Origin of the sequence: Isoptericola chiayiensis (assembly GCF_013149805.1) — a bacterium.
GTDB classification, from domain to species: domain Bacteria; phylum Actinomycetota; class Actinomycetes; order Actinomycetales; family Cellulomonadaceae; genus Isoptericola; species Isoptericola chiayiensis.
The window spans coordinates 56,325-101,561 of sequence record NZ_JABEZT010000010.1; the positions used below are offsets into that span (position 1 = coordinate 56,325).

General features: G+C 72.4%; 30 protein-coding genes and 3 tRNA genes (1 of these 33 cut by a window edge). 17 read left to right on the forward strand and 16 right to left on the reverse strand.

Going from position 1 to position 45,237, the window contains the following annotated elements:
- Together HDG68_RS15355 and HDG68_RS15360 are read left to right on the forward strand one after the other, a co-directional pair.
- Positions 1–266, forward strand: partial view of a DUF5926 family protein gene (locus HDG68_RS15355; RefSeq protein ID WP_172153525.1) — the 3' end only. It extends 562 nt beyond the left edge of the window; the window shows 266 of its 828 coding nt (coding positions 563–828); its start codon lies off the left edge, out of view; its stop codon occupies positions 264–266.
- A 166-nt stretch (positions 267–432) separates the two neighbouring features.
- Entirely contained in the window at positions 433–1,317 is an 885-nt protein-coding gene (locus tag HDG68_RS15360) for a glycosyltransferase family 2 protein (protein ID WP_425483770.1), read from the forward strand.
- A gap of 37 nt (positions 1,318–1,354) precedes the next feature.
- On the opposite strand, the gene HDG68_RS15365 is transcribed toward HDG68_RS15360, so the two are convergent.
- From HDG68_RS15365 to HDG68_RS15395, 7 genes are all read right to left on the reverse strand, one after another.
- Positions 1,355–1,645: a DUF6510 family protein gene (locus tag HDG68_RS15365; protein ID WP_216648524.1), complete on the reverse strand. Its 291-nt coding sequence runs from the start codon at positions 1,643–1,645 to the stop codon at positions 1,355–1,357.
- Positions 1,645–2,358: an FAD-binding oxidoreductase gene (locus HDG68_RS15370; protein WP_172153526.1), complete on the reverse strand. Its 714-nt coding sequence runs from the start codon at positions 2,356–2,358 to the stop codon at positions 1,645–1,647. Before HDG68_RS15370 ends, HDG68_RS15365 begins: the two co-directional genes overlap by 1 nt.
- Positions 2,355–2,948 (reverse strand): molybdopterin-dependent oxidoreductase, encoded by a 594-nt coding sequence (locus HDG68_RS15375; protein ID WP_172153527.1) that lies wholly within the window; start codon positions 2,946–2,948, stop codon positions 2,355–2,357. The genes HDG68_RS15370 and HDG68_RS15375 overlap by 4 nt, the downstream gene beginning before the upstream one ends.
- A gap of 437 nt (positions 2,949–3,385) precedes the next feature.
- Positions 3,386–5,275 (reverse strand): alkyl/aryl-sulfatase, encoded by a 1,890-nt coding sequence (locus HDG68_RS15380; RefSeq protein ID WP_172153528.1) that lies wholly within the window; start codon positions 5,273–5,275, stop codon positions 3,386–3,388.
- Between the two features lie 158 nt (positions 5,276–5,433).
- Positions 5,434–6,687: a Dyp-type peroxidase gene (locus HDG68_RS15385; protein ID WP_172153529.1), complete on the reverse strand. Its 1,254-nt coding sequence runs from the start codon at positions 6,685–6,687 to the stop codon at positions 5,434–5,436.
- On the reverse strand, positions 6,684–7,289 hold the full coding sequence (locus HDG68_RS15390; protein WP_172153530.1) for a copper chaperone PCu(A)C domain-containing protein: 606 nt from the start codon (positions 7,287–7,289) through the stop codon (positions 6,684–6,686). Before HDG68_RS15390 ends, HDG68_RS15385 begins: the two co-directional genes overlap by 4 nt.
- A 138-nt stretch (positions 7,290–7,427) precedes the next feature.
- Positions 7,428–8,066: a hypothetical protein gene (locus HDG68_RS15395; protein WP_172153531.1), complete on the reverse strand. Its 639-nt coding sequence runs from the start codon at positions 8,064–8,066 to the stop codon at positions 7,428–7,430.
- Positions 8,067–8,324: 258 nt separating this feature from the next.
- Here HDG68_RS15395 and HDG68_RS15400 point away from each other — a divergent pair, with 258 nt between their 5' ends.
- Entirely contained in the window at positions 8,325–17,633 is a 9,309-nt protein-coding gene (locus HDG68_RS15400; protein ID WP_172153532.1) for a DUF5979 domain-containing protein, read from the forward strand.
- 105 nt (positions 17,634–17,738) lie between these two features.
- On the opposite strand, the gene HDG68_RS15405 is transcribed toward HDG68_RS15400, so the two are convergent.
- The 3 genes from HDG68_RS15405 to HDG68_RS15415 form a co-directional block, all read right to left on the reverse strand.
- Positions 17,739–18,158: a transferase gene (locus HDG68_RS15405; RefSeq protein ID WP_172153533.1), complete on the reverse strand. Its 420-nt coding sequence runs from the start codon at positions 18,156–18,158 to the stop codon at positions 17,739–17,741.
- Positions 18,159–18,253: 95 nt separating this feature from the next.
- Positions 18,254–22,951, reverse strand: a complete 4,698-nt coding sequence (locus HDG68_RS15410) for a hypothetical protein (RefSeq protein WP_172153534.1) — start codon at positions 22,949–22,951, stop codon at positions 18,254–18,256.
- Positions 22,952–22,981: 30 nt separating this feature from the next.
- Entirely contained in the window at positions 22,982–24,082 is a 1,101-nt protein-coding gene (locus HDG68_RS15415; RefSeq protein ID WP_172153535.1) for a diacylglycerol/lipid kinase family protein, read from the reverse strand.
- Positions 24,083–24,254: 172 nt separating this feature from the next.
- On the opposite strand from HDG68_RS15415, the gene serS reads away from it, so the two are divergent.
- Positions 24,255–25,523 carry a serine--tRNA ligase gene (gene serS, locus HDG68_RS15420; protein ID WP_172153536.1) on the forward strand — a complete coding sequence of 423 codons (1,269 nt, stop codon included), beginning with the start codon at positions 24,255–24,257 and terminating at the stop codon, positions 25,521–25,523.
- Positions 25,524–25,533: 10 nt separating this feature from the next.
- A complete protein-coding gene (locus tag HDG68_RS15425) occupies positions 25,534–26,337 on the forward strand; it encodes an HAD hydrolase family protein (protein ID WP_172153537.1) in 804 nt (267 codons plus the stop codon).
- A gap of 137 nt (positions 26,338–26,474) precedes the next feature.
- On the opposite strand, the gene map is transcribed toward HDG68_RS15425, so the two are convergent.
- Positions 26,475–27,257 carry a type I methionyl aminopeptidase gene (gene map, locus HDG68_RS15430; protein WP_172153538.1) on the reverse strand — a complete coding sequence of 261 codons (783 nt, stop codon included), beginning with the start codon at positions 27,255–27,257 and terminating at the stop codon, positions 26,475–26,477.
- 243 nt (positions 27,258–27,500) lie between these two features.
- Here map and HDG68_RS15435 point away from each other — a divergent pair, with 243 nt between their 5' ends.
- The 3 genes from HDG68_RS15435 (at position 27,501) to HDG68_RS15445 (ending at position 30,911) form a co-directional block, all read left to right on the forward strand.
- The gene (locus HDG68_RS15435; RefSeq protein ID WP_172153539.1) at positions 27,501–28,901 is read left to right on the forward strand and encodes an ABC transporter substrate-binding protein; all 1,401 of its coding nucleotides are present in this window, start codon (positions 27,501–27,503) and stop codon (positions 28,899–28,901) included.
- Between the two features lie 73 nt (positions 28,902–28,974).
- Positions 28,975–29,964, forward strand: a complete 990-nt coding sequence (locus HDG68_RS15440; protein WP_172153540.1) for an ABC transporter permease subunit — start codon at positions 28,975–28,977, stop codon at positions 29,962–29,964.
- Entirely contained in the window at positions 29,961–30,911 is a 951-nt protein-coding gene (locus HDG68_RS15445) for a carbohydrate ABC transporter permease (RefSeq protein ID WP_172153541.1), read from the forward strand. Before HDG68_RS15440 ends, HDG68_RS15445 begins: the two co-directional genes overlap by 4 nt.
- A 58-nt stretch (positions 30,912–30,969) precedes the next feature.
- Here the strand turns inward: HDG68_RS15445 and HDG68_RS15450 are convergent, their stop codons facing one another.
- Both HDG68_RS15450 and HDG68_RS15455 read right to left on the reverse strand, forming a co-directional pair.
- Positions 30,970–31,404 (reverse strand): DUF805 domain-containing protein, encoded by a 435-nt coding sequence (locus HDG68_RS15450; protein WP_172153542.1) that lies wholly within the window; start codon positions 31,402–31,404, stop codon positions 30,970–30,972.
- A 130-nt stretch (positions 31,405–31,534) separates the two neighbouring features.
- Positions 31,535–31,951: a DUF805 domain-containing protein gene (locus HDG68_RS15455; RefSeq protein WP_172153543.1), complete on the reverse strand. Its 417-nt coding sequence runs from the start codon at positions 31,949–31,951 to the stop codon at positions 31,535–31,537.
- 179 nt (positions 31,952–32,130) lie between these two features.
- Here HDG68_RS15455 and HDG68_RS15460 point away from each other — a divergent pair, with 179 nt between their 5' ends.
- Entirely contained in the window at positions 32,131–32,967 is an 837-nt protein-coding gene (locus HDG68_RS15460) for an EamA family transporter (RefSeq protein WP_172153557.1), read from the forward strand.
- Here the strand turns inward: HDG68_RS15460 and HDG68_RS15465 are convergent.
- Both HDG68_RS15465 and HDG68_RS15470 read right to left on the reverse strand, forming a co-directional pair.
- Positions 32,964–33,485, reverse strand: coding sequence for a bacterial proteasome activator family protein (locus HDG68_RS15465; protein ID WP_172153544.1), 522 nt, complete (start codon positions 33,483–33,485; stop codon positions 32,964–32,966). The genes HDG68_RS15460 and HDG68_RS15465 overlap by 4 nt on opposite strands.
- 40 nt (positions 33,486–33,525) lie before the next feature.
- Complete coding sequence (locus tag HDG68_RS15470) at positions 33,526–34,503, reverse strand: NAD(P)H-quinone oxidoreductase (RefSeq protein WP_425483771.1); 978 nt, start codon at positions 34,501–34,503, stop codon at positions 33,526–33,528.
- 176 nt (positions 34,504–34,679) lie between these two features.
- Here HDG68_RS15470 and HDG68_RS17445 point away from each other — a divergent pair, with 176 nt between their 5' ends.
- The 5 genes from HDG68_RS17445 to HDG68_RS15495 all read left to right on the forward strand — a co-directional run bounded on the left by HDG68_RS17445 (position 34,680) and on the right by HDG68_RS15495 (position 40,692).
- Positions 34,680–38,600 carry a nitrate- and nitrite sensing domain-containing protein gene (locus tag HDG68_RS17445; RefSeq protein ID WP_172153546.1) on the forward strand — a complete coding sequence of 1,307 codons (3,921 nt, stop codon included), beginning with the start codon at positions 34,680–34,682 and terminating at the stop codon, positions 38,598–38,600.
- Between the two features lie 86 nt (positions 38,601–38,686).
- The gene (locus HDG68_RS15480; protein ID WP_172153547.1) at positions 38,687–39,136 is read left to right on the forward strand and encodes a roadblock/LC7 domain-containing protein; all 450 of its coding nucleotides are present in this window, start codon (positions 38,687–38,689) and stop codon (positions 39,134–39,136) included.
- Positions 39,137–39,144: 8 nt separating this feature from the next.
- A complete protein-coding gene (locus HDG68_RS15485; protein WP_172153548.1) occupies positions 39,145–39,561 on the forward strand; it encodes a DUF742 domain-containing protein in 417 nt (138 codons plus the stop codon).
- Between the two features lie 400 nt (positions 39,562–39,961).
- Positions 39,962–40,516 carry a GTP-binding protein gene (locus tag HDG68_RS17205; RefSeq protein WP_343037615.1) on the forward strand — a complete coding sequence of 185 codons (555 nt, stop codon included), beginning with the start codon at positions 39,962–39,964 and terminating at the stop codon, positions 40,514–40,516.
- Positions 40,517–40,604: 88 nt separating this feature from the next.
- Positions 40,605–40,692, forward strand: a tRNA-Ser gene (locus HDG68_RS15495).
- A gap of 19 nt (positions 40,693–40,711) precedes the next feature.
- On the opposite strand, the gene HDG68_RS15500 is transcribed toward HDG68_RS15495, so the two are convergent.
- On the reverse strand, positions 40,712–42,511 hold the full coding sequence (locus tag HDG68_RS15500) for a GMC family oxidoreductase (RefSeq protein ID WP_172153550.1): 1,800 nt from the start codon (positions 42,509–42,511) through the stop codon (positions 40,712–40,714).
- Between the two features lie 108 nt (positions 42,512–42,619).
- On the opposite strand from HDG68_RS15500, the gene HDG68_RS15505 reads away from it, so the two are divergent.
- The 3 genes from HDG68_RS15505 (at position 42,620) to putP (ending at position 44,613) form a co-directional block, all read left to right on the forward strand.
- Positions 42,620–42,711, forward strand: a tRNA-Ser gene (locus HDG68_RS15505).
- 132 nt (positions 42,712–42,843) lie between these two features.
- Positions 42,844–42,916 (forward strand) — tRNA-Arg (locus HDG68_RS15510).
- 194 nt (positions 42,917–43,110) lie between these two features.
- The gene (gene putP / locus HDG68_RS15515; RefSeq protein ID WP_172153551.1) at positions 43,111–44,613 is read left to right on the forward strand and encodes a sodium/proline symporter PutP; all 1,503 of its coding nucleotides are present in this window, start codon (positions 43,111–43,113) and stop codon (positions 44,611–44,613) included.
- Positions 44,614–45,237 lie beyond the last annotated feature (624 nt).

The window sequence follows — 45,237 nt, forward strand, 5'->3', positions numbered from 1 at the left end:
ACCGCGTCGTGGACGCGATCGCCCGCCTGCACGCGAAGCGCGACTCCGGGCTGGCCGGCGGCAAGTTCCTGGGCATGTTCAGGGCCTGCGGGCTGGTGGTCCCCGTGTGGGAGCTGCCGCGCGGCACCGAGGCGGACGAGCTGGCCGATCCGATGCAGGACCTGTCCGAGCGGTTCGAGGCGGCGCTCGCCGTCGACGAGCCGCTGGACGCCACGCAGCGCCGCGCGCGGGCCGGGATTGTCTCCCGCCAGGTCACGCTGCGCTGACCTGCACCGAATTTTCACCCGCTGACCCTCGGCTCGCCGCGGGACGCTGCGCCCGGTTCCCCTACCGTGGGAGTAGGATTCCGAGGGAAGTTCTTTGCACTTCCGACTCCGCAGGTCGCGGGGTCACCATCGACCAGGTCGATCAGGCCGCACGAGGCAGGGAGCTGTGAACGCCGACCCAGGTGGCACCCGCACGGGTGACGACGTCGCACGAGAGGGCACGACGGCGGGCCCGGCGCCCGCACGCCGCCCCGGCGGGATGCCGGTGGCGAAGACCCCGCGCCCGCCGACCGCGTCCGACGGACGCAACCGGCAGCGCGTCGCCGTGGTCGTCCCCGCCAAGGACGAGCAGGAGCGGATCGCGGCGACGGTGCGCTCGGCGCGCGCGATCCCGCACGTCGACCTCGTCCTGGTCGTCGACGACGGGTCCGACGACGACACCCAGCACGTCGCGCGGGACGCTGGCGCCGTCGTCGTGCGCCACTCCCACAACCGCGGCAAGGCGGCGGCGATGGAGACCGGTGCCGCCGTCGTCGCGATGCGCGACGCCGACGGCCGTGCCCCGCGGCTGCTCCTGTTCATCGACGGTGACCTCGGTGATACGGCGGTCAACACCGCACCACTGGTGCGTCCGGTCCGCGAAGGTGTCGCCGACGTGGCGATCGCGCTGCTCCCCAAGCAGAAGGGCGCGGGTGGCCGTGGCATCGTCGTCGGCGCCGCCCGCCGCTCGATCCACCGGCTCACCGGGTGGAGCCCCACGCAGCCGCTGTCCGGCATGCGCTGCCTGACCCGCGAGGCGTTCGACGCCGCGACGCCGCTGGCCCGCGGTTGGGGTGTCGAGACGGGAATGACCATCGACCTGCTGCGCGCCGGCTATGTGGCCGTCGAGGTGCCGTGCGACCTGCGGCACCGGCCCTCGTCGAACGACCTCGCCGGTCAGCTGCACCGGGCGGGTCAGTACCGCGACGTCATGGCCGCCGTGGGCGCCCGCCAGGTGCGCCGCGTGGCCGACAAGGTCGGGCGGATCGGCAGGTCGGGCATCCGGCGCTGAACGGCCTCGTCCTCCGTCGAAGGGGTTGCCGCAGCGGTCAGTCCCCGACGGCGCCCGTCCTCGTGCTCCCGGCCGGGCCCTGCCACCACGCCAGCCCGGGCATGCCGACCCGGGTCCCGGCCGGGTGCTCGACGACGACGAGCAGCACCGCCGTGCACGCCCGGCAGCGGGCCACCGCGCCCATCGGGTGCCGGTAGACGACGCACGCAGCCAGGACGGACACGTCGCCGCAGTGCGCGCAACGGCCGGTGACCAGGGTGACGTCGGTGGCGAAGAGCCCGGCCAGCGGGCCGGCCAGGCTGTTGCCGTCGAGGGGTGCGGGATCCATCAGACGCCTCCGAAACGTTCGGTGCGGATGCGTGCGGCGTCGTGGCCGGCGTCGACCAGCAGCGCGGCCGCGGCCTCGACGAACCCGGTGGGGCCGCACACGTACACGCGGGCACCGACGTCCGGGGCGAAGGCGTGCGCCGTGACGTCGTCGAGCGTCAGGCGTCCTGGCGGTCTTGTCGACGCCGGCGGCGCCTCCCGGCTGTACAGCCACGTCGTGGTCAGACCCTCGGTGCTGTCGAGCTCCTTCGCGAAGAACGCGTCCGCGGGCGTGCGCACGGCGGCCAGCAGCCGGAACGGGGCGTCCGACGTCGGAGCCGCCGCCCGGGCGCGGGCCATCGCCGCCAGCGGCACGATGCCGGACCCGCCCGCGACGAGCTGCACCGCACCGCCGTCGTGCGGGCGCCACACGAAGTAGCCGCCGAGCGGTCCGCGCACCTCCATCCGGTCCCCGGGCCGTGCCTCGTGCACCAGGTAGGGCGAGACCTCGCCGCCGCGCACCTCGTCCACGGCGAGCTCGACCACCTCGTCCCGCCCGACGCGCGCCAGCGAGTACGACCGCACCGCCTGGTAGCCGTCGGGCGCCGTCAGCCGCACGTCCACGTGCTGCCCCGCCAGGGCTCCGGCGAACCCCGGCACCGCGAGCGTCAGCACGCGGGCGCTCGCGGCGAGGGGCTCGGTGCGGACCACCTGGGCCGCGTGCCAGGAGCTCACCCGTACCGCTGCTCGGACCACGGGTCGCCGTACAGGTGGTAGCCGTTCTGCTCCCAGAACCCCGGCTCGTCGTCGAGGTGCAGCGTCAGGGCGCGCAGCCACTTGGCGGACTTCCACAGGTACAGGTGCGGGACGAGCAGCCGCACCGGGCCGCCGTGCAGCGGCTCGAGCGGCTCGCCCTCGTACTCGGTGACGACCCAGGCTCGCCCGTCGAGCAGGTCGTCCAGCGGCAGGTTCGTGGTGTATCCGCCGAACGAGTGGGCGACCACGTACTCGGCCGCGGTCTCCACGTCGGCGAAGAACGCGTCCACGGGCACGCCCCGCCAGTGCGTGTCCTGCTTGGACCACCGGGTGACGCAATGGATGTCGACCGTGACGTCCTCGGCCGGCAGGGCCTGCAGCGCCGCCCAGTCCCAGCGGTGCTCGGCGCCCTCCTCGGTGCGGATCGTCAGCTGCCAGGTCGAGGTGTCGACGTTCGGCGTCGGCCCGATCGACAGGACGGGGAAGTCGTCGGTCAGGTACTGACCGGGCGGCACGGGACGCTCGCTGTCGGGCCGGCGTCCGCCGAAGCCTCTGGTGAAGACAGCCATGGTCTGCTCCTCGGTGACGGTCCTCGCGGCACGACGTCGCGGGGTCAGGGGGTGACGATCGCGAAGTCCGGGTCGGGGGCGTCGATGTCGCCAGGATGGCAGCGGAGGTTCTCCCACGCGCGGCGAGAAGGTGCGGGCGGGGCCGTGGTCTGCACGGTGTAGCCCGGATCGTCTGCAAAGTGTAGTTTCCGAGTCCTGCAGACTCCCTGTTGCGGTTCGCCGCCAAGGTCGACAGCAGCCGCACCGGACCGTTGGCGGTGCTGGCCGTCATCACGGGCAGCGGCTACGCGTACCGGAGGCCTGACGGTGTGGCCGTCGTCCCCCTGGGAGCTCTCGGTCCCTGAGGCGCGACCGTCGCGGTGCCGACGGTGCGGTGACAACCCGATGCTCCCCGGAGAACTCACGTCTCGAACAGTGCCTGGCCCAGGTCCTCCCCGTCAGGGGGTGACGATGGCGAAGTCCGGGTCGCCGTCGTCCAGGACCGCGGCAAGTCGTCCGATCACGCTCTCGTCGCCGGTGACCTCCATCCCGGCGGCAGCCAGCACCTCCGACGTCACGGTCCCGCCGGCCAGCACCGGCAGCGCTCCCTGCGTCCCCGTCAGGGTCGCGTCCGCCGCGCCGCGCTGCGCCGAGGTGCTGTAGGTGAGCGCCCCGTGCCGGAGACGGAGGCGATACCGGGAGTCGACGTCGGTGAGGACCACGTCGATCGTCAGCGACTCGTCCCAAGACCGCGGCCCGTCGATGCGGACGGCGAGGGCGTCGAACAGCATCTGCGGCGTGAGGTTCGAGATGATGTCCGGCGCCGCCGTCGTCGTCGGAGTACCGAACTGTCCCTCCCGCAGTTCCGTCGCCCCCGACAGGTAGAAGTTGCGCCACGTGCCGTTCTCCGACCCGTACCCGAGCTGCTCGTAGGTGTCCGCCAGGAGCTCCCGTGCCGTCGCGTGGTCCGGCTGAGCGAAGACGACGTGGTTCGCGAGCTCTGCCGCCCACCGGAAGTCGCCGCCGTCGAACGCCTCGCGGGCACCGGCGACGACGGCGTCGGCGCCGCCGCCGAGCGCGACGTACCGCCGCGCCCGCTCCACGGGTGGGTGCTCCCACAGGTGCGCGGGGTTGCCGTCGAACCAGCCCATGTACCGCTGGTAGATCGCCTTGACGTTGTGGCTGACCGAGCCGTAGTAGCCGCGCGCGTTCCACGCGTTCTCCAGCACGGGCGGCAGGTGGATCTGCTCGGCGATCTCCGGCCCCGTCAGCCCCTGGTTGAGCATCCGCAACGTCTGGTCGTGCAGGTAGGCGTACAGGTCGCGCTGGTTCTCGAGGAAGGTCACCGCGCGTTCCTGACCCCACGTGGGCCAGTGGTGCGAGGAGAACACCACCTCGAGGTCCTGCCCGAACAGGTCGATCGTCTCGGTGAGGTACCTCGACCACGAGTTCGGGTCGCGGACCACGGCACCGCGCAGCGTCAACAGGTTGTGCTGGGTGTGGGTGGCGTCCTCCGCGGCGCACAGGGCGCGGTGGTCCGGGAAGTAGAACAGCATCTCCGCCGGGGCCTCGGTGTCCGGGGCCATCTGGAAGACGATGCGGACGCCGTCGACGGTCTCCTCCTGGCCCGTCGTCGTGATGTCGAGCGTGGGGCGGATCAGGGTGACGGTCCCGGTGGACGTGGTCTGGCCCAGGCCGGCGCCGACCTGGCCCTGCGGCCCACGGGCGAGCGCCGCCCCGTACATGAAGCCCGCCCGACGCGACATCGCCGTGCCGGCGTACACGTTCTCCGACACGGCGTGCTCGGTGAAGCCGGCGGGCGCGAGGACGGCGACACGTCCGGCGTCGACGTCCTCCTGCGTGGTCACGCCCTTGACGCCACCGAAGTGGTCGACGTGGGAGTGGGTGTAGATCACGCCGGTGACCGGCCGGTCGCCGCGGTGCTCGCGGTAGAGCTCCAGCGCCGCTGCGGCGGTCTCGGTGGAGATCAGCGGGTCGATGACGACCACGCCCGTGTCGCCCTCGACGAACGTGACGTTGGAGAGGTCGAACCCGCGCACCTGGTAGATCCCCGGCACCACCTCGAACAGCCCCTGCTCGACGACCAGCCGCGACTGCCGCCACAGGCTCGGGTTCACGGTGTCCGGGGCGTCACCGTCGAGGAACGCGTACGAGTCGGCGTCCCACACGACCCGACCGTCGTCGGCGGTGACCGTGCCGGGCGTGCGACGGGCGATCAGACCGCGCGAGGCGTCGTCGAAGGCGCGGGTGTCGTCGAAGGGGAGGCGCTCGCGGATCTCCTGCTGCTGGCGCGCGACAGTGGGAGATGCGGGGCGGGGAGTCGGCATGTCGTCAGGATCGCAGCGGACGCCCCGGCACGCGCGCGAAGAACGGTAGGTCCGACGACACCGAGGAAGGGGTCGGATCGGCACGGTGCGGCCGGATCGGTACGACCTCGTACCGATCCGGCCTCGCCCTGCCGACCCGGGGCGCCGTCAGATGTGTGTCACGCCTCGAGCAGCGCCTGGCCCAGGTACTCCCCGTCACGGGCGCCGGGCGGGACGGCGAACACCGCCGACCCGATCGGCGTCGTCCAGATGTTCAGCAGGTCCGCCTCGTCGAGCTTGCGCTGGACCGGCACGAACTGCCGGTCCACGTCCGCCTGGAACGTCACGAACACCAGGCCCGACGCCGACAGCTCACCCGGGCCGGGCGCGTCGTCGTAGTTGTAGGCCCGGCGCAGGAACCGTTCCGCCGCGTTCTCGGTACGGGCGCGGCGGATGTGCGCGATCGGGTTGATCACGTCCAGCCCGTTCGGGCCCTTGGCTTCCAGGTCCGGCTCGTCGTGCTCGGCCGTACCGGTCAGCGGGGACCCGTCGGCGAGGCGCCGGCCCACGGCCTGCTCCCGCCCGGCCCGGTCCAGCTCGTCCCACGTGTCGAGGTTCATGGCGATGCGGCGCACCACCATGGACGTGCCGCCGGCGAGCCAGCCGCCGGCGGCGTCGGTGTGCCACACCAGCCCCGGGTCGACGCCGGTGTCCACGTTGCGGGTGCCGTCCACCTGGCCCATGAGGTTGCGCATCGTGGTGCCGGGCTTCGTGGTGCCGGGAGCCCGGCGGAAGCCACGCTGCACCCAGCGGACGGTGGTGAACGTGCGGGCCTCCTTGACGAGCAGCCGCACCGCGTGGGACACGGTCACCTCGTCGTCGGCGCACACCTGCAGGATCAGGTCGCCGTCGTTCCACCGGTCCTCGAGCCGGTCGACGTCGAACGCGGGCAGCGGCCGCAGCCAGGACGGGCGGCGGTCCTCCAGCCCGGCCGCGGTGAACACCGCCGGGCCGTACCCGAGGGTCACCGTGAGACGGGCCGGCACCTGGGCCAGCTCGGGTTCGGTGTCGGTCAGGCCGGCCTTCCCGGCCGCGAGGCGGTCGACGTCGTCGGTCCAGATGCCCATGAGCCGGATCAGCGCGTCCCGGTCGACGCCGTCGGCCAGGTCGAGCGCGACGAACGCCGCGAACGACTGCGGCGGGGTGTCGACGCCGGCCTGATGCGGGCCACGGAAGGGGACGGTCGCCCGGCCGTCGGCGTCCGCCGGTGGTGCTGCCGGAGCCTCGGTCGCCTGGGCCGCGTCCCACGCCGACCGACCACCGAGGGCCAGGGCCGCGCCGCCGAGCGCGGCGGCACCACCCCGCAGGAACGACCGGCGCGACGACCCGGACGACGTTGCGGGCCGGACGTCCCGCTCGTCGTCGGCGCTCACGAGTCGGAGTCCTCCTCGTGGTCGGAGTGGTCCATGTCCTCGTGGTCCATCTCGTCCATCTCGGACTCGGGGTCGTACTCCTCTTGCGCACCGGAGAAGGAGCGGGCCGGGGCGGTGACCTCCAGCTCGGAGCCGTCCTCGGTGACGAGCGTGATCGAGACGTCGACGCCGGGCTCGATCGGGCCGGTGAGGTCCATGAGCATCACGTGGTCGCCGCCGGGCGCGAGCTCGTGCTCCCCGCCGGCCGGGACCACGAACCCGCCGTCCTTCTCCTGCATGGTCATGGAGCCGCTGTCGTCGGTGACGACCTCGTGCAGCTCGACCATCCCGGCGACGTCGGTCTGCGCCGACGTGACGACGACGTCGGTGTCGGAGTCGTTGACGAGGGTGCCGAACGCGGACGTCATCCCCTCGTCGACGGCCTTGACCCACGGGTCGGTGACGGACAGGGCGTCGGCCTGCATGTGTTGTTCAGGCTGCTCGGTTCCGGCGTCGTCGGCACCGGCCTCGGCGTCGGAGGCGCAGCCGGCGAGCGCAGCCGTCAGGGCGAGGGCGGTCAGGGGGGCGAGGGTGCGCGCGGTGCGCGTGCGGACGGTGTGCACAGGTGTCTCCTGAGGGTGTGGGTGGGCGCGCGCCGGCACGGTGCGGGCGCGCGGTGGCGCTGAGGAAGCGGCCTCACCACACAGGGCAGGAGCACGACGCCGGCCGGTCGGCCGGGTGCGTGCGTCAGGAAGCTGTGCTCAGGCGAGGGCCGCGGCGGGCGCGGGCGGACCGCGCCGCGGTGCCACGGTGGTCAGGAGGACCCAGCGGGGCAGCGCGGGGGCGGCGGCGAGCACCGGCGTCGTGCGCGCCGTGGGTGCGGGACGGAAGACGCCCGCCACCGCGGGCAGCAGCCACGTCCACACGGTGTGCGCGAGGCGTCCGGCGCGCTCCCCGGCGCTGAGCAGCACCGCGGTGACGACGACGGCGGCCGCGTGCGCGGCGAGCATCCCGGCACCCAGGCCGTGGCCCGCGTGCGCGACGTCGGCGACCGCCGTCGTGCCGTGCGCGGCGGCCTCCGCCAGTGCGCGGGCGTCGAGCGCATGATGACCCGCGTGCGCCGTCGCCGTCCCGTGCGCCCCGGGCGCCAGCAGCATGAACCCGTGGTGCAGCACGGCGTGCAGCCCGGCGAGGAACGGGACCAGCCACCAGGTGCGGGCCCGGAACCGGGCAGCGACGCTCGTGGCGGCCAGCGTCACGGCGAGGACCACGAGGAGCCCGAGCCCCGACGGCAGGGCGCCGCCGCCGACGACGTGCGCGCCCGCGGCGAACCCGAACGAGGTCGAGGCCAGCAGGACGAGGCGCGCCAGACGCGCGACGCGGTCCTGGCGGGAGTCCATGGGTGTCGAGGATAGTCCACCGGTTCGGACCGATCCGGCGAGACTTCCCAGGACAAAACGGTCAGAGTCGCCATTCGGCAGGACGGAACGTGTGAACTCTGCCACGGTCAGGTGGGGGATGTGTGCACGGGGCATGCAGACCTGTGCTGACGTGTGGGAGGGGCACCGATGCTGGGACGCGGGACGGCGGGGCAGTCACGACGTCATGCGAGGCGGCGCGGAGGGCGCCGGTACTCACTGGGATGGTCCCTGCTGGGAGTGTTCGCGCTGACGCTCCCGCTGGTCGCCGTGCCGGCCACGACGGCGTCGGCGGCGTCGTGGCAGGTCGGCAAGGCTGAGCTCACCTCGGGGCCCTACCAGCCCGGCGAGACCGTCACCTGGGTCGTGACGATCTCCTGCTCCGACCCGAACGCAGACCCGTGCGTCCCCACCACGCTGACGGACCCGCTGCCGGAGTACGTCGACCTGGTGAGCGCGTCGATCCAGAACGAGGCCGGGGCGACCGGAGGGTCGTTGGTGGCCGACGAGGACAGCGACACGGTCACCTACTCGGCGGACAGTGTGAACAACGGTGGCCAGGTCCAGATCCTCGTCACCGCGCAGATCACCGACGACATCCCGTACGCGATGAGCGGCGAGACGATCACGAACACCGCGACCGTCGTGTCCGACAACGCGCCCGAGCAGTCGGCCTCGGACGACATCGTCCCCGAGGTGCCGCTCAGCCTCGACTCCATGACGACGAAGTCGATCGACCCCGACGGTGCGATCGCCGCACCCGGTACGCCCGCCACGGTGACCCTCGGCAGCACCAACGCGTCCAACGACCCGGTCGACTCTCTCGTGATCACCGAACCGACGGCCGGGACCGACCCCAACCCGTTCACCTACCTCGGCTTCACCGGCTGGGGCGCGGTGTCCTGGCCGGACGGCGCCACGGGAGCCGAGGTCACGTTCACCTGCGCCGGCGGGACGACCGAGAACGCGAGCACGACCGATGTCGACACGCTCCCGGATCCGCCGGCCGGTTGCGAGGTCGAGGGCTTCACGATCGAGTTCACCGGGACCATCGAGATCGGCGCCTCGGCGTCGATCCCGTTCGACGTCGAGCAGACCGACGCCGTCACCACTCTCGAGGACGCCACCACGGTGACGGACGAGACGGCCTCGTACGTGACGCACGGCGACGACCAGTCGGACCCGGAGCCGGCGAGCGACACCTACGTCATCACACCGCCGAACAACTCCGTCGCGCCGAGCAAGTCGTTCGACCCGGACGTGGTGAGCGCCGGAGACCCGACCACGGTGACCCTCGGCGCCGTCAACGAGGGCGACCCCACCACGTCGCTGTCGATCACGGAGCCCTCACCAGGTACGGACAGCCCGTTCGAGGGGGACGCCCCGCTGACCTTCACCGGCTGGGGTGCTGACACCGACGGCGACGGCATCGGCGACGGCGCCGTGCAGTGGCCGGCGAACGCCGACGCCGCCAGCGTCACGTACACCTGCGCCGACGCCTCGACACCGACGGTCGACGCCACGGCCGTGGGCACGTTGCCCGAACCTCCGGCCGGCTGCGACGTCGTCGGGTTCACCGTCGAGTTCACCGGAGACATCGTCACCGGGGCCGAGGCATCCCTGCCGTTCACCGCGGACACGGACCCGGACCAGGAGACGGACGACGTCGTCCACTCCAACGAGATCACCGCGACCATCCCGAACGACTCCGAGACGGCGTCCGACGACCTGACGACCCTGACCGACCGCCTCGCGACCGAGACGACCAAGTCGATCTCGCCGTCGACCATCCCGGCGTTGCCCGGCCAGACCGTCGTCGTCGGGTTGCCGACGCAGCTGCTGCCGTTCGGGCCGGACGGCTCCACGACCAACGCCGACCAGATCGTCGTGCAGGACCCGACGGACACGGGGGACCCCGGCGAGTTCTGGGACAACTTCTCGGCATCGTCGGTGCGATCCACCGACGTACCCGCCGGCACGGAGCTGACGATCAACTACTGGAACGGCAGCGAGTGGGTCGAGGCCCCCGACTGCGGCAGCCCCGTCCAGGGCGCGGCGACGGTGAACTGCGCGCTGCCGGACGACGCGCAGGGCGTCCAGTTCGTCTACGACGACACGACCGGCAACGGGATCCCGCCGGGGACGTCGGTGTCCCCGAACTTCGTCGCGTCCTACGACGGTCCTCAGGACCGCGACGACCCGATCGCGAACTGCGGTGCGTCGAGCGCCGAGAGCGGTACGGTCGCCCCGACCGACCCGGCGGAGGCCTGCACGTCCGTCGACCCGTTCCCCGTGCCGACGAACCCCGGTGAACTCGACTTCATCGACAAGCAGTTCCTCGCCCCCGAGGGGCAGGACGGGACGCCGTACTCGGTGCGGGCCCGCACGCAGGACGAGATCACCGCGCAGATCACCTGGTCGACCAACGGGTTCGAGGGCGTGGACCCGATGGTGATCAGCGACATCGCCGACCCGATCGCCGCGGACGACCCGGCCATCGAGGGCTCCTTCTACGACGCGTTCGACCTGGTGAAGATCACGGTCGACGATCCGCTGCTGCAGTACGACCAGGTCGAGAGCGTCGAGCTGTTCATCGACGGGGCCTGGGTGGAGGCGTCCGGGGACCCCTGTCCCTGCGACGGGTCGTTCCCGGGCTACACCCTGACGGACGCCGAGAGCGCCGCGGCGACCTCGGCGCGGCTGACGTACACCGAGTCGCCGACCCGCGCCGAGTTCCCCGCCGACCCGACGATCCCGGCCGCGGGAGAGGGAGTGGCCCGTTCGACGCAGGGTGACGGACGCCACGTCGACCTGACGTTCCGGCTGCGCGACGACCGCCGCAGCGGCGGCCCGGCGCTGGGCCGCGAGCAGGGCGAGATCTACAACACCGCCGACCCCGGACTGGTGAACGACACCGCCCGTGGCACGGCCACCTTCCAGGGGACCGAGCGCACCGACGTCGACGACGACGACGTGCTGATCCTCGACCAGCCCATCAACGTCGGGATCACCAAGAACTGGGCGGCCGGCCCGCTCTCCGTCCCGCCCGAGGGCACCCCGTACGACGACTTCCCGACCACCGTGGTCACGGTGACCGCGTCGAACAACTCCGTCGCCAGGGTGGACGAGCTGCGGATCGCCGAACCGTCGACGGCCAACGCGGCGAACGTCGTCGAGCCGGAGACCGGCGAGGGGACGAACCCGTTCGACGCCTTCACGCTGACGGACATCATCGCCATCGACCCGCCGGACGGCACGGAGGACACGGTCGTGGCGCTGACCCGGTGGGACGGCGCCGCCTGGACAACGGTGGAGTACACGGAGGGAGAGGCCGAGGGTCTCGTCGCCGCGGACCTGACGGACGTCGTGGGGGTCGAGGTGACCTTCGACGGCCGCATCGCCTCGAGCGAGCTCGGCGACAACGAGGGCGTCCTCGAGATGCGGCTCAAGCTGCGCGAGCTCGACCGGTACACGGGCAACCGGGTCGAGGTGGACCACGACCCCAACCCGGTGCCGAACAGCGCGGGAGCGGAGGTCTCCGACCCGGGCGGCACCACCGCCCAGACACCGCAGGCCTGGAACACCGACGACATGGAGCTTCTGGACGCCGAGATCTCCATGGTTCAGACGAAGTCGTTCACCCCGGCCTCCGTGGTGGAGCCCGGTTCGGACGCCGAGGACAACCCCACGTCGGTGCTGGAGATCACGGGCCAGCCCACCGGACCGTCCCGCGCCGTGGAGATGCTGCTGACCGACGTCGACGGCAGCTTCTGGAACCAGTACGACCTGGTCGACCTCGCGGACACCACGTTCCGGGCACCGATCGACCAGGTGCAGATCGACGCCTGCACGGGCGGCGCCTACGACGCGGCGAGCGACACGTTCGCCGACTGCACGTGGACCGAGGGGACGCCGTCGGACGCCTTCGCCCTGCCCGCAGGGGTAGACCCGGCCGACGTGGTGGGCCTGCGGTTCTCGTTCACCAAGGCGGACGGCACGATCTGGGAGAACCCCTCCAACCCGACCCAGGTGGTGCACCTGACCGTGCAGGTGCGGGACACGTTGCGGTCCGACCCGGGCACCCTGGTGCCGACGGACCTCGAGGCCAACGATCCTGCGCCCGGTGAGGAAGCCCCCGGCGTCGCGACCAACGACGTCGCCGCCACCGTGACCGGGGCGGACCTCGTGTTCAACCCGGACGACCCGCAGAACCCGATCCCCGTGTCGAGCGAGGCGGACGCCACCGGGACCATCACCTATGAGCACGCCGAGAACGGCGTCCAGGTCGTCAAGGACTTCGACACCGACATCAGCGGTGGGACCAAGCCGCCGGGCGCCCCGTTCTCGATGAACATCACCGTCACCAACGTCGGCAACCGGCCGATCGTCGACCCGGTGATCACCGACCCGATGCCCACGCAGGCCGACGGGCCGGACCTGAGGCTCGCGGACGTCGCCGAGCCGTACAGCTATGCGCTCACCGAGCCTGCAGAGCCTCCGCCCGGGCAGCCCAACGGGCCGCAGATGCCGACCGACCCGTCCGAGGTGACAGTGGATCGCAGCGGGAACATCACGAACCTCGAGTGGACGTTCCCCGAGGGCACCGTGCTCGAGGTCGGCCAGACGTACACGATCACCGTGCAGGTGATCTTCCGGACCACCCTCGAGGCCAACACTCTCGTGGAGAACACGGCCGGGGTCACCGGAGACAGGCCCTGGGACGTCTGTCAGACACTGTCCGGTCAGGACGGAAGTGTCGTCGACGGCCGGCTCGACGAGCAGACCGGCGCCTGCGAGGCCGACGCCGACGTGACGCCCATCCCCTCCGGTGTGCTCGCCGAGTCCAAGCTTGTCCGGGCGACGAGCAACGAGTACCCGCTCGGTCTCATCGTCGACCCCGACCAGCCGGGCAGCGTGACACCCGAGGAGTGCTCGCCGAACGCCGCCGGGTTCTACGCCTACCCGTGCACGCCGGTGGTCCCGCCGGGAGAGAACGAGACCTGGCGGATCCGGGTCGACAACGTCGGTAACCTCCCGATGGACAAGGTCGTCATCTACGACCGCCTGCCCACCCCGGGGGACACGGCGTCGGATCCCACGAGCAGCTCGGAGCGCGGTTCGCAGTGGTCGCCGGTCCTCACCAACGACCCGCCGCCGACCGTCGTCAACGCGCCGGCGGGCAGCACGACGACGTTCTACTACACCACGACAGACGACTACTGCCCGGCCGACCTCACCGACCCGCTCAACGAGCCGACGTGCTCCGACGACCCGGCGGCCGGCGGCTGGGCCGAGCTGACCGCGGACACCACGGACGAGGTCTACGAGGAAATCGTGGCGCTGAAAGCCGTCATCGAGATGGCGGACGGCAACCTGTTCCGCCCGGGTGCCTTCCTCGCGCTCGAAGGCACGTCGACCACGCCGCCCGAGGCACCCGAGGCGGGCGACGAGGCGATCGCCTTCAACTCGGCGGCGACCTCTGGCGTCGTCGTCACCCCGTCCGGGAGTCGAATCAGCTCGCTGTCCACCGAGGGCACCAAGGTGGGCGTCGCGACGGCCACGGGCCCACTTGAGGTGAACAAGCTGGTCGCCGGCCCGGCCGCGGACCTGGCTCCCGACTCGTTCGAGATGACGGTCACGTGCACGGCCGCGGTCGGATCGTGGCTGGAGACGGAGCTCGACCCCATCAGCATCACCGTCACCCCGGGCACCCCCACCCTCGTGGAGGACCTGCCTTTCGGCTCGGAGTGCACCCTCACCGAGGACGCCTCGGGTGGTCAGAGCGAGCTGGTGGTCGACACGGTGACGATCGCCAGCCAGGACCCGGACGACCCCACCACGATCCTCGCGACCAACTATTACAACGTGTCCACGATCGAGCTGTCGAAGGAGGTCGTCACGGACGCCGTCGACCAGGACGGCGAGCCGATCGGATTCGGTCCCTTCGAGGTCGAGGTGGAGTGCACGTTCCTGGGCGAGACCGTCCTGGCGGACGGCTACACCGAGAGCCCCATGGTCGTCGAGATCGTCGACGGCGAGACGGTCGAGCTGACCGACCTGCCCGTCAACTCCGAGTGCACCGTCACCGAGACGGGCACCGGCAACGCGTCGTCGACCACCGTCACGGTGCGGCACGGACTCCAGCAGCCCGAGGTCTTCGAGGGCACGGTGGGCAACCTCGACCTCGTCGGTGACCTGGTCAGCATCCCGCGCAACGCGGTCACGGTCACGAACGTCTACGACGTCGGGGCGCTGCACCTGATCAAGGACGTCACGGGCAGCGGCGCCGACGACTTCGGTGACGGGCCGTTCGTCTTCGACGTCACGTGCACCTATGACGACGACGGGGACGGCGGTGCCGACCCGCGAACGGTCTGGGCCGACACGGTCAGCCTGGGCGGGGGCGACCCGCTCGAGGTGACGATCGAGAACATCCCGACGGGTGCGGTCTGCGAGGTCGTCGAGACCGACGACGGCGGTGCGACGGACAGCAGCCTCGACCCGGTCGACGGCACGGTCACGATCGGGGACCAGCAGGGCGTCGAGGTCACGGCGACCAACGAGTTCGACCTCGGCACGGTCCAGGTCGACAAGGAACTCGCCGGGCTGGGCGCGCTGTACGGCCCTGGACCGTTCGAGGTCTCGATCGAGTGCACCTACCAGGGCGATCCGCTCGAGATCCCGGGGGGCGCCGTGCGGACGCTGAACCCCGGTGACCCGGTGCTATACGAGGGGCTGCCAGTGGGGTCGGAGTGCACGGTCACCGAGACCGGCACCTTCGGGGCCACCTCGACGTCGATGAGCGTCGACGGCGGTGACGCCGTGGACGGCACGTCGGTGGACGTCGTCGTCCCGCCGGCCACGGACGGTGAGCCGACGGCGGTCGAGGTGCTGGCGACCAACACCTTCACGACCGCTCCGCTGGCGATCACCAAGGTGGTCGACGGCGACGGCGCGGCTTTCGCTCCCGCCATGCCGGACCTGCCGGAACGCCCGGCCGTGCCCGACCCGCCGTACACGCCCGAGGTGGTCGAGGCCTTCCTCGACGAGCTCGAGGCCTACCTGGCCGAGGTCCCGTTCGAGGAGTTCCCCTACCAGGCCTCGCTGGCCTGCACGTTCGACGAGGATGGCGACCCGGGAACCCCGGCGCTCGACGTGCCGATCCCGGGTGGCGAGACCCGCCGCTTCGGTCCGGGCTTCCCGGCGCTGTACTTCGGGCTGCCGCTCGGGGCCGAGTGCACGGTCACCGAGACGGACATCGGCGGCGCTACCGACGTGGCGATCGAGCCGGTGCCGGTCGAGATCGTCGAGACGCAGGGCCCGCTGACGCCGATCGAGGCGACCGTCGCCAACACCTACGACGTGGGCCGGTTCACGGTGGAGAAGGTCGTGGACGGCGACGGCGCCGAGTTGTGGGGTGCGGGGCCGTTCGAGGTCAGTGCCGCGTGCACGTTCCTCGGGGAGGAGATCGACGTCCCCGGAGGTGCGACCCGTCCGGTGGCTCCCGGTGAGCCGGCCGTCTTCGACGATCTGCCCGTCGGGGCCGTGTGCACCGTGAGCGAGTCGGACGACGGCAGCGCCACCGACGTGACGATCTCCTCGGCGGTCGAGGACGGCACGCCGGGACAGGTGGTCGTCCCCGAGGCCGGGGACACGAGCGTCGGCCTCACGGTGACGAACACGTTCGACCTCGGCGAGGTCGTCGTGGAGAAGGCCGTGGACGGCGACGGCGGTGAGGCCTGGGGCGCCGGGCCGTTCGACGTCGAGCTGGCCTGCACGTTCAACGGCTCGGAAATCGAGATCCCCGGTGGTGCCGTGCAGACCGTCGAGCGCGGCGGGTCAGTGACCTACACGGACCTGCCGGTGGGTGCCGAGTGCTCCGTCACCGAGCCCGACGACGGCAGCGCGACCGCGACGTCGATCAGCCCGGACTCGGTGACGGTCGGGCATCTCGACGAGGACCCGGTGACCTTCACCGTGACGAACACGTTCGACCTCGGCTCGGTCGAGGTCGACAAGGAGCTCGCGGGCCTGGGCGCGCTGTACGGCCCCGGACCGTTCGAGGTGACCCTCGAGTGCACCTTCAACGGCGAGCAGATCGAGATCCCCGGTGGCGCGGTCCGCGTGCTCGTCCCGGACGAGACGGTCGTCTACGCCGGTCTGCCGGTCGGCGCCGAGTGCACGGTGACGGAGACCGACACCTTCGGGGCCTCGTCCGTGGAGGTCGCGGTGGACGGCGGCGACCCGGTGGAGTTCGGCGACGGCGAGACCCCGTCGGCGGACGTCGTGGTCCCCGGAAACGACGGCGACGGTCCGACGTCGGTGCAGGTGTCGGTGACGAACGTCTTCGACACCGCGCCGCTGGTGATCCGCAAGACGGTCGACGGCGACGCGGCCCAGTTCGCGCCGGCCATGCCGGAGCTGCCGGGCCTGCCCGAGCTCCCGGCGGGCCCGATCGGCGTCGACGAGCTGGAGGAGTTCCTCGCCGAGGTCGAGGAGTTCCTGGCGCAGGTGCCGTTCGAGGAGTTCCCCTACCAGGTGTCGCTCGCCTGCACCTACGACACGGGCACCTCCGTGGTCGACGTGCCGATCCCGGGCGGCGCGACCCGCGCGTTCGGTCCGGGCTTCCCCGGCCTGTACTTCGGGCTGCCGGACGGTGCCGAGTGCACCGTGACGGAGCCGGAGGCCGGCGGCGCCACGTCGGTGGCCTTCGACCCGGAGACGGTCGTCGTGGACGGGCAGGCCTCGGTGCTCGAGCCGATCGAGGCGGTCGTGACGAACACCTACGACGCCGGGACGATCCAGGTGGACAAGGTGGTCGACGGCGCGGCGGGCCAGTTCGGCGTCGGGCCGTTCGAGGTGTCGCTGGCCTGCACCTTCGAGGGGCAGGACATCGAGATCCCGGGTGGTGCCGTGCGGTCGCTGACGCCGGGTGAGCCGGTCCTGTACGAGGGGCTCCCGGTGGACGCCGAGTGCGTGGTCACGGAGACCGACGCGGCCGGGGCGACGTCGAGCAGCGTCTCGACGGCGGTCGACGGCGGCGAGCCGGGTCAGGCCGTGGTGTCGGCGGCGGACGCCGACCCGGCCCTGGTGACGGTCACCAACACGTTCGACGCCGGCGCGATCATCGTGGACAAGGAGGTCGTGTTCACCGGCGCGTCCTCCGACGTCGGGCCGTTCGAGGTGACGCTGGTCTGCACCTTCCAGGGGGAGCGGATCGAGATCCCGGGCGGCGCGGTCCGTGAGCTGTCCCCGGGTGACCCCGTCACCTACGACGGTCTGCCGGCGGGTGCCGACTGCGTCGTCACCGAGTCCGACGACGGCGGCGCGGTCTCCTCGGAGGTCTCGAGCGTGGACGGCGGGGAGCCGGGCGCGGTGACGATCGCCGCGGGCGGGCTCGCCTCGGTCACGGTGACGAACACGTTCGACGCGCCGCCGCCGGGTCCGCTGCCGCGCACGGGTGCCGACGTCGTCGCATGGATCGGCGTGGCGCTGCTGCTGCTGCTCTCGGGTGCCGCGCTGCTGGCCGTCCGCCGTCGGACCGCCTGACGCACCAACCGCTGTGGGCGGAAAATCTGCACCGTAGGACCGGGCGAACCGGTCATATCGGGCCAGATTCTCCGCCCACAGCGTCGCAGGGGAGGGAGCCGCCGCTCAGGCCGCGGCGGTGAAGTCCCGCCGGCGCCGTTCGGCGCGCACCGAGGAACCCTCGGGCACGATCTCGTCGGGCAGCACCACGGCACCGGCCTCGACGCGGGTCTCCGCCCCGAGGCGCGCGTGCGCGCCGACGCGGGCACCGTTGCCGACGACGCCGCCGATACCGACGTGCACGCCGTCGTCGATCCGCGCGCCGGTCTGCACGACGGCGTCGACATCGACCCAGCTGTACCGGCCGATGCGCGCGAGCGCGCCGACCTGGGCGCCTGCCTCGACGTAGGCGCCGACCTCGACGGTGGCGTCACGGTGCACGGACGCGTGCGGGGACACGTATCCCTGCCCGTTGTCGTGCCGCACGTAGCGCGTGACGTTGCCGGCGTCGTCCTCGATCTCGACCTTCCGGGGAATGCGTCGCACTGCTCTCCTCGCTCGGGTAAGACTCTGCTACTGGTGACATAACGTGCGACACGCCGCAGAGATTCCCAGGACACGCGGCGTGGCACCGGGTCTCGTCAGGACCCGCCCCGGCGGAGCGTATCGTCACGCCTCCCGGCCGGGGCAAACCCGTCCGCGTCCGACGTCGGCCACAGCGCGTGCAGCACCGCCACCGTGAGCAGGGGGACCGCGGGCACGAGCGCGATCGCCGCGATCCGCACCCCGAAGTCGTTGACGACGGATCCGGCGACGCAGACGATCCAGATCGCCAGCACCGTCGGCCGCAGCATCGGCCAGTCCTCCTCCGTGCGGGCGAACCAGCCCGGGGTGAACCGCCGCGGCGCGAACAGCAGCAGCGCCGCCGCCACCAGCACCGCGAGCGTCAGCCACACCGGCGCACCGCCGAGGACCGACCGCAGCGCGTAGCCGGCCTTGCGCAGCAGCGTCTCCCAGGCCTCGCCGTCGATCACCTGCGCCACGAAGTTCCCCAGGTGCGACCGCTCGTCCGGCGGTCGCAACCAGTCGAGGACACCCACGGCCGCGACGACGCCGACGCCGGCCGCCGCGACGGCCACGAACCGCCGGAACGTCAGCCGGGCACCGGTGGCGGCCAGCACCAGCACCGCGAAGGCCGGGGCGATCACCAGGCCGCCCCCGAGGTCGGCGCCGAGGGTCGGCCACACGTCCACCAGCATGGCGACGACCCCGACGCCCGCGACCGCGGCTGCCGCGACGAGCCGCCGCCCCTGGTTCACGAAGAGCTGTGCCAGCGCGCCGGCCGCCACCAGGGCGGCGACGGCGTACACGGAGAACGCCGGGTTCCCGAACCCGTAGAAGCGCGCACCGAACGTCGGCGCGGACCCCAGCGGGCTCGCCCGGTTCAGCGGCGTGCCGACGAGCGCGTCCAGCGTGAGCACCGCGAACGTGATGCCGGCGATGATCCCCGGGGCGAGCCAGGCGGGACGCCGTGGCGAGAGCGCACCGACCGACGCCACCACCGCCGTCGTGCCGAGCGCGGAGACGACCAGGGCGAACGTCGGCTGTTCGAACCGCCACCAGCCCGTCAACGAGCTGAGGAACGCTCCGGTCGGGAGGGCGGCGAGCACCAGGGCGGCACCGCGCGCCCAGGCCCACGCGGTCCGACGGCGGGACGCGGCCCGGGCGCCCACGGCCCGCGCCAGCCGGGGGCCCAGCAGCAGGCACCCGGCCGCCAGCGCCAGCGCCGCGTAGAGCGGGGCGTCGACGAACGCCGAGTAGATGCCGCGTCGGGCGTGGTCGAGGGTCGTCAGGTCGGCCAGCTCGTCGGCGGTGGCGAAGCTGTCCTGGGGGCGCGGCGACCCCCACGCCACGGGCGAGTCGGACACGGGTGCGGCCGGGGTGAGCCCGGCGGCCCCGAGGACGGTGGCGGGGACGTCGAGGACGCGGGCGACGCCGTCGGTCCGCGTGGCGGAGCTGGTCAGGAAGCGGGGCTGGGCCGGTCCGTCCGTCCCGGCGCGCACGAGCGCGGTCCCGAGCACGGGGCGCGTGCCGGGCTGGCCGGCGAGGTCCACGACCAGCACGGTGGCGGTCACGGGGGCGGTGGCCAGCACCTGCCGGACGGTGGCGTCGACGTCGGCGACCGCGGCCGCGTGGTCGGCCTCGCGGGCCGCGGTCCGTTCCTCGGCGGTGGCGTCGGGGTCGGCGGCCGGCGCGGTGGCGTCCCCGGCGTCGACGACGGTCACGGGGCAGGTGTAGGCGTCGCCGCCGAACGTGGTCGCCGCGTCCAGGGTGCGGTAGCGGGCCACCGTGCCGTCGGTGTCGGCCAGGGCGAGCGCGGCCCGCGGGCCGACGGCGGTGGCGCAGTCGGCGCCGGCGAGCTGCGTGCCGAGGGCGCCGAGCCGGGCCTGGTAGGCCGAGTCCCGCTGCAGGTCGACGAGCTCGTCCCAGCCGGCGACGGTGGCGCCGCCGTCGCCGGTCGGCTCCGGGCGGGGGTCCGCGCACCGCCACGTGCCGTCGTCGTCCCGCGCGGTGGCGGCCTCGGCCAGCGTCCCGGCGGACAGCGCGAGCCAGCCGCCGACGACGCACCGGCTCGCCGCCCCGGTGGGCTGGGCGACGCCACCGGCTCCCGCGCCGTCGGCGAGCAACCCGTTCAGGGTGGGGGCGCGGCCCTCGGCGACGTCGTCCCAGCGCACTCCGGTGGTGCCGACGACGACGAGGGGACCGTCGTCGACGACGGCGTCCGCGCTGCTCGGGGCCACCTGGGTGCCGGCGGCCGCCGCGTCGGTGCCGGACCGCAGCCCGGCCGAGCTCAGGGCGGTGGAGGCGAGCAGCAGCAGCACGAGCGCCGCGCCGCTGAGCACGGCCAGCATCGTGGGCAGCCGGCGGATCCCCGGGCCGGTCCCGGTCGAGGCGTCGGCGGCCTCGGCGGCCTCGCCGGCGGCGGACCCCGACCCGGTGTGCTCCAGGTGGCCGGCGAGCAGGGTCGGCACCGACAGGGTCAGCAGCAAGAACGCGACCACGATGCCCGAGTCGTTGAGCGCGGTGCCGACGACCGCCGTCACCACGAGCGCGACGACGAGCCGGCGCAGCAGCGGCTCGTCGCGGTAGGCCTCCGCGAGGCCGGGGAGCCGGAACACGTCCGGACGCAGGGCGGCCCAGGCCGCGACCGTGCACAGCACCAGGGCCGCGGCGCCGGCCGGGTTGGCGATCGTCGCCCACGCGCCGGCGGCCTTGCCGGCCACGATGCCGACGGCCTGCCCGTCCAGCACGGACTGCACGAACGCACCCAGGTGGCTCGGGCCGCCGAACAGCCAGTCCGCCATCGCCACCACGACGACGACCCCGACGGTGACGGCGGCGAGCAGCACGGCGCGCCGCCACGTCACCCGCACGCCGGCGACGCCCAGGACCAGCACCGCGAACCCGGGCACCAGCGCGAGGATGCCGCCGAGGTCGGCGCCGAACGGGGGCAGACCGTCCACGAGGACGGTGACGACGCCGATCACCCCGGCGACGGCGGCGGCCCGGGTGGCCGACGCGCCCCGGGCCCGCGCGGCGGCCGCCAGGCCCGCGGCCAGCAGCAGCCCGGCGACGGCGTACACGGCGAAGACCGTGTTGGAGAACCCGTAGAACCGTGCCCCGAGAGAGGGGGACGGGCCGAGCAGCGACCCCTGCTGCAGCGTGGTGCCCGTCAGCCCGTCCACGGTGAGCACCACCCACGTGACCGCGGCCAGGCAGGTGGTGAGCCGCCACGGGGACGGCGGCAGCAGCCGACGCGCCCACCAGGCCACGAGCGCGGTGGCCAGGGCGGCGACCGTCAGACCGAGCAGGAGCGTCATCACGGGGGACGGCCACGCCCACCAGCGGGTGAGCGTGGCGAGCGAGGCCGCGACCGGGAGGCTGGCGGCGACCGTCAGGCCGGCGAGCGCCACGCGGCGCCACGGCCACGGCGGGGCGGCAGGGACGTCGTCGTTCCGGGTCGCGCCGTCGTGCCCGTCGTCCCCGGCGTCGTTTCCGGTGGTGCGCCGACGCCGTCCGACGACGAGCGCGGCGGCGACGACCAGGCCGGTCAGCGCCACCAGGCCCAGCAGGGCCGGGGCGAGGCGCGGGACCGTCTCGGACAGGACGCTGAGGTACTGGCGGTTCTCCACCGTGGTGGACACGGGGATGCGGCGTTCGTCGCCGCGTTCCAGCGGTGAGCCGGTGAAGGGCAGGAGCGCCTGCGTCAGCGGGTCGTCCTCGTCCTCGGCGGTGCCGCCGTCGGGCCCTGCGGACCTCTCGGATCCGCTGCCGTCCGGCCCGGTGCTCGTCGCGGTGCCGGACAGCGCGCCGCCGGTGACGGTGTCCGCGACGGTCGCTCCCAGGTCGGCGAGCACGACGACGCCCGCCCAGCGCGACGACGTCGAGGTGAGCCAGGTGGCCTCACCGCCCGGAGCGGTCCAGTCGACGGCGACCTGCAGGTCGGACGGGCCCTGCGGGGTGTCGGAGATGCCGGCGACCACGAGCCGGCCCCCGGCGGGCAGCGCGTCGACGAGGGCGCCGACCTGCCGGTCGACGGCGCGGACGGCGGCGCCGCGCTCGGTGGCGTCGTCGGGCAGCATGCCCAGGTCGACCACGGTGGCCGGGCAGGCGGCCACCAGGGCGGCGTCCACGGCGTCGACGTCGGCCACGTAGCGGGCGACCGAGCCGTCGTCCCGGGCGAGGGCGACCGCACCCCCGGGCCCGACGGCGGTCGCGCAGGTGCCCGCGACGTCGACGAGGTCGCCGAGCGCGCCCGGCGTGGTGCCGGTGGGGACCAGCCCGTCGTCCGGGAGGAGCCCGTCCCAGCCGGGGACGGTCGCCGTCGGGGGGACGCCGTCCGGTGCCGCGCCGTCCGTCGTCGTGCCGTCGGTGCGGGGCACGGGCACGTCCGTGCACCCGGTGCCCGTGCTGCCCCGGTCGTCGGCCCCGGGCGCCGGGGTGTCGTCGGAGGCCTCCGGGGTGTCCGCGGAGACCGTCGGTCCCGTGCGGACGCGGCTGCCCGCCGACATGGTGAGCCACGCGTCCAGCGGGCACGTCGGGGTGAGGGTGCGCACGGCGACCGACGCCACGGACCCGCCGCCGATCAGCTGCCACAGGTGGGGGGTGCGTGACGGGTCGACGTCGGACCACTGCAGTCCCGACACCCCGGCCAGGACCAGCGGGCTGTCGGGCGGGGACGCGCCGTCGTCGGTGTCCGCGGCGGACGGGGCGAGCGTGAGCCCGCACAGTGCCGCCACGCTGACGACGAGAGCGAGGGCTCGCAGGACGGGACGCACCGGATCAGCGTAGGCGCCCCGCGGCCCCGATCACGCCGCGGTGCGCACGACGAGCACGCCCGGCTCCACCCAGGTCTCCATCGCGACGGCCTTGCCGAGCACGTCGCCGTCGACCTGTGCCTGCTCGCCGCCGTCGACGCGGATCTGCACGCGGCGGGCGCGGGTGTGGTCGATCCGACCGATCTTGATGCGCGCCTCGTTGTGCACGCCCATGCCCTGGGCGACCACCTCGCCGAAGAGCTGCGCCCAGCCCGCCAGCCCGCCGCGCGTGTCGATCGCCGCGACGTCCAGGACGCCGTCGTCGATGACCGCGTCGGGCAGCAGGGTGATGCCGCCGGGCAGCCGTCCGCAGTTGCCGACCATGACGCTGCGCAGCCGCGCCTCGACGGGGTCGGTGTCGTCGATCGTGATCGTGGCGCGCATCCGGCGCCCGTGCAGATGCCGGGCGCCGGCCAGGAAGTAGGCCACCCAGCCCATGCGCGCCTTGAGCTGGTCGTCGGCGTCCGCCACCATCGCGGCGTCGAACCCGAGCCCGCCGATCACCAGGAAGATGTGCGCCGTGTCGTCGTCGACGTCGGTCGGCGGCTCCTCGCCGGGCGGGCGTTCCGTGATGCGGGCCCGGCCCACGTCGATGGTGCGGTCCACGCCGCCGAGCACGATCGTCAGCGCCTCGGCGACGTCGGTGAGCGGCAGGTCGAGGTTGCGGGCCAGCAGGTTGCCGGTGCCCGCCGGGATGATGCCCATCGGCACCCCGCTGCCCACCATGCCCTCGGCGACCGCGCGCACGGTGCCGTCACCGCCGGCCGCGACCACGACGTCGGCGCCGTCGGCCAACGCCTGCCGCGACTGCCCGGTGCCCGGGTCCTCCTTGGTCGTGTCGTAGAACCGCGGCGCGGGCAGGGCGGCCTCCGCGGCCAGCCGGCGCACGGTGCTCACGACGTGCGCCGTGTGCTCCTTCGACGGGTTGACCACGAGCGCCAGCTGCGGGCGCTGCGTCTTCTCCTGCGGCGCGACGCCGGTGCCTTCGGACCGCTCGCGTGCTCTGCTGCGGCGCAGCACGAGGAACGCGGCGACGAGGGCGGTGACCCCGATGATCAGGGCGCTGACGCCCACGGTGAGCTCCCACGGCATGTCCGCAACATAGAGGTCATCGCACGGTCGCGCGACAGCGGGCACCCTCCCCGCCAGGTAGGCAACTCTCCCGCGGGGTAGGCAACTCTCCCGCGAGGTAGGCGGACTTCCCGCCAGGTAGGCCGCGCCGCGCGACGACGTGGCCCGCGCCCCGCCCGTTAGGCTTGCGGGCGTGATCGACATCCGTCTCCTGCGCGACAACCCCGACGCCGTCCGAGCGAGCCAGACGGCCCGCGGCGAGGACACCTCCGTGGTGGACGCCGCCCTGGCCGCCGAGGCCCGACGGCGCAGCTCGCTCGCGGACTTCGAGTCGCTGCGCGCCGAGCAGAAGGCGATGGGCAAGCAGGTCGCGCAGGCGTCCGGCGAGGAGAAGGCCGCGCTCATCGGCCGGACCAAGGAGCTCGCCGACCAGGTCAAGGCCCACCAGGCCACCGCCAACGAGGCCGAGGCCGAGCTCGACGAGCTGCTCTACCGGATCCCGAACATCGTCGAGGGCGCCCCGGCCGGCGGCGAGGACGACTTCATCACCCTCAAGACCGTCGGCACCCCGCGTGACTTCGCCGCCGAGGGCCTCACCCCCCGCGACCACCTGGACCTCGGCGAGGCGCTCGGCGCCATCGACACCCAGCGCGGCGCCAAGGTCTCCGGCTCGCGGTTCTACTTCCTCACCGGCGTCGGCGCACGCCTCGAGCTCGCGCTGCTCAACGCGGCCGTCGACCTCGCCACCGCCGCCGGCTTCACCCCGATGATCACGCCCACGCTCGTCACCCCGGACACGATGCGCGGCACCGGGTTCCTCGGTGAGCACGCCGACGAGGTCTACCACCTCGAACGTGACGACCTGTACCTGGTCGGCACCTCGGAGGTGGCGCTCGCGGGCTACCACGGCGACGAGATCATCGACCTGTCCGCCGGTCCGAAGCGGTACGCCGGCTGGAGCGCCTGCTACCGCCGGGAGGCCGGGTCGCACGGCAAGGACGTGCGCGGCATCATCCGCGTCCACCAGTTCCACAAGGTGGAGATGTTCTCCTACTGCCGACCGGAGGACGCCGAGGCCGAGCATCAGCGCCTGCTGGACTGGGAGGAGCAGATGCTCGCCGCCGTCGACCTCCCCTACCGGGTGATCGACACCGCCGCCGGCGACCTGGGCACCAGCGCTGCCCGCAAGTTCGACTGCGAGGCGTGGCTGCCCAGCCAGGAGCGGTACCTCGAGCTCACCTCGACGTCGAACTGCACCACGTTCCAGGCCCGGCGGCTCAACGTGCGGGCGCGCACCGAGAACGGCACCCAGACGGTGGCGACCCTCAACGGGACCCTCGGGACCACCCGCTGGCTGGTGGCGATCCTGGAGAACCACCAGCAGGCGGACGGGTCGGTGCGGGTGCCGGAGGGTCTGCGGCCCTACCTGGGCGGGCTCGAGGTCCTCGAGCCGGTGCGCTGAGGTGGCGCGAGTGACGCCGTCGGACGGCCGCGCGCTCGTGGCGCTCGACCTCGACGGCACGTTGCTGTCCTACGCGGGCGACATGGCAGGTGCGGTGCACGACGCCGTCACCGCCGTCCGCGACGCGGGGCACGAGGTGGTGCTCGCCTCGGGGCGGTCGCTCATCTCGATGCTGCCGGTCGCCGAGCACCTCGGCATCGAGACGGGCTGGATGGTCTGCTCGAACGGAGCCGTCACCGTCCGGCTCGACCCGGACCTGCCGGAGGGGTGGGTGGCCGACGACGTCGTGACGTTCGACCCGGAGCCTGCCCTGAGCCTGCTGCGCCACGAGCTGCCCGACGCCCGGTACGCCGTCGAGGACCTCGGTGTCGGTTTCCGCATGACCGAGCGATTCCCGGAGGGCGAGCTGGAGGGCGTGCACGTCGTCGTGCCGCTCGAGGAGCTGTGGGCCACGGAGGTCACGCGCGTCATCGTGCGCTCTCCGGAGTCCACGTCCGAGCGGTTCCACGAGCTGGTCGAGCACCTGGGGCTCGAGGACGTGACCTACGCGGTGGGATGGAGCGCCTGGATGGACCTGGCACCCCTCGGGGTGTCCAAGGCGACCGCGCTGGAGCAGGTCCGACGGCGTACCCACGTCCAGCCGCACCGCACGATCGCGATCGGCGACGGCCGCAACGACGTCGAGATGCTGCGCTGGGCGTCCCGGGGTGTGGCGATGGGACACGCCGACGAGGTGGTGCGCGGGGCCGCCGACGAGGTGACCGGGACCGTGGAGGACGACGGTGCCGCCGTCGTCCTGCGCTCCCTGCTCTGACCCCGACCCCGACCCGACGCGTTACACCCGTCCCGCGAGGTAGGCGGACGACCCGCGAGGTAGGCCGGAAGCGCGCTCTACCCCGCGCCGACGTTGCCTACCTGACGGGGAAGTCGCCTACCTCGCGGGAGGGCGGGTCAGTCGCGGGCCGTGAGGACGATCGGGCCGTCGGCGGTGATCGCGATGGTGTGCTCGCTGTGCGCACCGCGGGAGCCGTCGGTCGAGCGCAGCGTCCAGCCGTCGTCGTCGGTGTAGATCTCGTCCGTGGTCTCGAGGAACCACGGCTCGATCGCGATGACCAGACCGGGGCGCAGCGGGAACCCGCGCCCGGCGCGGCCGTCGTTCGGGACGTGCGGGTCGCCGTGCATGGTGCGCCCGACGCCGTGGCCGCCGAAGTCGGTGTTGATCGAGTAGCCGGCCTCGCGGGCGACGGCGGCGATCGCGGCGGAGATGTCGCCGATCTTCTTGCCCGGCTGGGCGGCGGCGATACCCGCGTCGAGGGCGATCTCCGTGGTCCGGATGAGCTTCGCGTCGGCCTCGGCGCGCCCGGAGGAGGACGACTCGCCGACCACGAAGGAGATCGCCGAGTCGGAGACCCACCCGTCGACGGCGACGGCGAAGTCGATGCTCAGCAGGTCGCCGTCGGCCAGCGTGTAGTCGTGCGGCAGGCCGTGCAGCACGGCGTCGTTGACCGACGTGCAGATGACCTTGCCGAACGGGCTCGCGCCGAAGGACGGGTGGTAGTCGATGTAGCAGGACTCCGCGCCGCGCTCCTTGATCCGGCGGTGCGCCAACGCGTCCAGCTCGAGCAGGTTGACCCCGGGGCGGGCGGCCTCGCGCACGGCCTGCAGCGTCTCCGCGACGAAGCGGCCTGCGGGGCGCATCTCCTCGATCTCGCGCGGGGTCCTCAGCTCGATCATGTTGGTCCTTCCGGTGCTCTCCGACGGCGCTCGCCACAGGTCCCCAGGATCATCCCACGGATCGCCCAGCGCCCCGGATCGTCACCGCATCGTAACCAGGATGCGGTGCGGGAGCGGTTGCATGACCTGCAACGTTGCGGTCGACTTGCAACCAGAGCAGGTCGACCCGTCCGGGCGCCCGCTCGCTCTGGTCCGACGGCCCACCGGGTCGCCGGCGACCACACGACGTAGTGGAGGGTTGACATGACCAGGACCACGACGGCGCGCCGACGCCGTCTGACAACGGTCGCCGCCGGCGCGAGCCTGGCGCTCGTCCTCGCCGCCTGTGGCGGGAACGGCGACAGCGACGGTGGCGGCGGGGGCGACATGGACGACGGCGGCGGGGGCACGGCCGAGGACATCGACTGCGCCGCCTACGACGAGTTCGGCGACCTCGAGGGCACCTCGGTGAGCATCTACACCTCGATCGTCGAACCGGAGCAGTCCCAGCAGGAGCTGTCCTACGACGCCTTCGAGGAGTGCACCGGTGTCACGGTGAACTACGAGGGCTCGCGCGAGTTCGAGGCACAGCTGCTGGTGCGCATCCAGGCCGGCAACACCCCGGACATCGCTTACCTGCCCCAGCCCGGCCTGCTGAACACGATCGTCAACGACTACCCGGACCAGATCGTGGAGGCCCCGGAGCCGACGGTCGCGAACGTCGACGAGTTCTTCAGCGAGGAGTGGAAGGAGTACGGCTCGGTCGACGGGACGTTCTACGCCGCCCCGCTGGGCGCCAACGCCAAGTCCTTCGTCTGGTACAACCCGACGATGTTCGCGGACGCCGGCTACGAGGTCCCGGAGACGTGGACCGAGCTGATGGACCTCACGGAGACCATCGCCTCGGAGCAGGAGGTGCTGCCGTGGTGCGCCGGCGTGGAGTCCGGCGACGCGACCGGTTGGGCCGGCACCGACTGGATCGAGGACGTCGTGCTGCGTACCGCCGGGCCCGATGTGTACGACCAGTGGTACATGCACGAGATCCCGTTCAACGACCCGCAGATCGTCGACGCCTTCGACACGGCCGGGGAGATCCTCAAGAACCCGGACTACGTGAACGCCGGTCTCGGCGGGGTCGACTCGATCGCCACCACGCCGTGGGACCAGGCGGGCGTCGGGGTGCTGGACGGCACCTGCTGGATGTACCGCATGGCCAGCTTCTACGCCACGCAGTGGCCGGAGGGCACCGAGGTCGGGTCTGACGGCGACGTGTACGCGTTCTACCTGCCCACCGACCAGACGGACATGCAGCCCGTCCTCGGCGGCGGGGAGTTCGTGGCGGCGTTCGACGACCGGCCCGAGGTCCAGGCGTTCCAGACCTACCTGGCCAGCGCGGACTGGGCGAACCAGAAGGCCATCGCCACGCCCGAGGGCGGTTGGTTCAGCGCCAACAACGGCCTGGACATCAACAACCTCGCCTCGGAGTTCGACCAGGACGCCGCCGCCCTGGTCTCCGACGAGGAGACGGTCTTCCGGTTCGACGCCTCGGACCTCATGCCCGGTGAGGTCGGTGCCGGCACCTTCTGGAACGGCATCGTGAACTGGCTGACCGGTGACTCCAGCCAGGAGGTGACGGACCAGATCGAGAGCAGCTGGCCGATGTGATCACACCCGGTGCGGGGTGCGGGCGCCGAGCGCTCGCACCCCGCACCCTCCCGAGGCCCAAAGGAGGTGCCTGGTGGACTGGTTGCTGTACCCGGACTCGCCCGGGATGAAACTCGTCGTCATGGTGATCGGCATCGGCGTGTTCGTGCTGGTGATGAGTCTGATCCTCTTCCTGGTCGACCGGCCGAAGCGCATCCCGTCGTGGGTGGTGGCGATCGGGTTCGTCGGCCCCGCCCTGCTGCTCATCGCCTACGGTCTGCTGCGGCCGGGCTTCGAGACGCTCTACAACTCTTTCTTCAACCGCAACATCACGGAGTTCGTCGGGTTCGACAACTACGAGCAGATGCTGACGGTCGGCGCCTTCCAGAAGGTGCTGCTGGTCACTGCCGCCTGGGTCATTCTGGCCCCGTTGCTGAGCACCCTCATCGGGTTGGTCTACGCGGTGCTCGTGGACCGGGCTCGGTTCGAGCGGATCGCCAAGACGCTGATCTTCATCCCGATGGCGATCTCGATGGTCGGCGCTTCCATCATCTGGGGGTTCGTCTACGAGTTCCGCCCCGACCAGCCGGGCGTGAACCAGATCGGGCTGCTCAACCAGGTGCTCGTCTGGCTCGGTCTGCCGCCTCAGCAGTTCCTCATCGGTGAGCCGTGGAACACCGGGTTCCTCATCGCGGTGATGATCTGGATCCAGACCGGTTTCGCCATGACCGTTCTTGCGGCGGCCATCAAGGCCATCCCGGACGACATCGTCGAGGCTGCCCGGCTCGACGGGCTGCACGGCCTCGGGATGTTCCGCTACATCACGGTGCCGAGCATCCGCCCGGCGCTCGTCGTCGTGCTGACCACGATCGCCATGACCACGCTCAAGGCGTTCGACATCGTCCGCACCATGACCGGCGGGCAGTTCGGCACGCAGGTCGTCGCGAACGAGTTCTACACCCAGGCCTTCCGGCAGAACAACCAGGGGTTGGCCGCGGCGTTCGCCGTGGTGCTGTTCATCCTGGTGATCCCGATCGTCGCCTACAACGTCCGCCAGATGCGCAGGTCGGAGGAGATCCGATGAGCACCACCCCGGCCGTCCCGGCCTCGACCCCGCAGACCGAGGACACCGCACCGACCAAGCCCCGCAAGCTGAGCCGGCTCGAGAAGCGTGCCATCGCCACCAAGGGGCGGCTGACGTCTCCGTGGGCGTCGCTGACGGCGGTGATCCTCGCGACGTTGTGGACCATCCCCACCATCGGGCTGCTGGTCACGTCGTTCCGTCCGGAGATCGACATCCGGCGCAGCGGCTGGTGGACGGTGATCCCCGGCATCTTCACCGGCGAGACCGAGTTCACCCTGGACAACTACGAGCAGGCGCTCTACGGCAGCGACAACCTGGCGGGCGTGTTCATCAACACCTTCGTCATCACCATCCCGGCGGTGGTCATCCCGATCACGGTGGCGCTCCTGGCGGCCTACGGGTTCGCCTGGATCGAGTTCCCGGGGCGGAACCTGCTTTTCGTCGCCGTCTTCGCGCTGCAGGTCGTGCCCATCCAGGTCGCGCTCGTCCCGCTGCTGACCAACTACAACCAGTGGGGGATGGCGGGGTCGTTCTGGACGGTGTGGCTCTCGCACTCGATCTTCGCGCTGCCATTGGCGGTGTTCCTGCTGCACAACTTCATGAAGGACATCCCCCGGTCGTTGATCGAGGCTGCCCGCGTGGACGGGGCAGGGCACGTGAAGATCTTCTTCCGTGTGCTGTTCCCCCTGCTGGTGCCCGCGATCGCGGCCTTCGGGATCTTCCAGTTCCTCTGGGTCTGGAACGACCTGCTGGTCGGCCTGACCTTCGCGGCGCCGGAGTACCGGCCGCTGACGGTGGCGATCGCCGAGATGGCCGGCTCGCGCGGCGGTGACTGGCACATCCTGACGGCCGGTGCGTTCATCGCGATGATCGTGCCGCTGATCGTGTTCCTGCTGCTGCAGCGCTACTTCGTGCGCGGGATGCTCGCGGGCGCGGTCAAGGGCTGAACCAGAGCTCCGTCCGACGTCGTCACGACACCCCGCGACGACGTCGGACGGGGACTGCTCAGACCTGCGGCGCGGCGGCCGGGGCGACGGCGCCGAGTCGGGGGTCGGCGCCGTACTGGTTCGGGCCGCGCGCGCCCTCGAGCGCCCAGAAGACGATCAGGACGATGTTGGCGACGGGGACGAAGGCGAGCAGGTAGAACCAGCCCGACTTGTCGGTGTCGTGCAGCCGGCGGACGGCCACGGCGAGCGTGCCGACGAACACGTAGAGCCACAGGGCGAACAGCGCGAGGCCGAGCACGATGCCGACGATCGTGGTGAGGACCGGCGCGTCCACGGCGACGAGGACGGCGGCCACGATCGCGGAGACGACGCCGACGGTGAGCCCGAGCAGGACGACGGCGAGGTACCACCACCAGAACTCGGAGCGCCGGGCGCGGCCGGAGAAGTTCGTGAGGTTGGTGCGGACGGAGGTGACGGCGTCGCCGAAGGACATGCTTCTCCAGAGCTCGTGTGCGCTGCGTCGTCACGGGCGTGGCGACCGCACGCGAACCTAGAGCACCCCGTCACGCGGTGTCCAGCATTCCTCCAGAAGTCCTCCACAAGTTGCCCCGAAGTGGCAGCGGTCAGCCGCCCAGACCCGAACGGTAGGCGGGGTCCGGGCCGAAGCGGTTGGGCCCCTGGGTGCCCTCCAGCACCATGAGGACGAGCAGGATGATCCAGCCGACCAGCGGGACGAACCCGATGAACCACCAGAACCCCGAGCGGTCGGTGTCGTGCAGACGGCGCACGGTGACCGCGATGTTCGGGATCACGAACAGCAGCCACGCGGCGAAGATCAGCAGCGCGGACCCGAACTCGAACACGGGCATCCCGGTGTCGGCGTCGATGCTGTAGCCGCCGAACACGGCGACCAGGATGCTGAGCGCGATGCTGACGAGCAGCACGAACAGGTACCACCACCAGTACTCGGAGCGCCGCGCCCGGCCGGAGAACGTCGCGTACTTGCCGAAGACCGTCCTGACTGCCTCGCCGAACCCCATGGTCGCGCCCTTCGCGTCACCGAACCTGCTCGTGGTCCCACGCTAGCGACCCGGCCGGTCCGCGGCGCGGCGACGCACCGGCGCCGGTCGCGCGAGACGCGTAGGCTCCCGAGGTGCCCGCCGCAGACCCGACCTCGTCCGGACCGCCGTCGTCCCTGCGCGGCGGACGGCTGGACCGGGTGCCCGCGCCGGCCCTGTTCCTGGTCTCGGGGCTGACGCTGTACCTGGGCGCCGCGGTCGCCGTGGGTCTGTTCGAGACGCTCGGCGCACCCACCGTGAGCTGGTGGCGCATCGTGCTCGCCGCCGTCGTGCTGCTGGCGTGGCGCCGGCCGTGGCGCCGGCGCTGGACGCGCGCGGACCTGGGGCACGCGGCGCTGTTCGGCATCGCACTGTCGGCGATGAACATCGTCTTCTACGTGGCGATCGACCACCTGCCGCTCGGGGTCGCCGTCGCGCTCGAGTTCACCGGTCCGGTCGCCGTCGCGGCGATCACCGGCCGCGGGTGGCGCGAGCGCGGGGCGATCCTCGTGGCCGCCGTGGGCGTCGTGCTGCTGGCCGGGATCACGCTCGACGGCGACGTGCCGCGCGACGACGTCGTCATCGGCCTGGTGGCGGTCTTCTGCGCCGCCGCCTGCTGGGCGGGTTACATCGTGCTCGGCAAGCGGGTGGCCGGGGGAGGGTCGGGCTTCGACGGCCTCGCCGTCGGCATGGCGGCGGGTGCGCTGGTGTTCGCGCCGTTCTTCGGCGGCTCGGTCGTGACGGTGGTGCCCGACGTCGGTCTGCTCGCGTTCCTGCTGGTGGTCGCGATCTGCTCGTCGGTGGTGCCGTACGTGTTGGACCAGGTGGTGCTGCGGCGGGTCGGCACGGCGACGTTCGCGGTGCTGCTGGCGCTGCTGCCGGCGACGGCCACGGCCGTCGGCGCCGTCGTGCTGGCGCAGGTGCCGTCCTGGCCGGAGCTGGTGGGGCTCGCGTTCGTCTCGGGCGCGATCGCGATGACGGCGACCGGCCGGGACTAGAGGTACTGGCCGGGGGAGCGTTCGTCCCGCGGGCCGTTCGGGCCGCCCGGGCCGAACGGCGGGTGCGCCCCGGGCGGGAGGCCGCGCCGCATCTGGCTGAGCTGCTGCTGGGCGGCCATCTGCTGGGCGACCAGGGCCGTCTGGATGCCGTGGAACAACCCCTCGAGCCAGCCGACGAGCTGGGCCTGGGCGATGCGCAGCTCGGCGTCCGACGGCGTGGCGTCGGCGGTGAACGGCAGCGTGATGCGGTGCAGCTCGTCGACCAGGTCCTCGGAGAGGCCGTCCTCGAGCTCGCTGATCGAGCGTTCGTGGATCTCGGCGAGCCGGGTGCGGGCGGCGTCGTCGAGCGGGGCGTCGCGCACCTCGTCGAGCAGCTTCTTGACCATGCTGCCGATGCGCATGACCTTGGCGGGTTCGGAGATGCTGGGGCTCTCTGACTGCTCGTCCTGCCCCGCCTCGTCCGGCGCGGCGGGGACGCCGTCGCCCTCGGGGGTCACGGTGCGGTGCTCGTCGACCATGGCCCCAGTGTGCCGCGAGGGGCCCGCCGGCGCGACGGCGTCACGGCAGCAGGAGCACCTTGCCGAACGCCTCGCCGGACTCCAGCATCGCGTGTGCGGCCTCGGCCTCCTCCAGCGGGAGCCGGGCGTGCACGACGGGTCGGACCCGGCCGTCGGCGACCATCGGCCACACGTGCTCGGCGACGGCGGCGACGATCGCGGCCTTCTCGACGGCGCTGCGCGAGCGCAGCGTGGTCCCGGTGACGGTGGCCCGCCGGGCCATGAGGCGCGCCAGGTCGAGCTCGCCGGTGCGGCCCTGCTGGAGGCCGATCACGACGAGCCGGCCCGACGGCGCCAGGAGCCGGACGTTGTCCTGGAGCGCGCCGGCGCCGAGGACGTCGAGCACGACGTCGGCACCCCGGCCGTCGGTGGCGGCCCGGACGGCGGCGACCACGTCCTCGGTGCGGTGGTCGACGACGACGTCCGCGCCCAGGTCGCGGCAGCGCGCGGTGCGCTCGGGGCCGCCGGCGGTGGTGACGACGCGGGCGCCCAGGGCCTTGCCGAGCTGGACGGCGATGCTGCCGACCCCGCCGGAGCCGCCCTGGACGAGGAGTGTCTCGCCGTCGTCGAGCCGTCCGGCGTCGACGAGGTTCGTCCAGGCCGTGCACACCGCCTCGGGCAGCGCGGCGGCGTCGACGGGGTCGATGCCTGCGGGCAGGGGCAGGACCTGCCCGGCGGGTGCGATGGCCTGCTCCGCGTACCCTCCGCCGTCGAGCAGGGCGACCACGCGGTCGCCGACACGCGGCCACGACACGCCGGGGCCGAGCGCGCGGACGCTACCGGATATCTCCAGTCCCGGCCAGTCGGGAGCGCCGGGCGGCGGAGGGTAGAGTCCGGCGCGTTGTAGCAGGTCAGCCCGGTTCACGCCACTCGAGAGCACGGCGAGGAGTACCTCGCCGGCGCCCGGTTCGTGTAGGTTGAGCCTGTTCGTGGTGAGTTTCGCCGAGGCACCCTTGCCGGATATCGTGACCGCTCGCACACGGAGCAGGCTACCCAGGCACGGCGTCGAGCGGTGGGAGAGCGGTTCCGCGAGTGCGATGAACTCCGGTGGTACGAGGGTGGACTTCCCGCGGACCGCCGATCGACCAGTGATGGAGAGAGGTCCACATGCTCCGCAGGTTGGGCGTTCGCGGGAAGATCCTTGCGACACTCGCCGTGCCGATCTTCGTCCTCCTCGTGGCGGCCACCTACATCTCGTGGGGTGCATGGCAGGACGCCGTGCGAGCGGGACAGTCCTCGGACCTCGTCGACAGCCTCGAGCTGCAGGACCGCGCCGGCACCGCCGTGGCGACCGAGCGCGCGCTCGCGATGCTCGCCCTCAACGACGTCCCCGGGGCGATGGACCAGCTCGTCGACGCCCAGGAGGCGAGCGACGAGGCGGTGGACGCCCGTGACGAGGCGCTGCTGGACCTCGACGTCGACGCGCTGAGCGTCGGTGTCCAGGACGCCATCGAAGCCACGGTCGACGACCGCACCGCCCTGGACGAGCTCCAGCGCCAGGTCATCTCCGGACAGGTCAGCGAGAGCAGCGCGATCACCCGGTACACCGACATCATCGAACGCGCGATGGACGTGCCCCGGGCCGTGGCGGCGGCGGAGCCCGACGCCGGCCTGGCCGAGCGCCTCAACGCCTACGTGGCGCTGGACGAGGTCATGCTCGCCAACACCTACGAGCGTCCCCTGGTCGCCCTGGCCCTGAGCAACGCCGCGGCGGCGCGCGAGGAGGACCCCGACGACCCGCAGTACAACGCCCAGCTCATGCAGCAGATGGTCGCCGCGCTGCAGGAGACCAACGAGCTCCAGCAGGACGCGGCGGAGCAGCTCGGCCGGCTCGGCGGCGACTACGTGCTGCCCGGCTACGACGAGCGCCTGTCGACGCTGCGCACCCAGTTGCGGTGGCTGACGTTCTCCGGCTTCAACCAGTCCGACGCGGCACAGTGGAGCGACCTCTCGCAGGGGTGGATCGAGGACACCCGTCCGGTGCGTGACGACGTCCGCGCCGACACGGTCAGCTACGCGGCCGACCTGGCGACGGACGCCCGGCTCCGTGCCGGTGGTACGGCCGGCGCCACGTTCGGCATCGTGCTGCTGTCGTTCGTCTTCGCCCTCATCATCGCCCGCCGCATCGTGAACCCGCTGCGACGGCTGACGACCGCCACCGCGGACGTCCGCGACCGCCTGCCCCAGATGGTCGAGCAGATGGCCGTGCCCGGGCAGGCTCCGTCGGTCGACCTGGTGCAGATCCCGGTCGAGTCCTCCGACGAGATCGGACGCCTGGCCAACGCGTTCAACGAGGTCAACGCGACCACGGTCGAGGTGGCGCGGGAACAGGCCGCGCTGCGCGGGTCCATCGCCGAGATGTTCGTCAACGTCGCCCGCCGCGACCAGGTGCTCCTCAATCGCCAGCTCGCGTTCCTCGACGAGCTGGAGCGGTCGGAGGAGGACCCGAGCACGCTGTCGAACCTCTTCCGCCTCGACCACCTCGCGACGCGGATGCGGCGCAACGCCGAGTCCCTCCTGGTGCTCGCCGGCATCGACTCCGGCCGCCGCGTGCGCAACCCGATGCCGGTCTCCGACGTGATCCGTACGGCGTCGTCCGAGATCGAGCTGTACGACCGGGTCCGCCTGGAGCTGCACGCCGACCCGCACATGCTCGGTCACAACGCGCTCAACGCGGCGCACCTGCTGGCGGAACTCCTCGAGAACGCCACGATGTTCTCCGAGCCGCACACGCCGGTCGAGGTCTCGACCGTGACCGACGCCCGCGGCGTGGTCGTCACCGTGCGGGACCACGGCCTCGGCATGTCGACCGAGGAGATCGCCGAGGCGAACGCGAAGGTCGCCTCGACGGCCGCCTCGGACGCCGTCGGCGCCCAGCGCCTCGGGCTCTTCGTGGTCGGCCGGCTGGCCGCGCGGCTCGGTGCGACCGTCGAGTTCGCGTCCGGGACCGAGGGCAAGGGCACCGTCGTCACGGTGTCGTTCCCCGCCGCGCTGTTCCTGGCCGACGAGGCCATGCCGCTGCCGCAGCCCACCGACCCGCTGGAGGCCGCCACCCAGCGCTCAGCGTCGCAGCTCGGTGCGTCGCGCGGGGCGTCGGAGCTCACCGGTGCGGCCCCGGCGACGGTCCCGGCCGGACCGGAGCCCTCGGCGGCCGACGCCCCGGATCCGGAGCCCGCGGTCCTGCGGTCCGAGTCCTCGACGGTGGCGACGCCCGAGCCGGCGCCCTACGAGCCGGCACCCCACGAGGCGGAGCCCGAGCCGTACCGGCCGCAGGCACCCGAGCCGCGCCCCGAGACCGCGCCGGCCCCGGCGCTGTACGAGCCCGAGCCGCCCACGGCGGAACCGGTCGACATCGACGCGCTGACGGACGGGACCACGGCCACCGGCATGCCGCGCCGTCGCCGCGGCGACTCCGGCTCGCCGACCGAGTCGATCGTGCTGCCGCCGCTCGAGACGCCGTCGCTGGACACCTCCGAGCAGATCCCCGAGGAGGGCTCCTGGAGCCCGCCCAGCGAGGTCGCGGGGAGCGCGGCCGCGGCCCTGCCGAGCCGTCGGCGCGGGAACGGCGAACCGGCCCCGATGTCCGGCGCGCTCCCGCTGCCCGCGGCCGAGGAGCCGACCGCGAAGCCGATCGAGGTGGAGCAGCGCACCGGCCTGTTCTCCAGCTTCCGTTCGATGGAACGGCTCGAGGAGGGCTCGACCGAGAGCACGCTGCAGCTCGACGCCGTCTCGGGCGACCCCGCCGACGTGCCCGAGAGCTTCGGTGCCGAGCCCGCGACGCCGGAGCAGCAGTCCTCCGCGGCCGCCGCCGAGGAGCGCCCGGTACCTGCCGCGGAGCACCCGACGCCGAGCCCCACGCCCGCCCCGGCTCCGGCCGATGCTCCGGCACCGGTCCGGTCGACGTCGTGGGCCGAGGCCCCCTCGCCGGCCACCGCGCCGACACCCGTGGGACAGTCCGCGCCGGACTCGTACACGGCGGACTCGTCCGCGATGGAGCCGCCGTCGTCGTCCGCGAACGGCCGTGCCGAGCCCGAGGACTCCCCGCAGGAGCTCGAGTCGCTGCCGGCGTTCGAGGAGCTGATGTCGAACCTGCCGACGCGGCGCGGGGAGCTGCAGCCCTCCGGCCGCAAGCGGGGCCTCTTCGGACGCAAGCCCGCCGTCCAGAGCACGGAGTCGGCCGCCGCCGCGGCGGCGGAGTCCGTCACCGGCGCGCAGGCGTCCTCGGACCGCGTCGACGCCGCACGAACCGAGGCGTGGTCCGCGCCGGCCGAGCCGGCCCGACCCGACCCGGTGCACCGTACCGACGAGCTCTCGGGCCTCCGGCATCCCGCCGTGGTGGACCCGTTCGCCTCGGACGCGGTCCCGCCCGCCACGGCCGCGACGCCCGCCCCGGCCCGGCCCGCTCCGGCGACGCCGGCTCCCGCCGACCGCCGTGCCGAGCCGCTCCGGCCCGCGGCACCCGCGCAGTCCGCGGCGTCCTCGGCGACTCCTTCGCCGGCGTTCCCGGCCCCGGTCGCCTTCGGGCAGCCGGCGGTCGAGGAGGTGCCGTACCAGCCGCGCTCGGTCGAACCGGAGGACGGACGTGGACCGCGGGCCGGCGAGGACCGTCCGGCCACCGCCGACGCGGCTGCCCCGACCGGCACGGCGCCGACCGCGAACGGCGCCCGCGCGGCGTCGTACGGAGACTCCGTGCTGCCCCTGCGGTCGACCGTGAGCTCGGACGCCGACCCGCTCGACCCGCACTACGTGCCCGACACGATCGAGGCGCGGTCCGAATGGATGGCCTCGGCCGTCCTGTACGAGGAGATGTCGACGCTGATGCAGCGCGGCGTCTTCCAGGAAGAGAACGTGACGACCAGCAACGAGGAGCAGACGTACCGACCGGCCACGGCCGCGCCGACCGCCGCACCCGGTCTCACCCGACGTGCCCGTCCCGCGGAGCCGGCGGCCCCGGCCGACCGGTTCACGGCCTCGATCGAACGCGACCCGGAGCAGCTGCGCGCGCGCCTCTCGGCCTTCCAGTCGGCGACGGCCCGCGGGCGCTCCGAGGCGAGCGACGACGGGGGGCTCGACTAATGGCCCCCGGAGCGTGAATGATGTCCCTGGATCTTCTCCGCAGCCGCGGTGACCTGCGCACTCAGCGCACCTGACGAGGAGGAAGCGTGACCCTCAGTACTGAAGCGACCAACTTCGGGTGGCTTCTCGACAACTTCGTCCGGACCGTCCCGGGCAGCCGCCACACCCTGGTGGTCTCGGCGGACGGTCTGCTCATGGCGATGTCGGACCAGCTCGACCGCACCAGCGGTGACCAGCTGGCCGCGATCGTGTCGGGCATGTCGAGCCTCACCCGTGGCGCCTCCCGCCAGCTCAACGGCGGCAACGTGCGGCAGGCCATCATCGAGATGGACAACGGGTACCTGTTCCTGATGAACGTCTCGAACGGGTCGGTCCTGGCCGTGGTCGCTGAGGCGAGCTGCGACATCGGGCTCATCGGCTACGAGATGGCGCTGCTGGTCTCGCGCACGGAGGCGACCCTGACACCGCAGCTCATCTCGGAGATGCGGGGCAACCTTCCGGTCGACGGCGCGACACGGTCCGCGCAGGTGGGATGAGATAGACGATGGCGCACGCACCGTTCGGTACCCACGGCTCGCAGTCCGCGGATGTCTACGAGGCTTCCACGGTGCGGCCCTACGCGGTCACGGGTGGCCGTGTCCGCTCCTCGATGTCCGACCTGCCCCTGGAGGCGCTGGTCGAGGTGATGCCGGGAGCGGTCAACAGCTTCGGCCTGACACCCGAGAAGCGCGCGATCCTGCAGCACGCGGCACACACCTACGTGTCCGTCGCGGAGCTCTCGGCGCTGCTCAAGCTCCCCCTCGGCGTCGTCCGCATCCTGGTCGCGGACATGCAGGAGGAGGGGCACATCACCGTGCACACCTCGGCCCCGGTGAACGTCCACACGGGCCACGGCAGCAACCACTCGGGACTTTCCCTGAGCGTCTTGGAGAGTGTTCTCAATGGCATTTCCGCCCTCTGACAGCGCGGCGCCCGCAGGGTTCGGCGGAGTGGCCCCGACCTGGGCTCCGCTGTCCGCCCCATCCGGTGCGGTAGGAGCGTCCACGGGAGGTCCGATGTCCTCGTCCCTCGACGGTGCCTCGGCGCCGGCACGGCAGAGCGTGCTGGGCGGCTCGTCCGCCGTCGCGCCGCAGACCGCTGCCCCGCAGGCCCCTGCCCCGCAGGCCTCGAGCGTCTCGGGCCACGCGCCGTCGGCCGACACCGAGCAGGCGACCTCGCCGCAGGCGCCCACGAGCGCCGGGCCGGACGGCCACGAGGCCCGGTCCGCCGGTGCGAGCGCGCAGACGGCCGTCGCCGGAGGCGGCGCGGCGGCCGCGGCGGCACCGGCCACGGCCGCGCAGGGCGGCAGCTCGGCCCCGACGGTGACGAAGATCGTCGTGGCCGGCGGGTTCGCCGTGGGCAAGACGACCTTCATCGGGTCGATCTCCGACGTCGAGCCCCTGAACACCGAGGCGGCCATGACGGAGCACTCCGTCGGGGTCGACGACGCCGGTGGCGTGACCGACCGCAAGACCACGACGACCGTGGCCATGGACTTCGGCCGGGTCTCCCTGCCCGGGAACCTGTGGCTGTACCTCTTCGGCACCCCCGGGCAGGACCGCTTCCTGTTCATGTGGGACGACCTGGTCCGTGGTGCCATCGGCGCCGTCGTCCTGGTCGACACGGACCGGCTCGAGCAGTGCTTCCCCGCGATCGACTACTTCGAGTCCCGGGGCGTGCCGTTCGTGGTGGGCGTGAACTGCTTCGACGGTGTCGCCAAGCACCGCCTCGAGGACGTCCGCGAGGCGCTGCAGATCCCGGCCCACGTGCCGATGCTGTACACCGACGCGCGGTCGCGGGCCGCGACCAAGCAGACCCTGATCTCCCTGGTCCAGCTGGCGATGCGTCAGCTGCGGGCCGGCAGCGCCCAGGGCTGACGACACGCTGCGAGGGCCGACCGGGTGCCGCCCGGTCGGCCCTCGGCGTCCCGGGGCACCCGCCGTCGCGGATAGACTGCGGGGCCGAGGAGGGCTGACAGAGCGGCCGAATGTGACGGTCTTGAAAACCGTTGTGCGGCGACCCCGCACCGGGGGTTCGAATCCCCCGCCCTCCGCTCCCGTCCGGCCGACGGCTCAGCGGATCTCGACGATCGGCAGGCGCAGCGCGCCGGGTGCCGACGCCGGGACCGCGGGCCGTCGGGGTCGCGTCGCCGGCACCGCGACGTACGGGTCCCCGGGCCTCGGTCGCAGGTCAGGGTCGTCGCGGTTGGGCCACAGCGCGAAGGCGCGCTCGGCCAGCGCCGTGATGGTGAGGGACGGGTTCACGCCCAGGTTGGCGGTCACCGCGGAACCGTCCACGACGTGCAGGTCCGGGTACCCGTGCACCCGGTGGTACGGGTCGATCACCCCGGTCTGCGGCGTCCCGCCGATCGTGCACCCGCCCAGGATGTGCGCCGTCATCGGCACGTCGAACGGGTCGGCCAGGCTGCCGCCCGCCGTCCCGCCCATGCGGTCGGCCATCGCCCGCACCACCCGGTGGCCCAGCGGGATCCACGAGGGGTTCGGCTCTCCGCCGCCCTGCACGGAGGTCATCCGGCGGCCGAGGAGCCCGCGGCGCGTGACCGTGGTCAGGGAGTTGTCCTCGGTCTGCATCACCAGCGCGATGAGGGTCCGCTCGGACCAGCCCCGCAGGTCGAGCAGCGTCGGCAGCTCCTTGCGCCGGCGCCACAGCTCGCCGAGCCAGCGCCGACGTCGTCCGGGGCCGCCGTCGACGAGGACCGTCTGCAGCAGCCCCATCGCGTTCGAACCCCGGCCGTAGCGCACGGCTTCGACATGCGTGTGCTCGTCGGGGTGGAACGACGACGTGATCGCCACCCCGCGGGTGTAGTCCGGCCCGGGGCTGTCCGGACGTCGTGGGGCGACGGCGCCCAGGAGGGCCTCGGAGTTGGTCCGGGTCAGGTGACCGAGCCGCGGCGACAGGTGGGGCAGGGTGCCGTCGTCACGCAGGGCGTGCAGCAGTCGTTGCGTGCCGAGCGTGCCGGCAGCCAGGACCACCTGCGTGGCGCGGAACGTCCGGCGACCCGACCACGGGCGTCCCGACCGGTGCGTGCGGACCTCGTAGCCGCCGTCGTCGCGCGGGACGATCGCGTCCACCGTGGTCAGCGCGTGGACGCGGGCCCCGGCGGCCTCGGCCAGGTAGAGGTAGTTCTTGACCAGGGTGTTCTTGGCTCCGTGCCGGCAGCCGGTCATGCACTCCCCGCAGTGCAGGCACGGGTGCCGGGCCGGCCCGGCACCCCCGAAGTACGGGTCCGGTACCGCCGAGGTGGGCAGCCCTGGGGCCCCGGGTCCTGTGCGCGGGTCGCCGAGGTGCACGCCGACACGCGCGCTGTGGAACGTCGAGCCCGCGCCCAGCTTCCGGGCCACGTCGCGCAGGACGTCGTCCGCCGGGGTGCCGCCGCGGTACTCGGTGACGCCGAGCATGCGTTCCGCCTGGTCGTAGTAAGGCGCCAGCTCGGCCTCCCAGTCGGTGACCGACGCCCACGCCGGGTCCGACCAGAACGCGCCGGTCGGGCGGTAGAGCGTGTTGGCGTACACGAGGGAACCGCCACCGACGCCGGCGCCGGCGAGGACCACGACGTCCCGCAGTCGGTGGATCCGCTGGATCCCGAGGCAGCCGAGGGCCGGTGCCCACAGGAATCGACGCAGGTCCCACGAGGTGCGGGGGAGCTCGTCGTCGCCGAAGCGTCGGCCCGCCTCGAGCACGGCGACGCGGTACCCCTTCTCCGTCAGCCGCAACGCTGCGACGCTCCCGCCGAAGCCGGAACCGACGACGACGACGTCGAGGCCGGTCGGCTCGTCGGAGCCTCCCGGGTCCCTGTCGGTGGGAGCGGGCAGGGGCGACGAGCGATCCTCGGACGGCTCCACGACCGGCATGGACGCCACAGTAGCGGGCGCCGCGCGTCCCGGTGGGGTGGGCGACTTTGCCCGACGGCCGCTTCGCCGGTTACGCTGGGCGCCGCGGCCGCGCAGCGCGGGGCCCGAGGAGACGTCGCATAGTCTGGTCTAGTGCGCCACCCTGCTAAGGTGGTAACGGGGCAACCCGTTCGCGGGTTCAAATCCCGCCGTCTCCGCCAGGAAGGCTCCGGTGCTCGACGCCCGGGGCCTTTTCTGTTGGAAGCGGTGGCCTCGGTCACGATCACCCGATCTGGTTTGGGTATCGGGTCCGGACGGGGTAGTGTTCTCGTCGGCCGGTACGGATCGGCCAGGCGCCCGTAGCTCAACGGATAGAGCATCTGACTACGGATCAGAAGGTTGGGGGTTCGAATCCCTCCGGGCGCACGCAACACCACGGCTTGACCCTCGGGTCAGGCCGTTCGTGTTTTCGGGCCTCGACGGGGTGGCTCAGCAGCGAGGTCCTGCTCGGTGGCGTCCTGCGCCGGGTCGACCGACCTGGCCCCGGTCCGCCGTTCGTCGGTCGCCGGCCGGCGCGGTGCGACGACACGCTGCGTAGCGCAGGAGAGGGTGACCGCTCGATGAGCGACCAGACCTGGACGACGATCGCGATCGTCGTGTACTTCGCCGTGATGCTGGGCATCGGCTATGCGGCCTTCCGGAGCACCGACGACCTCGACGACTACATGCTGGGTGGTCGCCGCCTGCCGCCGGCCGTCGCCGCGCTGAGCGCGGGTGCCTCCGACATGTCCGGATGGCTGCTGCTGGGTCTGCCGGGCGCGATCTACGCCGCCGGGCTCGTCGAGGCGTGGATCGCCGTCGGGCTCACCGTCGGCGCCTGGTTGAACTGGAAGTTCGTCGCTCCGCGGCTGCGTGCGTACACCGAGCTGTCGAACAACTCGATCACCGTCCCGAGCTTCTTCGAGAACCGGTTGCGGGACACCTCTCGTCTGCTCCGGGTCGCGGCCGGCCTCATCGTGCTGGTCTTCTTCACGTTCTACGTCTCGTCCGGCATGGTCGCGGGCGGGACGTTCTTCGAGAGCTCCTTCGACCTGTCCTACCTGACGGGCCTGCTGGTGGTCGGCGGGGTCACGCTGGCCTACACGCTGTTCGGGGGGTTCCTCGGCGCCACGTGGACCGACGTCGCCCAGGGACTGCTCATGCTGCTCGCGCTGATCGTGGTCCCGATCGTCGCGGTCGTGGAGATGGGTGGTTGGGGGGTCGTCCGTGAGGGCATCCTCGCCGCGGACACCTCCGCGGCAGCCGACCACCTCTCGTTCGTCGCCGGCGCCTCGGCGACCGGACTGATCTCCGCGGTCGCCTGGGGGCTGGGCTACTTCGGCCAGCCGCACATCATCGTGCGCTTCATGGCGATGCGCTCCCCGCAGGACGCGACGACGGGCCGCCGCATCGGGATCACGTGGATGATCCTGACCGGCGTCGGGGCGGTGCTGACCGGCCTCATCGGCGTGGCCTACGTCAACGTGAACGGCCTGGCGCTCGACAACCCCGAGACGATCTTCCTCGTCCTGACGCAGGCGCTCTTCCACCCGGTGGTCGCCGGGATCGTCCTGGCGGCGGTCCTCGCGGCGATCATGTCGACCATCTCCTCCCAGCTGATCGTCTCCTCGTCGGCGCTGGTCGAGGATCTCGTCAAGATGACCACCCGGCGCGAGCTGTCCGCTCGGGCGCAGGTCATGCTCGGACGCGGCGGTGTGCTCGTCGTCGCGCTGATCGCGATCGTCATCGCCCTGGACCGCACGACGACGATCCTCGACCTCGTGGGGTTCGCCTGGGCCGGGTTCGGCGCCGCGTTCGGTCCGATCGTGCTCCTGAGCCTGTACTGGCGTCGGCTCACCCGGTGGGGCGCCCTGGCCGGCATGGTGGCCGGTGCCGTGGTCGCGTTCACCTGGGGCCGCAGCGGCCTCGCCGACACCCTCTACGAGATCGTGCCGGGCTTCGTCACGGGCCTCGTGGTGGCCGTCGTCGTCAGCCTGCTGACCCGCGACGTGCCCGAGGAGGTGCGCGCGGAGTTCGACGAGGCGCGCCGCCGTGCTGCTGCGGCGCCGGAACCAGCTGCCTGATCGACTTCGTCGCGTCGTCGCTCGGCCCCGGCCCCGTGTCTCCGCTCCTGCGGTGGCGGGACCGGGGCCGAGCACGTCCGGCGGGCTGGGCGGCCGATGACCAGGCATGGCGGGTTCCCGACGGCGGCCGGGCGGGCAGAGTGGTGCGCGCCACGTCCAGCCGCGTTGACTTCTCCGAGCAGGCGTCGGTAATGTTCTCTGATGTCAGCCCGACGGGCCGACGGACACCGAGGAGACAGTCGAGAGGCTGGGTACCGGTGGCCGGGCCGGAGCTGAAAACCACCACCTTCTGGTTGGTACCGCTGCGTGCGGTACGTTCCGGTGGGGCATCTTCGGACAATATCCGAGTCGCCTGGATCACACGATCCGGGGGATTTGGAGAGAAGATCCGGGAATGCTAAGTTAGAGGGGTTGCCCCGGACGGGGTCAGGGCGAAGGTTCTGGTCTTGGATGGTTTGCGTCGGTTGTTTGAGAACTCAACAGTGTGCTTGATAGTCAATGCCAAATTTATTGAACCTTCATTGGTTCATTTGGACTGGATTGGACAGCTAGTTTTTGCTAGTTTGTTTGGTCTGGCCAGTATCGATATGGCATCGCCGGCCTGTTGAGGGTTGGTGGTGTTTT

Coding starts and splice junctions, on each gene's coding strand:
- HDG68_RS15365 (WP_216648524.1), bottom strand. CDS start 1,645: ATGGATCCCGCACCCCTCGACGGCAACAGCCTGGCCGGCCCGCTGGCC.
- HDG68_RS15375 (WP_172153527.1), bottom strand. CDS start 2,948: ATGGCTGTCTTCACCAGAGGCTTCGGCGGACGCCGGCCCGACAGCGAG.
- HDG68_RS15380 (WP_172153528.1), bottom strand. CDS start 5,275: ATGCCGACTCCCCGCCCCGCATCTCCCACTGTCGCGCGCCAGCAGCAG.
- HDG68_RS15395 (WP_172153531.1), bottom strand. CDS start 8,066: ATGGACTCCCGCCAGGACCGCGTCGCGCGTCTGGCGCGCCTCGTCCTG.
- HDG68_RS15415 (WP_172153535.1), bottom strand. CDS start 24,082: ATGCCGTGGGAGCTCACCGTGGGCGTCAGCGCCCTGATCATCGGGGTC.
- map (WP_172153538.1), bottom strand. CDS start 27,257: ATGATCGAGCTGAGGACCCCGCGCGAGATCGAGGAGATGCGCCCCGCA.
- HDG68_RS15435 (WP_172153539.1), top strand. CDS start 27,501: ATGACCAGGACCACGACGGCGCGCCGACGCCGTCTGACAACGGTCGCC.
- HDG68_RS15445 (WP_172153541.1), top strand. CDS start 29,961: ATGAGCACCACCCCGGCCGTCCCGGCCTCGACCCCGCAGACCGAGGAC.
- HDG68_RS15450 (WP_172153542.1), bottom strand. CDS start 31,404: ATGTCCTTCGGCGACGCCGTCACCTCCGTCCGCACCAACCTCACGAAC.
- HDG68_RS15455 (WP_172153543.1), bottom strand. CDS start 31,951: ATGGGGTTCGGCGAGGCAGTCAGGACGGTCTTCGGCAAGTACGCGACG.
- HDG68_RS15465 (WP_172153544.1), bottom strand. CDS start 33,485: ATGGTCGACGAGCACCGCACCGTGACCCCCGAGGGCGACGGCGTCCCC.
- HDG68_RS15485 (WP_172153548.1), top strand. CDS start 39,145: ATGGCGCACGCACCGTTCGGTACCCACGGCTCGCAGTCCGCGGATGTC.
- HDG68_RS15500 (WP_172153550.1), bottom strand. CDS start 42,511: ATGCCGGTCGTGGAGCCGTCCGAGGATCGCTCGTCGCCCCTGCCCGCT.
- putP (WP_172153551.1), top strand. CDS start 43,111: ATGAGCGACCAGACCTGGACGACGATCGCGATCGTCGTGTACTTCGCC.